Consider the following 57,137-nt stretch of genomic DNA (forward strand, 5'->3'; position numbering starts at 1 on the left):
GCTTGGTAGCGCAACTGGTTTGGGACCAGTGGGTCGGAGGTTCGAATCCTCTCTCGCCGACCACATTTGAAAGACCTGCTTTTTAAAGCAGGTTTTTTTTCGTCTGTAGTTTCTCAAATCCCTTTCCTGCCCGTTGTAGCCGTTTCACGACATTGCTCTTGTTATCTGTCTCTGTCTTGAGACATTTATCTTATTGATAAGTAAAGAGTCATCCGGTCAGGGTTTTGTCTGTCGTTTAGCGGAGACAGATTGAGGTGGCTGCGAAATGCTATGGGGCCTGGATCCTATATTCACTGGTTGCGCAAAATAATAAAATGCTTATTTTTCAATGAGATTAAAAATTTCACATCCGCTATTGCCATGCTGGCACGCCTCCTGCATTATTCCTGCCGTAGATGCTCATTCCACCCATTATGTTTGCTCCGGCTTCATAAACCTGGGAATGATGCAGAGCCAATTTATAGTGCCTATTGTCATCCTGACCGATAACGCTGATGCGTTATCAACCAGAAGGCAAAACGTTGAGTGAGGCACTCATCTGTTGTCCTGGACCTGATTGTTTTTATACACCTGCTTATATTGCAGGTGTTTTTTTATGTGCGGTTTGCACCAGGCGTAAAAAAGGCTCCCAAAGGAGCCTTTTGCATAATGTGAAGTCCTGTTCTGATTAACGTTGCTGATCGTTATTGAGCGTCAGCATCAGCCCTTCACGGCGCATCTCAGCCGCTTCAGCCGGTTTATGCAGTTTATCCAGTGCATCAGCCAGCCACGCGTAATCGTAAGCATCAGGACGCTGCTTCAGCGCTTCACGGAAAGCCTCGCTCGCTTTTAGCCATTCGCCATGCTTCATCAGCAACTGTCCCAGCGTGCTGCTCAGCAGCGGCGACGGACCGTTTTGTTTAATCAGTTGATACAGCGTTTTTTCCAGTTGCTCCGGATTACCGGAACGCAGTTTAGGCATCAGCGCGACCAGACGGTCGTCATACTGGCGTTTAAGGCCGTCGAGAATCACTTCCTGCGCCAGATCCTGATCGTTGCATTCAATCAAATGTTTCGCCATCGCGATCTGCAACGCCACTTCATGACGGGTCTTGCGACTCTGATCTTTCCACCAGCGCTTAAGGCCGTCGCTGCCTTCTTCTGCCATCAGCTGGTTCATCATGCCGATATACGCTTGTTCCTGAAGAACACGCAGTTCGTCGTCGGTATGAATGTCCGCTTTCGCCATCGAAGGCAAAATTTCCAGCAGCGAACCGTAAGCGCCGGTGCGAAGATAAGCCTGCTCCGCCAGACGTAAAATTTCCGGATGGCGCGGCGACTGCCCGAGCAACCGGTCAACGCCGTGGCGCGCAGCATGGATTTCACCTTGCGCCAGCTGGATGCGGACACGGGTGATATCCACCGGCATCTGGTCGGTATCGGCAATTTCTGCCGCACGTTCAAGATACTGATTCGTGCGGATATCATCACCACGCTGTTGCGCTGCTTCAGCGGCAAGCAGGTAATTCACCACCGGCTGATCGGCGTGATCGGCATTGCGGGCCAGCAATTTCTCAATCTGACGATGATCGCCTTCCGCCAGTTTCAGCATGGCGGCTTTGGTCTGCTTGCGTGCTTTTGAGCTTTTACGCCCGGCAAACCAGCCGCGTGTTCGTGCGCCAGTCCGCAAAACGCGGCGAAGGATCCACTCGATGAAAAACAGCACCAGAATCAGGACGACCAGCATGATGACCAGACCGGTGACGCTGGTTTCAATGTTGTAATTGTCCGTCTGAATCAGAACGTAGCCCTGATGGCCGGCCAGTATCGGGCCGACGATGATCCCGGCAAACACAATCAGGAACAGCACGAAAACTCGTAACATGCGTTATCCCCCCTGTGTTGCGGCGGCGGGCTGCTGAAGCAGGTTACGCACGCGGGTCTGCATCAGTTTTTCCAGCATCGGCTGGCTTTTCAGCTCATCCGGCACATCCATCGAAACAGATTGCTGGCTGAGGTTGTCCAGTTCTTCCAGGAAAGCTTTGGTCGACGGATCTGACGTATCAAAGTAGGCGCGAACCCAGGTGGATACGCTTTCCAGCGACTGTTTGTAGACTTCATCCTGATGGCGCGGGACGGCTTGCGCAGCAATCAGCAGGCGCGAGCGGATATTTTCCCGCAGATACACATCCTGATTTGGCGCCAGCAGCGGTTCTGCGCTGGTATCACGACGGCGGATGGTGATGAAGTCATCCATAAAGTTGTGCCAGCTTTTGGTCAGATTCTGACGCCATTCGGCCAGTGAGCCGGACAAACTGGAACTGTCGCTGTCCATCGGGGAATCGTCGGTGTCATTGTCTGCCAGACGCAGGTTATCCACCTGATTCGACAGCTGATTCAGTTTCAGAATGATGCCGTCGAAATCGACCTGAGCTACAGCGGACAAACTGCCGACGTCTTCGTTCAGCGCACGGCGAACGTCGATGAGGCTGGGATCGTTCATATCAGCCAGGCTTGCATCAGCACTTTTCAGCAGCGCAGCGGCAGTCGTGACATCCTGATCGCTCCAGAGTTTACGGCCCGCCAGTTTCACCAGATAGTCGGCTTGCGCCAGTAACCAGGTTTTGGCATCGCTGCCGGAAATACTGGCCACTTTGTCCTGCAATTCGTTCAGCTGACGGCCGAATGATGCCTGCTGACGCTCGGCGTCCTGCCGGGTTTTGTCCTGCTGAGCGAGCAGGGCAGCAATTTGCTGTTTATCCTGTTGCTGGGTTTTTTGCAGGGCATCGAGTTGTTCAGAAAGCGCTTCGTTGGAAGCCGCCTGAGCCAGCGATTGCTGATGGCCGTGGTAATAAAGGCCCGCGCCAAGCGCAATCACTAAAATAATTGCGATAGCGCCTAACACCGGCGCGGTACGCTGCTTTCTTCGCAACGATTTCAGCTCCTGGTCGCGGCCGGAGGCGTCTGGCTGGGGGCTATCAACCGCGCTGGAGATCATCACTTCATCATCCGCAGCGGAAGGATTTTTTTGTTCCGTCATTTTGGCACATCCCTTAGTCAGGTAGTTGTAATGCGCGGATCAGCGCATCATTATCTGCATTATCGGCAACCCGAATGGCGCTCCAGCCAAGCTGGCGGGCAAGGGTTGCCAAACGTTCGCTGACCACCACCAGATTACAGCGCAGTAACCATGAGTTTCGGTAGTAATCAGGAACTAACTGGTACAGCTGTTGCAGCATTTCTCCGCTGGTTACCACCAGCGTGTCAATTCCGGCGCGTTGCCATTGGGCGCTTTGCTCGCTGGCATCGTAATGAATCGGGCTGCGCTGATAACACTCGCAGTACGTCACGTCGACGCCCCGTTCAGTCAGTGTTTCCGCCAGGAGTTCACGCCCGCCGTTGCCGCGCAATATCAGCGCTTTTTTGCCTTCGAGGCGGCGCAGCGTCGGAAGCTTGAGCAGCATTTCGCTGGTTTCACCGTCCTGCGGATAAAGTACAGGCAAGCTGCTGACCCGGTGAAAAAGCAGGCCGGTGGTTCGGCCAATCGCGTAATAATTGAGGCTCTCCGGCCAGCGAACCGCGGCCTGACGTAATGCGCGATCGGCGTAATTCACGGCATGTTGTGAGAGTACAAACACCAGATCCTGCTGATTTAATGAGGATAGCAGGTTCGGCAACATTGCGAGCTGGTTCCCCGGTGCAAATTCAATCAGCGGGGAATGGAAGGCCACCCGGCCTAAAGTGCGCAACCGGCTGACCAGTGCTTCTCCTCCCGGAGAGGGGCGGGTGACCAGAATGGTCATTTCGGGGCGTTTCCCTGATAGACCTCATGCAGAATTTCACGGGCACCGTTGGCCAGCAACTCTTCGGCCAGATCAACACCCATGCTTTCGGCATTTTCTGAAGGGCCGCGACGTTCGCCACACACCATCTGACTGCCGTCCGGTGCGCCAACCAGCGCACGGAGCCAGAGTTCATTACCTTCCAGCTCGGCGTAACTGCCGATAGGCACCTGACATCCGCCTTCAAGGCGCATATTCATGGCGCGTTCGGCCTCCACGCGCAGCGTGGTTTCGCGGTGCGCCAGAGGCGCGAGTAGATCGCGGGTGATCTGGTCATCAAGGCGGCATTCGATACCGACAGCGCCTTGTCCGACTGCGGGCAGACATTCTTCCGGCGTCAGGGCTGTGCGGATACGGTCTTCCAGACCCAGACGTTTCAGCCCGGCAACGGCCAGAATAATGGCATCGTATTCGCCGTTATCGAGTTTGGATAAACGTGTGCCGACGTTCCCGCGCAAATCGCGGATCTGCAAGTCAGGACGTTTCTGACGCAGCTGACACTGACGGCGCAGGCTGGACGTTCCAACGATGCTACCGTGCGGCAAGTCGGCCAGGCTGGCGTAATGATTGGAGACGAAAGCATCGCGCGGGTCTTCGCGTTCGCAAATAGTGACCAGGCCGAGACCTTCGGGGAATTCAACCGGCACATCTTTCATGGAATGTACGGCGATATCTGCGCGTCCATCCAGCATGGCCAGTTCAAGCTCTTTAACGAACAAACCCTTGCCGCCCACTTTGGCCAGAGGAGTATCTAAAATGATATCTCCCTTCGTGACCATTGGGACCAGTTCCACCTGTAAACCGGGGTGACAGGCCATCAGCCGGGTTTGAACATATTGTGCCTGCCACAAAGCCAGAGGGCTCTGCCGGGTGGCAATTCGAATGATTTTGTCTAACATGTTTGTTACCGTTTAACTGTCTCTGCGACCATCCTACCACTGACAATAGAAAGCTGTCAGCGTAAGAAGGCATTCGTAAAAGAGGGTTAACGATGATGGAGGTCATTTGTTCCATTCAGGAACAGGCAGTAAAATCCAGAGAAGCGGAAGAGTAATTGTGGTGCGTTACTTTCTTTACGGTCAATCAGCAAGGTGTTAAATTGATCACGTTTCCAGCAATTATTCGTCAACTATTTGCACAATCGCGGTTGTTCAAAGCATAAGCATCACGATAAATGACGGATTTGGAACGGGGTTATTTCCAGACACTGTATAATCAGGCGAAACGTCTTGTACCTCTACATCGAGACATTGAAGCAAAGATTGGATGCGATCAACCAGTTACGAGTCGATCGTGCACTGGCAGCAATGGGCCCTGCGTTTCAACAGGTCTACCAGCTGCTTCCCGTCTTTCTACATCAACATCACCCTCTGATGCCGGGATACCTTGAAGGTAAGGTTCCGCACGGTATCTGCGTTTTCACGCCTGATGAATCCCAAAATACCTATTTAAATGACCTCGAAGATAAATGGGAAAGCGCGCTCGAACCTCTTGCGAAAGGCGAATTGCCGATTACTGGCGTGTATTCGATGGGGAGCACCTCCTCCATTGGTCAGAGCCAAAGCTCAGATCTCGATATCTGGGTATGCCACCAGTCCTGGCTCGATAACGAAGAGCGCAACCGCTTACAGCAAAAATGCAGCCTGTTAGAGAAATGGGCCGCGTCGCTGGGCGTGGAAGTCAGTTTCTTCCTGATTGATGAAAACCGCTTCCGCCACAATGAAAGCGGCAGTCTGGGCGGTGAGGACTGTGGTTCCACGCAGCACATTTTATTGCTCGACGAATTCTACCGGACGGCAGTCCGCCTGGCCGGTAAACGTATTCTCTGGAATATGGTGCCGGGCGAAGAAGAAGGGCATTACGATGAATATGTTCTTTCTCTTTATGCACAGGGCGCGCTGACGCCTAATGAATGGCTCGATCTCGGTGGCCTCAGTACGCTTTCGGCAGAAGAGTATTTTGGCGCGAGCCTCTGGCAGCTCTATAAAAGTATTGATTCGCCGTACAAAGCGGTGCTGAAAACGCTGCTGCTGGAAACCTATTCGTGGGAATACCCGAAAACACAATTGCTGGCGATGGATATCAAACAACGTCTGCATCAGGGTGAAATCGTCTGCTTCGGTCTTGATTCATATTGTATGATGCTCGACCGGGTGACCCGTTACCTCACCCAGATTGAAGATTTCACCCGCCTTGATTTAGTCCGCCGCTGTTTCTATTTAAAAGTCTGCGAAAAGCTGTCCCGCGCCCGTGCGTCGGTGGGATGGCGTCGCGAAATTCTCAGCCAGCTGGTGGGAGAATGGGGTTGGGATGAAGAGCGTCTGGCGATCCTGGACAACCGGGCGAACTGGAAAATCGAGCGCGTGCGCGAAGCGCATAACGAACTGCTTGATGCCATGATGCAAAGCTATCGCAACCTGATTCGCTTTGCCCGTCGCAACAATTTAAGCGTCAGCGCCAGCCCGCAGGATATCGGCGTGCTGACCCGTAAGTTGTACGCCGCATTCGAAGCGCTGCCGGGTAAAGTCACGCTGGTGAATCCGCAGATTTCACCTGATCTGTCCGAAAACGATTTAACCTTTATTCATGTGCCGATTGGCCGTGCGAACCGCACCGGCTGGTACCTGTATAACCAGTCGCCGTCGATGGAGTCTATCGTCAGCCATCAGCCGCTGGAATATAACCGTTACCTGAATAAACTGGTGGCATGGGCGTATTTCAACGGCCTGCTGACATCGACCACGCGCCTGCACATTAAAAGTGGCAGTCTGTGTGACATCGCTAAACTGCGCGAACTGGTGGCCGATGTGTCCCACAGTTTCCCGCTGCGTTTACCGGCACCGACGCCAAAAGCGTTGTACAGCCCGTGCGAAATCCGTCATCTGGCGATTATCGTTAACCTAGAACACGATCCGACTGCCGCATTCCGCAATCAGGTCGTGCATTTTGATTTCCGTAAGCTGGATGTTTTCAGCTTCGGTCAGAATCAGGAATGCATGGTTGGCAGCATTGATTTGCTTTACCGCAACTCGTGGAATGAAGTGCGTACGCTGCATTTCAGCGGCGAGCAGGCGGTGCTGGAAGCGCTGAAAACCATTCTGGGTAAAATGCATCAGGACGCCGCGCCGCCGGAATCGGTGGAAGTGTTCTGCTACAGCCAGCATTTGCGCGGGCTTATCCGCACGCGCATTCAGCAACTGGTATCGGAATGCATTGAGCTGCGCCTGTCCAGCAAACGTCTGGAACCTGGCCGTTTCAAAGCGGTACGCGTTTCCGGGCAGACCTGGGGACTGTTCTTCGAGCGTCTGAGCGTTTCCGTGCAGAAACTGGAAAACGCCGTCGAGTTTTATGGAGCCATTTCCAATAACAAACTGCACGGTTTGTCGGTGAAATTGCAGACCGATCAGGCGCATCTGCCCGCGGTTATTGACGGCTATGCGAGCGAAGGTATCATCCAGTTCTTCTTCGAAGACAGCGCCGACGATATCGGCTTTAACATCTATATTCTTGATGAGTCGAACCGCGTCGAGGTGTATCACCACTGCGAAGGCAGCAAAGAAGATCTGGTGCGCGACGTCAGCCGTTTCTACTCTTCCTCACATGACCGCTTCACCTATGGCTCTAGTTTCATTAACTTCAACCTGCCTCAGTTCTACCAGATTGTGACGCTTGATGACCGTATCCAGGTGATCCCATTCCGCAGCAACGCGTTATCTGCGACCTGCGCTGTTATCCCGGAAAGCGACGCGGAACCCTCCCGCCTGAAACAGCAATTCCAGCTGCATTAGAAAAAGTGTTCCTCTGGCGGACACGCGGCAGAATATCCGGCTTTCTTTCCCTTTAAATCCCAAAAATGTGCCCGCGGGTTTTATCGATTCCTGTTGCTTTTCATGATCCACCTGCGATGATAGAGAGCTTGGTCGCATGAATTACAGGCATTCATAAAATGAAAAACGTTTTACGCTGGTCTCTGGCCGCGACGATACTATTTGCTCTCTCCGGTTGCGGGCTGAAAGGGCCGCTTTATTTCCCACCACCGGAAAAAGCCACAAAGCAAAAAACCAGCAATGTACCGGGTACTGCTAACGACGGTTCTTCGCAGCAGAAAGGTGTATCACCCGAAGATCTCACGACGAACTCCAGAGATTAATCAGCACTTTGTGTCGGCGTGCCGGCGGCTGTGTGCCGGTTCGTATCATGAAGGGATCATCGCGACTGGATTTGACCAGCGGTAAACGGAGTCAGTTATGCAGTTCTCCAAAATGCACGGCCTGGGCAACGATTTTATGGTCGTTGACGCCGTCACTCAAAATGTCTATTTCTCTCCTGAGTTGATCCGTCGATTGTCCGATCGTCACCGTGGTGTGGGTTTTGACCAGCTGCTGGTGGTAGAGCCTCCTTACGATCCCGAATTAGACTTCCATTACCGTATTTTCAACGCGGATGGCAGCGAAGTGGCGCAATGTGGTAACGGTGCGCGCTGTTTTGCCCGCTTCGTGCGCATCAAAGGTCTGACCAACAAACGCGACATTCGCGTCAGTACGCAGACTGGCCGTATGACGCTGACTGTCACGGAAGATGAAGACGTTCAGGTCAATATGGGCGAGCCGGTTTTCGAACCGCAGCAGGTTCCTTTCCGTGCAGCAAAACTGGAAAAGACCTATATTCTGCGTGCAGAAGAGCGCACAGTATTTTGCGGCGTCGTGTCGATGGGAAACCCGCATTGCGTATTGCAGGTTGAGGATGTTCTGACGGCAGAAGTCGAAATCCTCGGCCCGGTGCTTGAAAGCCACGAGCGTTTTCCTGAGCGCGTGAACGTCGGGTTCATGCAGATTGTCAGCCCGGAAAGCGTCAAACTTCGCGTATATGAGCGCGGAGCGGGAGAAACACAGGCATGCGGAAGCGGTGCCTGTGCGGCGGTTGCCATAGGAATTCAGCAAGGTTTACTTGCAGAAGAAGTTCAGGTGGAACTGCCGGGAGGCAGCCTCGATATTCACTGGAAAGGGCCAGGTCATCCGCTGTATATGACCGGACCTGCCACTCATGTTTACGACGGATTTATTCATCTATGAACAATCTTGATGACCAGATTGAACCGGTGATTGCGCTTGACGACGACAGCGTCATGCAATATCTGCTGCAAAACCCGGATTTCTTTATCCGCAATGCCCGCAGCGTTGAACAGATGCACGTTCCGCACCCGGTAAAAGGCAGCACTTCGCTGGTGGAGTGGCAGCTCGGACGTCAGCGTCATCAGATTGCGCAGCTGGAAGAAGAAATTACCTTGCTGATGGAGCAGGCGTCGATCAATGAATCGCTGTTCGGGCGGATGATTGAACTACAGGCCACGCTCGCGGCGGCCAGCAGTTTGCAGGATATGTTGAACCGCCTGCAACGCTGGGCGCGCAGTCTCGGGCTGGCGGGCGCCAATGTGCGCCTGTTCAGCGAAGGCTGGCGCATCGGTGCGCCTTCTGATTTCACCCATCTGGCGGTGAGTCGCAGCGCATTTGAATCCATGCGCATTCAGCGTCTGGGCGAAACACCCCACTATCTTGGCGGCCTGAACGGTCCCGAACTGTTACTGTTATTGCCCCAGGCCAAAGCCGTGGGTTCTGTCGCGCTTTCCCTGATGGGTGAGCAAGGCGAACTGGGCGTGCTGATTTTCAGCAGTCGCGACCCGCAACACTATCAGCCGGGAATGGGCACCGTCTTACTCGATCAGTTGGCTAAAATGCTGCCTGGCCTGCTGGAACGTTGGATCGAACGGGTATGAGCCACACCGAATCGCCTCTGTATCCCGCAGTCGAGGCGTTTCTGCGTTATTTGCACGTCGAACGTCAGCTCAGTCCGTTAACGACTACCAATTACAGCCGTCAGTTAGACGCCCTGATCGTGATCGCTGGCGAGATTGGCATTGCTCACTGGCAACAGCTTGATGCGCCGAAAGTGCGTATGTTGCTGGCCCGCAGTAAACGCGCCGGTCTTGGCGCATCCAGTCTGGCGCTGCGCATGTCTTCGCTGCGCAGCTTTCTCGACTGGCTGGTGCGTCAGGGCGTGTTAAGCGCCAATCCTGCCAAAGGGATTTCCACCCCGCATTCTCCAAAACATCTGCCGAAAAATCTCGACGTCGATGAGGTGAATAAACTGCTGGAAATCGACCTCGACGATCCGCTTTCCGTGCGTGACCGCGCGATGCTGGAAGTGATGTACGGCGGCGGGTTACGTTTATCCGAACTCGTGGGCATCGACTGCAAGCATATTGATATGGCTTCAGGCGAGGTGCGTGTTCTGGGGAAAGGCAGCAAAGAGCGCAAAGTGCCCATCGGTCGAACGGCGGTGACCTGGCTGGAGCACTGGCTGGAAAGACGTGCGCTGTTTGGCCCGAAGGACGACGCGCTGTTTCTGTCGAGCCAGGGCAACCGGATTTCCGCCCGCAACGTACAAAAACGCTTCGCGGAGTGGGGCGTGAAACAGGGCGTGAACAGCCATATTCATCCGCATAAACTGCGTCACTCGTTTGCCACGCATGTGCTGGAATCCAGCGGCGATTTACGCGCAGTACAGGAATTACTGGGCCACGCGAATTTGTCTACTACGCAAATCTACACCCATCTGGACTTTCAACATCTGGCGACGGTTTACGACGCCGCGCATCCCCGCGCAAAACGAGGAAAATCATGATGAAGTTCTATCGTCCGCTGAAACGCATTGAAGCGATCACCTTCGATTTAGACGACACGCTGTATGACAATTACGATGTTATCCGTCGTACCGATTCTGAAACGCTGAAATCGATTCAGGGTTTTCATCCGGCACTGGCCGACATGGCACCGGATACCATCCGCCTGATGCGTGCAGAATTGCTGGCAGAGGACGCAGAGATTTATCACGACGTCACTGAGTGGCGTCGTCAGGCAGTGCATCTGGCCATGACCCGCGCGGGTCTCGGTGAAAGCGATGCAAAACAGGGTACGAAAGCTGCCATGGAAACCTTCGCCCTGTGGCGCAGCCGTATTTATGTACCGGAAGAAAACCACGATGCGCTGGCCGCACTGGCTGAACGCTGGCCTTTAGTGGCGATCACCAATGGCAATGCCGATCCACACGCCTGTGGTCTGGCGCAATATTTTCAGTTTACCCTGCGCGCAGGGGATCATGGCCGGGCGAAACCTTACGCCGACATGTATAAAAAGGCGTCGATGAAGCTGGATATTCCGCTGGAAAACATCCTTCATGTCGGCGATGACCTGACGACAGACGTCGCGGGTTCCGTCCGTTGCGGCATGCAATCGTGCTGGATTAATCTGCGTAAAGGCGACCTGATGTACATTAAGGATGCCCGTCTGTTGCCGCATATTGAGATTTCGCAGTTGGCATCGCTGACAGCATTGCTATAATCCCTTCATAAATTACTCTGTATAAATTCACAGTAGAAAAGCATTCATCTGGTGAGTGCTTTTCTCATCCTGACAAACGGTGCCTATGGACGTTTCTGACCTGCTCGACAGCCTGAATGAAAAACAACGTGAAGCCGTGGCCGCGCCGCGCAGCAATCTGTTGGTGCTGGCCGGGGCAGGCAGTGGCAAAACCCGCGTGCTGGTTCACCGCATCGCGTGGCTGCTGGCGGTAGAAAAGTGCTCGCCGTATTCCATTATGGCGGTCACCTTCACTAACAAAGCGGCAGCAGAAATGCGCCACCGTATCGACCAGCTGATTGGCACCAGTCAGGGCGGCATGTGGATTGGTACCTTCCACGGCCTCGCGCACCGATTGCTGCGCGCACATCACCTAGACGCCAAACTGCCGCAGGATTTCCAGATCCTCGACAGCGACGACCAGATGCGTTTGATCAAGCGCCTGATAAAAGCCCTGAACATTGATGAGAAACAATGGCCACCGCGGCAGGCGATGTGGTACATCAACGGCAAAAAAGACGAAGGGTTGCGCCCGCAGCACGTTGAAACATATAACAATCCTGTCGAGGCAACCTGGTTACGAATTTATCAGGCCTATCAGGAAGCCTGTGACCGCGCCGGGCTGGTGGATTTCGCCGAGTTATTACTGCGCGCCCACGAACTCTGGCTGAACAAGCCGCATATTTTGCAGCATTACCGCGAACGCTTTACCAATCTGATGGTGGACGAATTCCAGGACACCAACAGCATCCAGTATGCGTGGATCCGTCTGCTGGCGGGCGACAACAATAACGTGATGATCGTCGGCGACGATGACCAGTCGATCTACGGCTGGCGCGGCGCGCAGGTCGAAAACATCCAGCGCTTCCTGAAAGATTTCCCGAATGCGGAAACCATCCGTCTGGAGCAGAATTACCGCTCGACCAGCACCATTCTGAAAGCCGCCAACTCGCTGATTGAAAATAATAACGGTCGTATGGGGAAAAACCTGTGGACCGAAGACGGTGAGGGCGAACCGATTTCACTGTATTGCGCATTCAATGAACTGGATGAATCGCGCTTTGTGGTTAACCGTATAAAAACCTGGCAGGACAACGGCGGTGCGCTGAAAGATTGCGCCATTCTTTACCGCAGCAACGCCCAGTCGCGTGTGCTGGAAGAAGCATTATTGCAGATGGCAATGCCGTACCGCATTTACGGCGGGCAGCGGTTCTTTGACCGTCAGGAAATCAAAGATGCGCTGGCGTATCTGCGTCTGATGTCAAACCGTAATGATGATGCGGCGTTTGAGCGCGTGGTGAACACCCCGACGCGCGGTATCGGCGACCGTACGCTGGATGTGGTGCGCCAGACTGCCCGTGACCGCCAGCTGACCATGTGGCAGGCCACGCGTGCCTTGTTACAGGAAAAAGTGCTGGCAGGCCGTGCGGCATCTGCCCTGCAGCGTTTCACCGAACTGGTGGACGCACTGGCGCATGAAACGTCAGACATGCCGCTGCACGTCCAGACCGACCGTGTTATCAAAGATTCCGGCCTGTTCATCATGTATGAGCAGGAAAAAGGCGAAAAAGGTCAGGCGCGTATCGAAAACTTAGAGGAACTGGTGACGGCGACGCGTCAGTTCAGCTATCAGGATGAAGACGAAGATCTGATGCCGTTGCAGGCATTCCTGTCGCACGCCGCGCTCGAGGCAGGCGAAGGGCAGGCGGATGCCAATCAGGACGCCACGCAACTGATGACGTTGCACTCGGCGAAAGGCCTGGAGTTCCCGCAGGTGTTTATCGTCGGCATGGAAGAGGGCATGTTCCCGAGCCAGATGTCACTGGAAGAAGGCGGGCGTCTGGAAGAAGAACGCCGTCTGGCGTACGTGGGTGTCACCCGCGCCATGCAAAAACTCACCCTGACCTACGCCGAAACCCGCCGCTTATACGGCAAAGAAGTCTCCCATCGTCCGTCACGATTTGTCGGAGAATTACCGGAAGATTGTGTCGAAGAAGTCAGAATGCGTGCCAATGTATCGCGCCCGATGAGTAACCGCAGCGTCGGCACGCCAACCAGCGTCAGCGATACCGGCTTCAAACTCGGCCAGCGCGTGACACACCCTAAATTTGGCGAAGGCACTATCGTCAACATGGAAGGCAGCGGCGAACACAGTCGCCTGCAGGTCGCATTCCCGGGTGAGGGGATTAAGTGGCTCGTCGCCGCTTACGCCAGGTTAGAGGCCGCAAGCTAGCTTACTTGCGATCTTGAGCCCGGGCAGTGCTCGACATCCTCATGGACTACGTGTCCATTCCGGTGTCTCCGCTCTGGCCGGACTCAACCTCGCTGCGCCGCTGACGCTTGCACAACGGCGTATTAAAGGGCGAAAACCTCACCCACTTCTGCTTTCGCATACCATTCCAGCGTTTCTTTTACGCCTTCTTCGCCTTCCGGCGGGGTGCCCGGCAGATAATCGTGTTCCTGTACCGGCTGATAAGCGCCGTGTTTCACTTCAAAAATCACGCCGCCTTCGTCGAGGGATAACACGCTGTGCCAGGTATTGGCCGGGATTTCCAGCAGACGGGTTTCTGCGCCGAGCCACAGACGGTCGGTCACTTTTCCGCTGGCATCATAAATCAGCACCAGAAAACGTCCGCGCAGGGCGGTCAGCATTTCCCAGGTGTGCGGATGGCGGTGAATACGCACGTAAGTGCCCGGCTCCATGGCGATCGCCAGACGCTGAACGTCGTCTTCCGGTGCCGGATGCATATTCAGGTTCTGACGCAGTCTTGGCGAGTGAGCCGCCCTGGTGATCAGGTCGCACAGCGTGTCTTGGTTAATCTGCTTAATCATTAGGGTCATCTGAAAAGTGTGGGGAAATCAGGTCTCTGAGTGTAGCCAAAAAAACGGCTGCACATAAGCCGGGAAACGTTGCTAACAATGCCTGAAATTTATGCATAAATGTTGCCAGAATCGATTTACTGGCGGTTGACAGTCTTTTTATTCCCGGCGTAACATGCGCGCACTATTATCAATGAGGAACTGCGCCTTGGACACACCCAGTAGATACTGGCTCAATAACCTGTTCATTAGGTACCACTTCTAAGGCCCTCCTCTTTGCTGATGGCCTTAGTGGTTGTCAGCGACCCCCGTTTTGTCGCTGTGAGTCAGATCTGAATTTGGTCTGAATTACGCCGGTGACATCTCTCACCTCGTGATTTTCTGTGCTTCAACGCGTTGTCCACTTTCCGTATTTATTGGGAGAACGGGCACATGCTGAGTGCTTTTAAATTAGAAAACAGCCGCTTATCCCGTTTAGAGCTGGACGAGTCAGACGATCTCAAAACCTCATTGTGGGTGGATTTGGTTGAACCTGACGAACAGGAGCGCGAACGCGTTCAATGTGAATTAGGGCAAAGCCTGGCGACGCGTCCTGAACTGGACGACATCGAAGCCTCCGCACGTTTCTTTGAAGACGAAGACGGTCTGCACATTCACTCCTTTTTCTATTATGAAGACGCTGAAGATCACGCGGGCAACAGCACCGTCGCCTTTACCGTGCGCGAAGGGCGTCTTTATACTCTGCGCGAGCGCGAATTACCGGCGTTTCGACTCTACCGTATGCGTGCCAGAAACCAGAAACTGGTCGATGGGAATGCGTACGAACTGCTGCTGGATTTGTTCGAAACCAAAATCGAACAGCTGGCGGATGAAATTGAAAATATCTACAGCGATTTGGAAAAACTCAGCCGCGTGATTATGGAAGGGCATCAGGGCGACGAATATGACGCTGCGCTTTCCACGCTGGCGGAGCTGGAAGATATCGGCTGGAAAGTCCGGTTGTGTCTGATGGATACCCAGCGCGCACTGAACTTTCTGGTGCGTAAAGCCCGTTTACCGGCAGGTCAGCTGGAGCAGGCGCGCGAAGTATTACGCGATATCGAATCCCTGCTGCCGCACAACGAATCCCTGTTCCAGAAAGTGAACTTCCTGATGCAGGCGGCGATGGGCTTTATCAACATCGAACAGAACCGCATCATCAAGATTTTCTCGGTGGTTTCCGTGGTATTCCTGCCGCCAACGCTGGTGGCCTCCAGCTACGGGATGAACTTCGAATTCATGCCTGAACTGAAATGGTCATTCGGGTATCCGGGCGCTATTGCGCTGATGATCCTCGCCGGCCTGGCACCTTATCTGTACTTCAAACGTAAAAACTGGCTGTAACCGGCCAGACAAAATTTCCCCTTCTTGCGCCTTGCCGCGGCGGGGGATTCCGTCTTTGTTGTGTCTTTGCGGTTCCCTCTCCTGTTTGAAATATGTTAATAAAGAGCGCTGAACTCTCTTAAAAACAGACCAACTGCCATGTTGATGGAAAGGATGGCTCCGGCGGGCCAGTGGATAATCCTCGTCGTTTCCTCGCTGATTCTCGGTATTATATTTCAAGCATTCCATGTCCCGGCTGCGTTGTTGCTCGGGCCGATGATTGTCGGCGTGCTGATGGGGCTGCTGGGCGCCAGTGTGCGCATTCACCCGTTGTTCTTCAAAATCTCGCAGGGCGTGCTGGGCTGCATGATTGCGCAAAGCCTTTCGCCATCCATTTTGCCTCCGCTTCTGAATGACTGGCCGCTGGTGCTGATGGTGCTGGTCGCAACGCTGCTGGCCAGCGGGCTTTCCGGCTGGCTGCTGGTGCGGTTCAGCCAGTTACCCGGCCCGACCGGTGCATGGGGTTCGTCACCCGGCGGTGCCAGCGCAATGGTGGCGATGGCCGGTGATTTTGGTGCAGACGTTCGTCTGGTGGCATTTATGCAGTATCTGCGCGTGTTGTTTGTTGCGACCGCTGCCGCATTTGTCGCCCGTATGGCGATGGGCGACGGCGCGTCGCTTGCCGCTGCAATTGTGTGGTTTCCGCCGCTGACGTGGCGTTTCTTTGCCACCGTTTTTCTGGCGCTGGCCGGTGTCTGGCTCGGTCCGCGTTTGCGCATTCCTTCCGGCGCGCTGCTGCTTCCGGCCGTCGTCGGCGCGGTGCTGCATTCCACCGGCACTGTCACTTTAGAAGTGCCCGAATGGCTGCTGGCGATGGCTTACACGCTGATCGACTGGAGCGTTGGCCTGCGGTTCACGCGGCCCATCTTCAAGCTGGCATTGCGCACGTTGCCGCAGATGATTGCGTCTATTATCGGCCTGATGCTGATTTGCGGGGGAATGGCGTGGGTGCTGACGAAATTACTGCATGTGGATATGCTCACGGCGTATCTGGCGACCAGCCCCGGAGGGCTGGATACCGTCGCGATTATTGCGGCGGGAAGTCATGCGGATTTGGGTTTTGTGATGGCGATGCAGACGTTGCGTCTGATCACCATCCTAGCTACCGGTCCCGCGATGGCGCGTTTTATATCACGCAGCGCTGTGCCCGCTTCTTCCTCGTCTTAGGCGGCCTTGCGTGTAAAGTGCATCGCCAATAAAGAACAGCAGCCCGACCCAGATAAAGCCGAACGTAATCAGCTGGGAAGGGTGAACGGTCTCGCCGTAGAACACCACCGCCAGCAGGAACATCAGCGTCGGGCCGAGATACTGGAAAAAGCCCAGCGTTGAAAGCTTCAGGCGCGCTGCGGCGGCGGTGAAGAACAGCAGCGGAATAGTGGTAATGATCCCGGCGGCCATCAGCATTAAGTCCAGCGACCACGGATTAGCGGCCAGATTGCTGGTCGGGCTGTTGGCGATAAAGAACAGATAGACTCCCGCAACCGGCAGCAGCCACAGCGTTTCAATCAGCATACCGGTCTGGGAATCGACGCCAATTTTCTTACGCAGCAAACCGTAGAACGCGAAAGTCAGCGACAGCCCGATCGCGATAATTGGCACGGAGCCAAATAACCACACCTGTACCAGTACTCCGGCAAACGCCAGCGCCACGGCAAACCATTGCAAACTGCGGAACCTTTCCCGCAAAAACAGCATCCCCAGCACCACATTCACCAGCGGATTGATAAAGTAGCCGAGGCTGGCTTCGAGAATGTGGTCATGGTTAATGGCCCAGATGAAAATCAGCCAGTTCCCACCGACAAGCAGGGCAGTAATCAGTAACATCCCGACTTTCTTCGGTTGTGCCAGTACCCGCCGGACGTCGCCCCAGCTGCGGCTGACGGAGAGCAGCACTAACATAAAGAAGAATGACCAGATCACCCGGTGAGTCAGAATTTCGTCAGCAGGCACCTGTCTGATGAGCTTGAAGTACGCCGGAGCGATCCCCCAGATCAGATAGGCAATAAAGGCAAAAATAATGCCCTGCCGGGTACGGTGTGCGTCCATGAGGTACCTGAAAAAGAGTAGGTAAAGAAGCGGAGTTTACCCGATTTCAGCCGACCATATAGGTCGCCGTGGTCGTGGCAATGTGTACGCCGGTATCGTTGTGCAGATCAACACGCGCCACGGACACTTTATTCCCGGCGCGGACCAGACTCGCGGACGCAATAAAGTAGTCGCCACGGCCCGGACGCAGATAATCCACACGTAAATCGATGGTGCCCATTTTCGACAGCCGCTGACGCATTTCCGCTTCCAGCAGAGGATGGTCGGGTTTATCGCGGCGGATAAGCGAACTGGTTACGCAGACCAGACCGGCGGCGACATCCAGCACCGCGGCAATTACGCCGCCATGCAGAATTTTTTGTGCCGCATTGCCCACCAGTTTAGTCTGATTGGAAAATTTCAGCTCAGCGTAATCAACATCAAGGCGTTTAAGTTCAAGCCCAAGTTCGCGGTTAAACGGCATGTCATAAACGAAAATATTGCCGATCAGTTGCAGGGCAGCCTCGTGGCTGAGGGATGAAGCAGACATGGAGTGATTCCTGACGAAAATGTAAGACGCGTATGTTCGCCGAAAAAGTTAACGGGATGTTGATTTTAGGTGCGGAAAAAAGGGAATTCCAGAGTGCGACCGATAAATGTATTCAGTGGTCATGTAGAAATGTATTTGTGTGTAAAATGTCCCGCTTTGGATTTCCGGACTTAAGTCTGCAGGAAAACGGCCAGGTAGCGGGCCAATAAACAATAACTCATTTTAAAATTTTAGGGCGAGGGTAAGGAAAATGCGTAAAATTTGGGCTGTCGGTGCCGCCATTCTGGCGTTGCCAGCGTTGAGCTATGCGGCTGAAGCCACCATTCAGGAAGTGCATGATAAACCGGCTGTTCGTGGCAGCATTATCGCCAGTATGTTGCAGGATCACGACAACCCGTTCACGCTTTATCCTTATGAATCAAACTATTTGCTGTATACCGATACCAGCAATATTAACAAAAAAGCCATTCAGTCTTATGACTGGGCGGACAATGCCAAGCACGATGAAGTTGAGTTCCAGCTGAGTCTGGCATTCCCGCTGTGGCGTGGTATCGCCGGGGATAACTCGGTGCTCGGCGCGTCTTATACGCAGAAATCGTTCTGGCAGCTTTCCAACCGTGGTGAATCTTCACCGTTCCGCGAAACTAACTATGAGCCGCAACTGTTCCTGGCCTGGGCGACGGATTACGACTTCCTGGGATGGACGTTACGCGAAGCCGAATACGGCGTGAATCACGATTCCAACGGACGTTCTGACCCGACTTCGCGCAGCTGGAACCGCGTCTATGCGCGCTTTATGGCGCAGCACGGCAACTGGCAAGTCGATGTCAAACCCTGGTATCGCCTGCCGGAAAGTGACAAAAATGACGATAATCCGGACATCACCAAATACATGGGATATTACCGTCTGAAAGTCGGGTATGCCCTCGGTGACAGCGTGTTCAGCGTGGAAAGCCGTTACAACTGGAACACCGGCTACGGCGGCGCGACAACGGGCTGGAGCTATCCGATCAGCAAACACGTTCGCTTCTACACGCAGGTGTTCAGCGGTTACGGCGAATCGTTGATCGACTACAACCACAAGCAAACTCGCGTCGGTGTCGGTATCATGCTTAACGACATGATGTAATATCCGTCATACTCAGGTTGCATGCCCTTTGGCTGCAACCTGAATTATTTAGGGTATATTATGTCGGTGCAGTACAGCCCCGGCGGCTTTAGGGTTAAGCCGGGTGGTTTGAACAGTTGGGGAATTGAGTGTCTACGGCGGCAGTGATAAACAAAGAAGAGCTGGCTCATCAGGTATTACGCGATACCTTCGGCTATCAGCAATTCAGACCAGGCCAGCAAACTATCATCAACACCGCCATTTCTGGCCGTGATTGTCTGGTAGTGATGCCCACAGGCGGCGGTAAATCGCTGTGCTATCAAATCCCCGCACTGGTGATGGACGGCCTGACGCTGGTCGTTTCGCCGCTCATTTCCCTGATGAAAGATCAGGTCGATCAACTGATGGCGGCAGGTGTTGAAGCCGGTTGCCTGAACTCGACGCAAACCCGTGAGCAACAGCTGGAAGTGATGGCCGGTTGCCGCGCGGGGCGCATCAAAATGCTGTATATCGCGCCGGAACGTCTGATGATGGGCGATTTCCTCGAACAGCTGCAACAGTGGAATCCGGCGATGCTCGCCGTCGATGAAGCCCACTGTATTTCTCAATGGGGCCACGATTTCCGTCCGGAATATCGCGCGCTCGGCCAGCTGAAACTGCGTTACCCGCAATTACCGGTGATCGCGCTGACCGCGACCGCCGATGAAGCCACCCGTAACGACATTGTTCGTCTGCTTGAGCTGAACGATCCGCTGATTCAGGTCAGCAGTTTTGACCGTCCGAATATCCGTTACACGCTGGTAGAAAAATTTAAACCGCTCGATCAGCTGATCCGCTTTGTGCAGGATCAGCGCGGCAAAAGCGGCATTATTTACTGTAACAGCCGTGCCAAAGTTGAAGACACCGCAGCACGCCTGCAAAGCCGCGGGCTGAGCGTCGGCGCGTATCACGCCGGTCTGGACAACGAAACCCGCGCCCGCGTGCAGGAAGGGTTTCAGCGCGACGACCTGCAAATAGTGGTCGCCACCGTCGCCTTTGGCATGGGCATCAACAAGCCGAACGTCCGTTTTGTGGTGCACTTCGATATTCCGCGCACCATAGAATCTTATTATCAGGAAACTGGCCGTGCCGGACGTGATGGTCTGCCCGCCGAAGCGGTGCTGTTGTACGATCCGGCTGATATGGCGTGGCTGCGCCGCTGTCTGGAAGAAAAACCGGCCGGTGCGCAACAGGATGTGGAACGCCACAAACTGAATGCGATGAACGCATTTGCCGAGGCACAGACCTGCCGCCGTCTGGTGCTGCTTAACTATTTTGGTGAAGGCAAACAAAATGCCTGCGGCAACTGCGACGTGTGCCTGGATCCGCCAAAACGCTACGATGGCCTGCTGGACGCGCAGAAAGCGCTGTCGGTAGTGGCGCGCGTCGGGCAACGCTTTGGTCTGGGTTACGTGGTCGAAGTGCTGCGCGGCTCGAACAACCAGCGTATCCGCGAATACGGCCACGAAAAACTGACCGTCTACGGCATCGGTAAAGAGCACAGCAATGAGCACTGGACCAGCGTGGTACGCCAGCTCATCCATCTCGGGCTGATTACTCAGAACATCGCCATGCATTCGGCGCTACAACTGACCGAATCTGCCCGTCCGGTATTGCGCGGCGAAATTCCGTTGCAACTGGCGGTGCCGCGTATTCAGACGCTGAAAATTAAAAGCACATCACGCCAGAAAACCTATGGCGGAAATTACGATCACAAGCTGTTTGCCAAATTGCGTAAACTGCGTAAATCGCTGGCGGATGAAAATAATGTGCCGCCATACGTGGTGTTTAACGACACAACGCTGCTGGAAATGGCCGAACATCTGCCTGTCAGTCCAGGTGATTTGCTGGATATCACCGGCGTCGGTCAGCGTAAGCTGGAGAAATTTGGTCGGCCATTTATGAATATGATCCGTGACCATATCGATAACGGTGACGAATAAGAATTCTGTTTCCTACACATAACACTGAGAGTTGATCATGCTGATGTTATTCCTGACGGTTGCGATGGTTCATCTGATCGCGCTAATGAGTCCGGGACCGGACTTCTTCTTTGTTTCACAAACTGCCGCCAGCCGGTCACGTAAAGAAGCCATGATGGGCGTGATTGGCATTACGCTGGGCGTGCTGGTCTGGGCGGCGGTTGCGCTGATGGGTTTACACTTAATTCTGCAAAAAATGGCCTGGCTGCATCAGATCATCACCGTCGGTGGTGGCCTGTATCTGTGCTGGATGGGCTGGCAGTTGCTGAAATCCGCACGGGCTAAAAAGCAGAATGGCGATGAAACGCCGGTGGTTCTGCCCGCGCGTGGCCGTACGTTTATGCGCGGCCTGCTGACCAACCTCTCGAACCCGAAAGCCGTGATTTACTTCGGCAGCGTGTTTTCCATGTTCGTCGGTGACAGCGTCAGCGGCGGCGAGCGGCTGGGTATCTTCCTGCTGATCGTGGTGGAAACGCTGGCGTGGTTCTCTTTAGTGGCGATGGTGTTTGCGCTGCCGAAAATGCGTCGCGGGTATCAGCGTTTAGCGAAATGGATCGATGGCGTGGCAGGTGTGGTTTTCGCTGGCTTCGGTATTGCGCTGATCGTAAATCGCTGATTAAAACGTTCTGCATAAAAAAGGGTCCGGTGATTTGCCGGACCCTTTTTTGCATTTCAGCGAATTACACTTTTCGCGCACTCGCCAGCAATACGCCCACCAGCATAAACAGCGAGCCAAAGATGCGGTTCAGCAACTGCATTTGTTTTGGCGCTTTTACCCAGTTAGCGATTCGGGTCGCCAGCGTCGCGTAACCGATCATCACAATGATATCGACGACCACGGTGGTGACGCCCAATACCACGTATTGTGCAGCCTGCGGCTGGTGCGGAATGATAAACTGCGGGAATAATGCGGCCAGGAACACAATGCTTTTTGGATTGGTCAGATTCACCAGAATGGCGCGTTTGAACAAACGGCGGCGCGGCATACTGCTGGCGAGTGCGTTCAGGTCAATCGCACCGGCAGAACGCCACTGGCAAATACCCAGCCAGATCAGGTACGCCGCGCCCAGCCATTTGAGAATTTCAAAGGCCATCAGCGAGGATGAAATCAGCGCCCCGAGTCCGATACCGACCAGCACGATGTGAATGGCCAGACCGAGTTGTAATCCGGCAATCGAGGCTACGGCACCACGATAGCCGTGGCTGATGCCCGTGCTCATGGTATTAATCGCACCGGAACCGGGTGATAAACTTAAAATAGAAGTGGTGAGCAGGTAGGTTAACCACCAGTCCAGTGTCATTGCGGGACTCCCTGAGTACGTTTTAGGTTGTTTTATGGCACAATACGCCATTGTCTATAATTGCGCTATAGCTCACAAATAACACTTTCCTCCTGCCTGTCTGACGACGTTGGATCATTGAATGCCTGTGAATTATGCGAAGTGGTTAACACGCGAGAAGGAGTTTGCAGCCTTTGCGACCGGGCCTTTGCTGGATTTCTGGCGAACGCGCGAAGAGGGTGAGTTTAGCGGCGTTGATGATGTGCCGATCCGCTACGTCCGCTTTTGTTCGCCTGAGCACGATAAAGTCATCGTGGTGTCACCGGGGCGTATCGAAAGCTACGTAAAATATCCTGAAGTAGCCTACGATTTATTCCATTGCGGCTACGATGTCATGATTGTCGATCACCGCGGTCAGGGGCGTTCCGGACGGATGCTTGACGATCCGCATTGCGGTCACGTGAAACACTTTGATGATTATGTCGAAGATTTTGACCGCTTTTATCAGCTGGAGATTGCGACGCGTCAGTATGCGAAAAAGTTCGCGCTGGCACACTCCATGGGTGGTGCGATTCTGGCGCTGTATCTGGCGAAAAATCCGCAGAATTTCGATGCCGCGGCGTTACTCGCGCCGATGACCGGTATCTATCTTCCGATGCCCGGCTGGGTTTCGCGCCGTATTCTTAACTGGGCGGAAAATCGTCCGGTTCGCCGTGACGGCTATGCGCTGGGTACCGGACACTGGCGGCCGCTGCCGTTTGTGGTCAACCAGCTGACGCACAGCCGCGCACGTTATCGCCGCAATCTGCGCTTTTATGCTGATTATCCGGAGTTGCAGGTCGGCGGACCGACCTATCACTGGGTGCGTGAAGGCATTGAGGCGGGGATGCATATCCTGAAAGAAGCCGAAAAAATCACCACGCCGGTTCTGTTATTGCAGGCGAGCGAAGACCGCGTAGTGGATAACCGGTCCCATCTTGCTTTTTGTCAGGCCATGGCCGTTGCGGGACATCCTTGTGAAGGGGAAAAACCGCTGGTCATTGAAGGCGCGCGCCATGAGATCCTGTTTGAACGGGACGACCTGAGGGCACAGGCGCTGGACGCTATCATGCGCTTTTTTGCGCGACAGCTTTAATCCGCGGTTCGCCGCGCACAACTCCATCAGAGGTTAGAACCTAACGCTATGTACCATGTTGTTGCTTCCGATTTAGATGGCACGCTGCTATCACCTGATCATACCCTGAGCCCGTTCGCCAAAGAGACGCTGAAACTGCTGACTCAGCGCGACGTGCATTTCGTGTTCGCCACCGGGCGTCACCATATCGACGTGGCGCAGATGCGCGATAATCTGGAAATCAGTGCGTACATGATCACCTCCAACGGTGCGCGTGTGCATAACACTGACGGCGATCTGATTTTCTCGCACAATCTGGATGAAGACATTGCCAGAGATCTGTTCGGCATCATGCATAACAACCCGGATATTCTGACCAACGTTTATCGCAACGATGACTGGTACATGAACCGGGACCGCGCCGATCAGGATGATTTCTTCCGTGAATCGGTTTTCAAATACAAACTGTATGAACCGGGTTTGCTGGAAACCGACGGCATCTGCAAAGTGTATTTCACCTGTGAAGATCACGAAAAACTGTTGCCGCTGGAAGAAGCCATCAACGCGCGCTGGGGCGACCGTGTCAACGTCAGCTTCTCATTGCCGGTATGTCTGGAAGTGATGGCGGGTGGCGTATCGAAAGGCCACGCGCTGGAATATGTTTCTAAGCTGATGGGCTATTCGCTGAAAGATTGCATCGCCTTTGGTGACGGTCTGAATGACCTCGAAATGCTGTCGATGGCCGGTAAAGGGTGCCTGATGAGTGGTTCATTGCCGCGTCTGAAAGCTGCCCTGCCGGATGCGGAAATTATCGGCTCCAACGCCGACGACGCCGTGCCGCATTACCTGCGCAAGATGTATCTTGCACAAGAAAGCTGATCTGCTGTAAATCCAGTGTCATAAAAACGAAAGCAGGGCGTTTGCCCTGCTTTGCTAATCTTATTACCCTGTTAAATCAGACGCGTCCGGCCAGCTGTGCTTTGTGTTTATTTTCACTCAGCATGGTCAGCAATAGCAGCACAACGGCCAGCACGCAACCGGCTATCATCACGATAAAACCGCCGTCCCAGCCAAAGTAGTCCACGGTATAACCGACAATCGCACTTGCGGCGACTGAACCGCCGAGATAACCAAACAGACCGGTAAAGCCTGCCGCCGTCCCCGCCGCTTTCTTCGGTGCCAGTTCCAGCGCATGTAAACCAATCAGCATGACCGGGCCATAAATCAGGAAGCCGATGGTGATCATACAAGCCATATCGATACCCGGATTACCGACCGGATTGAGCCAGTAAATCACGGTGGCGATTGTCACCAGCACCATAAAGAACACGCCGGTTGCGCCACGATTCCCTTTGAAGACTTTATCCGACATCCAGCCGCACAGCAGCGTGCCCGGTATACCGGCATATTCATACAGGAAATACGCCCACGAGGATTTATCCAGCGCAAAATGCTTCACTTCTTTCAGGTAAGTCGGTGACCAGTCCAGAATGCCGTAACGCAGCAGATAGACAAACACGTTAGCCAGGGCGATGTACCACAGCAATTTGTTCGGCAAGATGTACTGCATGAAAATCTGTTTCGCCGTCAGTTCCTGCTCGGAAGACTCTTTTACATAGTCCGGCGGATAATCGTTTTTGTATTCTTCAATCGGCGGCAGACCACAAGATTGTGGCGTATCGCGCATGGTCATGAAGGCGAATACCGCCAGCAGAATAGCGCCGAAAGCAGGCATATAAAGCGCCGCGTGCCAGTCGTTAAACCACGCCATACCAAGCAGGAACAGCAGCGGGGGAATACCACCGCCGACGTTATGCGCACAGTTCCATACAGACACCACACCGCCGCGTTCTTTCTGCGACCACCAGTGGACCATGGTGCGACCGCACGGCGGCCAGCCCATTCCCTGAAACCATCCGCACAGGAACAGCAGTACAAACATAATGGCGATGCTCGACGTTGCCCATGGCACGAAGCCCATAAACAACATCACCGCCGCGGCCAGAATCAGACCAGCAGGCAGGAAAACGCGCGGATTCGAGCGGTCAGAGACAGACCCCATAATAAATTTTGAGATGCCGTAGGCAATAGAAATCCCGGACAGCGCAAAGCCTAAATCACCCCGGGAAAAGCCCTGATCAATCAGATAAGGCATGGCCAGGGCGAAGTTTTTGCGCACCAGATAGTAGGCCGCATAACCGAAGAAAATCCCCATGAAGATTTGCCAGCGGAGACGGCGGTAAAGCGGATCGACGTGAGCCTCATCAACAGGAGCTTTGTGGGGCGCGGGTTTAAAGATACTGAGCATAAATGCCTCCGATGGCATAAATCAGGTCGGACTCATCGTGAGTCACGAACGAAATGGCGGAGCCAGTGTGTTCCAAAACGAACATCATTTTAGCTATTCGCGCACAAACGAACTGTGATTTATGACGGAATTGTTACATTTATATTACAGCGGAGGCGGATTTTGTGAGAACGAGTAACAGCATAAGACAAAAAAGGCGGAGCCTGAGCTCCGCCTGATATTTTCACAACATCTGAATTTACTGAATTTTCAACGTATTAATAATCGCTTCGGCATCGGTCTGTGCCTGTTGCTGATTATCTGCTGGTAGCGTGATTTGCATGGTCAGCAAATGGCTGTCGACTTTGCCCAGCACGATAGAGGAATACGCTTTCTGACCGGCAGAGGTGATGACGCTGTCGTACTGCTGCAACGTCTGGCCGTTCACCTGAATGGATTTATTGGTGACGACTTGCAGATTAGTATCACGCGCTTTTTGCTGATCCTGTAAACGACCCGCCAGAACGTCCAGTGACTCGGTGGTGTTATCACCCAGGATCACAATCACCGCTTTCTGACCGGTGCTGTCTGCGTAGACGTGCATATTGTTTGCCTGAGTGCCCAGCTTACCGCTCTGGTCGCTCATTCCCTGCGGCAGGGAGAAAGTGACTTTACCTTCCAGCAGGCTGACCGGCGTGGTCGCTGCCGTCGCTGCGGCCGCTGGCGCACCTTTATCTGCGGCAGGTGCATCGGTGGTTTTACCGTCACACGCAGCCAGACCGGCGATCAGTACTGCCATTCCCATCATTTTCGCGATATTACGCATCGGGCTTCCTTAAGTGGCCTGTCTATCAGGCTTACATGTTGACTTAACAGTCGTTATGGCAACCTATTCAGGCCACAAATGCAAGTCAGATTATGGCGCGATTTGTGTTTTACCAGAGCCCTGTTCAGTGTGCGCGGATAGCCGAATGCGGGTTATGTCCCTGTGCGGATAAACGCTTAAGCAGCATATTCAGCAGCATGCCGTACATCGGCAGGAAGAACACCAGGCAGATCAGCACTTTGAAGCTGTAATCCACCAGCGCGATTTCTACCCAGTGCGCCGCCATAAAGGCATCGGTACTTTTGTAGAACGCGATGAAGAAGAAGGACAACGTATCACTGATATTGCCGAGGAACATCGAGGCGACCGGCGCAATCCACCAGCGGCGGTTCTGGCGCAGGCGGTTAAACACGTGAACGTCGAGGATTTGTCCCAGCACGTAAGCCATAAAGCTGGCGGTCGCGATGCGGGCTACCATGATGTTCAGGCTACTGAGCGCTTCAACGCCCTGCCACTGTGCTTCAAAGAACAGCGCGGAAATCACGTAAGAGATTGCCAGTGCCGGGATCATGACGGAAAGGATAATCCGTCGTGCCAGCGGTGCGCCAAAGATTCGCACCGTGAGATCGGTAGCCAGGAAAATAAACGGAAAAGTGAACGCGCCCCAGGTGGTATGGAAACCAAAAATGGAGACAGGCAGCTGAACCAGATAGTTGCTGGACGTAATGATGGCAATGTGGAATAGAGAAAGCCATATCAGCGCGGAAAACCGCTGCTGAGCAGTAAAAGAGTACATAGATGTGACCTTTTTTTATAAAGAAATTGGGGTGAGGGAACCCAAACGTATTTTTACTTATGCACTGAGTCATCACGTGCGGCGCGCATATTACCTGTTTGCGCACCGTTTGCGCAACAGCTTCAATGGTTAATTTTAGCGCAATGCGCCTTGTTTGTTGCACCAGAAAACCAGCGGGTTAAACTGTCGCGCATTCACGTATGAAGATGTTGAGACACGAAATGAACGACCCCTTTATCAATCCCGACCATCAGCTTGATGCGCTGGGACTGCGTTGCCCGGAACCTGTAATGATGGTTCGCAAAACGGTGCGCACCATGAAAGACGGCGAAACGCTGCTTATCATCGCCGATGATCCGGCAACGACCCGCGATATTCCCGGTTTCTGCCGTTTTATGGAACACCGGCTTTTAGCGTCTGATACTGAAAACCTGCCGTACCGCTATTTGCTGTGCAAAGGTCTGGTGGAAAAACAGGGCTGATTGCTCAGCCCTGACGGTCAGTGTGATTTCTTGCGCAACAGCCGCAGGGCATTGGCGGTGACTAGCGCCGTGGCGCCGGAATCGGCCAGCACCGCCAGCCATAAACCGGTCAGCCCCATAATGGTGGTCACCAGAAATATCGCCTTCAGCCCCAGCGCAATCGTAATGTTCTGACGGATATTCGCCCGCGTTGCGCGTGACAAACTGATCATCTGCGCCAGCCCGCTCAGGCGGTTGTGCGTCAGCGCCGCGTCGGCGGTTTCCAGCGCAACGTCAGTGCCACTTCCCATCGCAATCCCTATCCTAGCGGCTTTCATGGCCGGCGCATCGTTAATGCCGTCGCCGACCATCGCCACCGGTTTAACTGCATTCAGCGCGGTGACCGCCGAGACTTTATCCGCTGGCAGCAGGCCTGCACGGAAATCAATGCCCAGCCGGTCGGCAATGTTTTTCGCTGCACGCGGATTGTCGCCGGTGAGCATTACCGCCGACACGCCGAGGGCTTTGAGCTTCTGCAAGGCTTCTGCGGCGTCATCACGCAGGCGGTCCTGCATTGCAATCAGGCCGATGGCGTTATCTTCCTGCAAAACAACCACCACGGTGTTCCCGGTGGATTCCCAGTCAGTAATTTGCGCAAGGGTTTCTGTTGTTAGCGTATTTTCTGCCACACTTTTTGGAGTCAGCACCTGAACTTTACGGCCAGAAACAATGCCCTCCACGCCTGTACCGGCCAGCGCACGGCGATCCTGCGCCGTAAGCGGTAAAGGATTACTGATTTTTGCACGGGCTAAAATCGCCTGCGCCAGCGGGTGATGCGAACCTTCTTCGACCGCCGAGGCCAGACTTAACACTTCGCCTTCACTGATACCGTTCAGGGTTACAACGTGGGTGACTTCTGGTTTCCCTTCGGTCAGCGTACCGGTTTTATCCAGCGCGACGGTCTGAATGAGTGCCAGCTGTTCCAGCGCTGCACCGCCTTTGATTAATGCGCCCTGGCGGGTCGCTGCGGCCAGCCCGGAGGTGATCGCCGCCGGCGTCGAAATCACCAGCGCACAAGGGCAGCCAATCAGCAGCAACGTCAGCCCGCGGTAAATCCAGGTTTCCCATGAAAGTCCCATCGCCAGCGGGGGAACGATAATCACCAGCAGCGCCATCAGCATAATGACCGGCGTGTAATAGCGGCTGAAAGTATCGAGGAAACGCTCGATAGGCGCACGGCGTTCGTCAGCTTCTTCAATCAGTTGCAGGATGCGGTCGATGGCGCTGTTGCCGGGCGCGGAAGCCACTTCAAGGCGCGCCAGACGGTCAACGCACAGGCTTCCCGCCGGGACTTTTTCGCCGGGCTGATGTTCAACAGGCACTGATTCGCCGGTTAATGCGCTTTCATCGAAACTGGCGTGGTCTTGTAAAATGGCGTCTGCGGGCAGGCGCGCGCCCGCCGCGATCTCAATGATATCGCCGGGGCGCAGGCTGCTGACCGGCACCGTTTCTGTTTTGTCATTTACCACGCGTACGGCGGTATCCGGGATCAGCGCCATCAGGGATTTCACGCCACTTCGTGCGCGGCTCGAGGCGAAGGATTCCAGACGCTCGCCCACCATAAACAGCAGCAACACCATCGCGGCTTCGGCGGTTGCACCAATGAACAGCGCACCGAGCGCCGCAATACTCATCAGCGTTTCGATGGCAAAAGGCGAACCGGAGCGCGTCTGGCAGATGGCCTGAAGGAGCACCGGCCACAATCCCACCAGTGTGGTGGCGATAAACGCAATTTTACCCATTTGCGGGTTGAAATGATCGAGCGCCCAGCTCAGCAGCATCAGCACCGACAGGACGATCAGCGGCAGCATTTCTTTCAGACGTGACTCTTCCGCTTCCGGGATATTTTGTTTGTTATCGAGAGATTGCAGGGTGAATCCTGCGGCGGTAACGGCATTTTGCACGTTTTTTGTGATATCAAAACCGGCATCAATGACCAGTTTTTCAGTAGCAAAAAGCACTCTGGCGCGGTTTACGCCATCAAGGCCTGCAACAGAATTTTCGATTTTGCGGGCGCACGCCGGGCAATCCATTCCTTCCACCTTCCAGCTGTATTGATAGCTGGCGGAAAGCGGCGCGCTGGGGTCATCTTCGCCCGGCGAGCCTTCTGCGCTGCCATCGTCGGAAGTGTGTGAGTGCTCACCTGTTTTCGGAGTGCAGCAGCTGTCGGACGCCGTAGCGCAAGCTGATGCCGCCAGCGGAGCTTTGTCACTGCAACAGCCCGCAGGGTGTGTGCCGGACTGCGCGGGCATGCTGATTTTGTTGATATGCAGTGCAGGCGCGCGTTTGCCCTGACATCCGCAGTTACAGCTGTTGTTATTTTTCATTGGGATCATAAAGCCTCCGGTTCGAAACCGAGTGGAATTACTCCCAGTGTAAACCCTGGAGTCAGCTCTAAGGTCAATAACAATTTCGAGATAGCGGAACCAGAACGGTTCCGCCGCAGGAATTTACAGGTAAAGCGACCGGACAATCAGGAAGTGACCGCCGAAATAACACGCGGCAACCAGTGCGTCGGAGGCGCGGAAAGTGAAGCGATAACGGCTGGTGAGCCAGAAAATATTCCCCAGCAACAGCAGCGCAGCGCCGCAAAACAGCGAGAACGCCATGTCGGTGCTGCGCGCGAAATACTGTTCACCCGCCAGCCAGACCATCAGCAGCGTCATCGCGATGTAAGTGGTCACTGCCCAGCGAAGTTCCGCCAGGCGCGTCCAGATCACCGCCAGTAATACCGCGCCGATAATCAGCAGCGTCAGCGGTAAAGGCCAGAAGAACGTAATCGTCATCTGGCTGGCAAAACTGAGCGTATACAGCAGATGCGAAAGGAAGAACGCGCCGATGGCGTACATAAACCGCTCTTCCGGCAGCAACAGCAGACCGTCGGCAACCAGCGTCGCGGCCAGACCCAGCAGGATCAGATAGCTGTAAACATTGAGCGTCGGTGCCTGCCAGGCAAGTAAAAGCAGCAATAATAAGGTGACGGGTTTGAATACCCAGCGTTGCCAGCGCGGGCCGCGATAGCTGGCGTCAACGAACAACCAGCCTGAGAAAAATACTGCGAGGAATGGCCAACTCATTGTTTATCCTTTTATATCTAAAAAACAGAAGATAAAACCAACGCAAGGATCTGCCTTCAGGAAAACACATCCTGGTTTCCCGTACTTATTCTCAGTGTAGGAGAGGCGCGGTGCCGCAGACAATCAGAAATAACCTTATCAGGCCGTCTGTTCAGGCAGAGTTGAAGAATAGCAGCCGCAGAGGGGCTTTTTACGGCGCACTACGCGCCGTAAAGCGGGGATTACTTCTTGGTGGGCAACGGAGGCTGTTTTTTCTGCCAGGCCAGCAATTCAAACACGCCGAACAGGAAAATACGGGTTTGCAGCCAGCCACCAATGGTGTCCTTTTCCTTGCCCTGCGTGGCTTTGAGCAACATCACCTGCAAGCCGTGCATGAAAAACATGAACACAATCGCCACATCTAAAAAATACTTGATCGGTTTCGGGAAAGGGTGAATCAGGTTAAACGCCAGAAACGCCCAAATACACAACATCAACAACCGACCAATATTGATCAACATCTTACAGCTCCTGTTCTGGTGAGCCGGTTTCAGGCGTCACATCGCGATGGTAAAGGCGATAAGCAACTTGTCCGGCGACTTTCTCACGATGTAAACGCCAGCTGGCAGGCACATCCAGAGTGTCGTGTTCGGCTTCTGTTTCGACATAAATCCAGGCTTCGTCTGCCAGCCAGTTATTTTGCTCCAGCAGATTCAGCGTGTCTTGCAGAATACCTTTACGGAAAGGCGGATCGAGGAAAACCACATCAAAGGCATTCCCGGCTTTTGCCAGCCAGTTCAATGTATTGACGTTAAGGACTTGCGCATCTTTGGCGTTTAGCAGCGCCAGGTTTTTCTCTAACTGTTGCGCAACCGGGCGCTCAAACTCCAGCAGGGTGGCGCTGGCGGCGTAGCGCGATAACGCTTCCAGACCGAGTGCGCCGCTGCCTGCAAAACAGTCCAGACAATGTGCGCCCTGCAAAACCGGCGCGAGCCAGTTAAACAGCGTTTCGCGCACGCGATCGGTGGTCGGGCGCAGTCCCGGACTGTGTGGAACCGGAAGTTTGCGTCCGCGCCAGAGACCGCCAATAATTCGGATCTGGCCTGCGGCTGGAGTGTTGGGTTTCTTTGCCATAGTTCGCTTGTGTAATCCAAAGCCGTCGGGCTTCGTTGCATATCGTTTGGAGGGCTATTCTACCGGTGTGCGGGCATTGGGCAAATGTTTAACATTGTCGATTGAAAAACCACCGGAATTCACTACGCGGGCGTGTTGCCGGAAGGGGAAAGTGATAGACTGCCCGACCATAACCCGATTAATAATCCGTTCGCCAATCATTAGCGGCGAGGAGTGAAGTTGTAAAATGGCAAAAGATAAAAAACGCGGTTTCTTCTCCTGGTTTGGCCGTGGCCGTCAGGAAGAAGAGCAGCAGAAGGAAGAAATCCGCGAAGAACCGCCGGTTGCCGAAGCGCTACGGAGCGATACGCCTGCACAGGAAGCGCCTCTGGCCGCTGAAGAACCTCGCGAACAGGCGGCGGAACTGGCCGAAGAAATTGTTCACATCACCGAACAGGTCGCTGCGCAGCCCGTTGCTGAAACGCCTGTGGTTGCAGAAGTCGTCACCGAAGAACCGGTCATTGAAGAAACCGTCGCCGAAGAACCGGTGCTGGTTGAAGAACAGGTTGTTGAAGACGAATTCGTTGAGTCAGCCGCTGAGATTGCAGAAGACGCCCGCGAAGATTCTCTCGACGCCGTCGACGACAGCTTGGTGGTGGAAGATCACGTTGCTGAAGAAGAACCTGTTGAAGACGCGCCGCTGCCCGTTGCGCTCGATCCTATCGTTGTGCTGCCTGCCGGTGAAACTGAGCAGGAACGTCCGACCAAAGAAGGTTTTTTCGCCCGCCTGAAACGCAGTCTGGTCAAAACTAAGCAGAATCTCGGCTCCGGTTTTGTCGGGTTGTTCCGCGGTAAAAAAATCGACGACGATCTGTTTGAAGAGCTGGAAGAACAACTGCTGATCGCCGACGTTGGCGTCGAAACCACGCGTAAAATCATCACTTCGCTGACCGAGCACGCTTCGCGCAAGCAGCTGAAAGACGCCGATGCACTCTACGGCAAGCTGAAGGAAGAAATGTCCGAAATTCTGGCGAAAGTTGACGAGCCACTGGATGTCAGCGGAAAAACCCCGTATGTCATTCTGATGGTTGGCGTGAACGGCGTCGGTAAAACGACCACCATCGGTAAGATGGCGCGCCAGTTTGAAGCACAGGGCAAATCTGTGATGCTGGCAGCGGGTGATACCTTCCGTGCGGCGGCTGTTGAACAGTTGCAGGTCTGGGGCCAGCGCAACAAGATCCCGGTGATTGCCCAGCATACCGGTGCCGATTCCGCTTCCGTGATTTTCGATGCCATTCAGGCGGCGAAGGCCCGTAATATCGACGTACTGATCGCCGATACCGCCGGGCGTTTGCAGAACAAAGCGCACCTGATGGAAGAGCTGAAGAAAATAGTTCGTGTGATGAAAAAGCTCGACGAAGATGCGCCGCATGAAGTGATGCTGACGCTCGACGCCAGTACCGGCCAGAATGCCGTCAGTCAGGCAAAATTGTTTAACGAAGCGGTCGGGCTAACCGGCATTACGTTGACTAAACTGGACGGCACCGCAAAAGGCGGCGTGATATTCGCCATCGCCGATCAGTTCAGTATCCCGATACGTTATATCGGTGTCGGCGAAGGTATCGAAGATTTGAGGCCGTTTAAGGCAGACGATTTTATTGAGGCACTTTTTGCCCGAGAGGATTAATACGGATGATTCGCTTTGAACAGGTCAGTAAAGCTTATCTGGGCGGACGACAGGCGCTTCAGGGCGTCAATTTTCACATCCAGCAAGCGGAAATGGCATTTCTGACCGGACACTCTGGCGCGGGTAAAAGTACCCTGCTCAAGCTGATTTGCGGCATTGAGCGCCCGAGTGCCGGACACATTTTGTTTGGCGGCCATGACATCAGCCGTCTGAAATCCAGCGAAGTGCCGTTCCTGCGTCGTCAGATCGGCATGATCTTTCAGGATCACCATCTGCTGATGGATCGCACCGTGTATGACAACGTGGCAATGCCGCTGATCATTTCCGGCGCCAGCAGTGAAGATATCCGCCGTCGTGTTTCAGCGGCGCTGGATAAAGTCGGGTTGCTGGATAAAGCCAAAAACCTGCCGATTCAGTTATCCGGTGGTGAACAACAGCGCGTGGGCATTGCCCGCGCCGTCGTGAACAAGCCTGCGGTGCTGCTGGCGGATGAACCGACCGGTAACCTCGACGGCGAATTGTCGGAAGGCATTTTGCGTCTATTCGAAGAATTTAACCGCGTGGGCGTCACCGTTCTGATGGCGACGCATGATGTGGGTCTGATTGCCCGTCGAAATTATCGCACGCTGACGTTGAGTCAGGGGCGTATGTCGTCGGGAGGGGTGTACTAATGGCGAACAGTCCTAACCCGGCGAAAACCGCAAAAAGCGCACGCGCTGCGAAAAGTAAAGCATTGCAGGGTGGCTGGCGCGAACAGTGGCGCTATGCGTGGATGAACGCGCTGGCTGACATGCTGCGTCAGCCGCTGGCGACATTGCTCACGGTGATGGTCATCGCGATTTCCCTGACGCTGCCGAGTGTCTGTTATCTGGTATGGAAGAACGTCAGTACTGCGGCTGAACAGTGGTATCCGACGCCGCAGCTGACCGTTTATCTCGATAAAGCACTGGATGATGACGCCGCAGAAAACGTGGTGAAAACCCTCAAAACTGAAGCGGGCGTGGATAAAGTCAATTATCTCTCCCGTGAGGAAGCGATGGGTGAATTCCGCAACTGGTCAGGCTTTGGCGGCGCAATGGATATGCTCGAACAGAATCCGCTGCCTGCCGTGGCTATCATCACGCCAAAAATGAATTTCCAGGACTCCGCCACGCTGAACACCCTGCGCGATCGCGTTGCGGCGGTTCACGGTGTGGATGAAGTGCGTATGGATGACAGCTGGTTTGCCCGCCTTGCGGCGCTGACCGGTCTGGTGGGGCAAATTGCCGCGATGATTGGCGTGCTGATGGTGATTGCTGTCTTCCTGGTCATTGGTAACAGTGTGCGACTGAGTATCTTCAGCCGTCGCGATACCATCAACGTTATGAAGCTGATTGGTGCGACCGATGGCTTCATTTTAAGGCCGTTCCTGAACGGTGGCGCGATGCTCGGTTTTACCGGCGCGTTGTTGTCGCTGATCCTGTCGGAAGTGCTGGTACTGCGCCTTGAGAGCGTGGTGACGCAAGTCGCGCAAGTGTTCGGCACGACCTTTGATCTGCACGGTTTGGGCTGGGACGAAAGTCTGTTGCTGTTGATCGTGTCCGCAATGATTGGCTGGATTGCGGCGTGGCTGGCGACCGTTCAACATTTACGGCGATTTACACCACAGTAGCGAGAATTTGCTATAATGTCCCCCTGCTGCTCAGTAATTGTGTCTCAGGGGGAAGCTGTTTTCGGCCTTTCCGCCACATCATTTCCCTGCTTTCTCCGCAATGGCACAAATTCACTATCCAATAGTCAGTCTGTCACATACAGTCGTCAGACTGTTGAATCCGGCCGTGAACTTTATGTAAAATTCGGGGTCGAATAGCAGCGGATATTAAGGGCTCGGCGTTGCTTCTGTGGTCGCCAGATGGCACACAGCGTAGCGGTATCATCCCGCAGCAACGTGGTATAAAACCTGCACAACGTCATACATGAGAGGCTTTTGAATGACTAACGAAATGCGCACTTTAGCATTAGTACCCCAAGGTAGCCTGGAAGCCTATGTTCGGGCAGCCAATACTTATCCTATGCTTACCGCAGAGGAAGAACGGGCACTGGCTGAGCGGCTGCATTACGACGGTGACCTGGACGCAGCGAAAGAGCTGATCCTGTCTCACCTGCGCTTTGTTGCTCATATTGCCCGCAACTATTCAGGCTACGGTTTGCCACAGGCAGACCTTATCCAGGAAGGTAACATCGGCCTGATGAAAGCGGTTCGCCGTTTTAATCCGGAAGTCGGTGTACGTCTGGTGTCCTTTGCGGTGCATTGGATTAAAGCAGAAATTCACGAATACGTGCTGCGTAACTGGCGCATCGTGAAAGTCGCGACGACGAAAGCACAGCGTAAGCTGTTCTTTAACCTGCGTAAAAACAAACAACGTCTGGGCTGGTTCAGCCACGACGAAGTGGAGCACGTTGCCCGCGAACTGGGTGTGACCAGCAAAGATGTGCTGGAAATGGAATCGCGCATGGCCGCACAGGACATGACGTTCGACCCGACACCGGACGACGAACCACGCGACGGCGCCGCGATGGCACCGATGCTGTATCTGCAAGATAAAAGCTCTGACTTTGCAGAAAGCATCGAAGAAGATAACTGGGATCGCGATGCGACAGACAAACTGAGCTACGCGCTGGAAGGTCTGGACGAACGCAGCCAGGATATCATCCGTGCCCGCTGGTTAGATGACGATAACAAATCGACTCTGCAGGAACTGGCCGATAAATACGGTGTTTCAGCAGAACGTGTTCGTCAGCTTGAAAAGAACGCGATGAAGAAACTGCGTCTGGCGATTGAAGCCTGATACGACAGCTTTCTGAAACCAAAAAGCGACCTTCGGGTCGCTTTTTTTATGCCTGAAATTCAGCGCGGATTAGGGCTTCTTCCAGATATTCCCTGTCAGGGAAAAACCGCAGGCCTGCATAAAGGCGTCGGTCACGGCTTCGCCATCGGACGGCATTTCCCAGCTTTTGACCTGCGGCAGTTGCACCTGCAAATCTTCCATCAGATACAGCCCGACGCCGCGGCGCCGCGTCACTTCGCGAACCCGCAGATCCCTGAGCTCGCCGTGGTCGCCGTTCAGCCGGACTTTCACCGCGCCAAGAATGCGCTCGTTAAACACGGCGGCGAACAGCGCGTGGTGTTCGCTCAGGCTGCCTTGCCAGTCACTTTCCGTTTGCTCAGGCCAGACTTTTGCCAGATCGATGAGATCCTGCGTGCTGAGCGAAGTGAGTTTTTGGATGGTTAATTTCATGATGTGGATGGTCAGAAAAAAGAGGCGTTTAGTGTAGCGGATCCGTCTGAAAATCGGGCGTAACTTTTTTTGTACAGTAACAGGTTGAAAACTTTTTCAGCGATCCCTGTATAAGCGATAAATGTTGGCTTTAATCAATAATGCCAGCGTTAATGGCTGATTGTTTAAAAGAGAACCGATTTTCCATCCAAATAAAATTCTGTTTACACCTCATATTTCTGACTGTGCCATTTGATTTGCAGAAGAAAATTCCTGTTTAATGATATGAATTATAAAGTCTTATTCGAAAATAAGGCGAAATAAGCCGGTAACTCATTATTACTTATACTAAATTTCTTAAGTGATGATGTTTTGAACAGGCAGGCAAAGAGCAAACCACAACACACATCAAACGGGGTAATCGGATGAAAGTAACAAAGGGTAAGATCTGGCTGGCAGGGTGTATTGCATTAGCAATGAGTCAGGCGGCATTCGCGAAAGATATCAAAGTCGCCATCGTTGGTGCTATGTCAGGTCCGGTCGCCCAGTATGGTGATATGGAGTTTACAGGGGCTAAACAAGCGATCGCAGACATCAATGCCAAAGGCGGCGTGAAAGGCGATAAATTGGTTGGCGTCGAATATGACGACGCGTGTGATCCGAAACAAGCGGTCGCCGTTGCCAACAAAGTGATCAACGACGGTATCCGTTACGTGATTGGCCACCTGTGTTCATCCTCAACACAGCCTGCTTCTGACATTTATGAAGACGAAGGCGTTCTGATGATCACGCCAGCCGCAACCAACGCAGACCTCACCACCCGTGGTTATAAAATGGTAATGCGCACCACCGGTCTGGATTCTGACCAGGGTCCGACTGCAGCCAAATACATCCTCGACACCATCAAACCAAAACGCATTGCTGTTGTGCATGATAAACAACAGTACGGCGAAGGCCTGGCCCGTTCCGTACAGGACGCGCTGAAAAAAGGCGGCGGCAACGTCGTTCTGTTTGAAGGTGTGACCGCCGGCGATAAAGACTTCTCTACGCTGGTTGCGCGTCTGAAGAAAGAAAACGTCGATTTCGTCTACTTCGGCGGTTACTACCCGGAGATGGGGCAGATCCTGCGCCAGTCTAAACAAGCCGGTCTGAACGCCAAATTTATGGGTCCGGAAGGCGTGGGTAACTCCTCACTGTCTAACATCGCCGGTGATGCCTCTGAAGGTATGCTGGTGACGCTGCCAAAACGTTATGACCAGGTTCCGGCTAACCAGCCAATCGTGGATGCCCTGAAAGCCAAAAAACTGGATCCAACCGGTCCGTTCGTCTGGACGACTTACGCCGCATTACAGGCGCTGACTACCGGTATGGAACGCAGCGGCAGCATGGAACCGGCTGACATCGCTAAAAATCTGAAATCAGCTTCCGTGGACACCGTCATGGGCCCCCTGAGCTGGGATGAAAAAGGTGACCTGAAAGGATTCGAATTCGGTATTTTCGAGTGGCATAAGGACGGCACGTCTACCCCTATCAAATAAATGCCCGGCATCCTTCGCGCCGCCTCTGCGTTGGCCGCCTTCATTCACCCCGGTCACTTACCTGTGTAAGCTCCCGGGGATTCATTCAGTTGCCGCCTTGAGGCAACACGAATGATTTTGGGCATTATGCTTAAGAACAGCGCATTACTCTGCCCGGCGTCTGGTGTTATAAAAGGCGCCGGGTTGCAGTCTCAGCACAAGTTATCAAACCCTTGATTAATAAGGATAGGGTATGTCAGAGCAGTTCCTCTATTTCATTCAGCAGATGTTCAACGGCGTGACGTTGGGCAGTACTTATGCGCTGATCGCCATTGGTTACACCATGGTTTACGGCATTATCGGCATGATCAACTTCGCACACGGCGAGGTGTATATGATCGGCAGTTATGTCTCTTTTATCGTAATCGCCGCTTTGATGATGATGGGTATCGACGCCAGCTGGTTGCTGATCGGTGCCGGTTTTATCGCCGCGATTGTGATTTCCAGTGCCTACGGCTGGAGCATTGAACGCGTGGCATATAAGCCGGTGCGTAACTCCAAGCGTTTGATTGCACTAATTTCTGCCATCGGGATGTCAATTTTTCTGCAAAACTACGTCAGCCTGACTCAGGGCTCGCGTGACCTCGCTTTACCGAGTCTGGTGACCGGCCAGTGGAAACTTGGCGAAGCGAATGGTTTCGCCGCGACGATAAGCACCATGCAACTGATTATCTGGATAGTCACATTTGTCGCCATGCTGGCGCTGACGCTGTTCATCCGTTATTCACGTATGGGGCGTGCCTGCCGTGCCTGTGCGGAAGATCTCAAAATGGCCAGCCTGCTGGGGATCAGCACTGACCGCGTGATCTCGCTGACTTTCGTTATTGGCGCATTAATGGCGGCAGTGGCGGGCGTTCTGCTGGGGCAATTCTACGGCGTGATTAACCCGTACATCGGTTTTATGGCCGGGATGAAAGCCTTTACCGCAGCGGTTCTCGGCGGTATCGGCAGTATTCCGGGCGCGATGATTGGCGGCCTGATTTTAGGCGTGGCCGAAGCGCTGACCTCGGCGTATCTGAGCACCGAGTACAAAGACGTGGTGTCCTTCGCATTGCTGATCGTGGTGTTACTGGTGCTGCCAACCGGTATTCTCGGACGTCCGGAGGTTGAGAAAGTATGAAGCGCCTGAATCTGTTAAATGCGCTGGTCTCCGCTTTCGTCCTGCTGGTACTGGCTGCATTCATCATGGGATTACAGCTGAGCCTCGATGGCACAAAGCTGGTGGTCAACGGTGCCGGTGAAGTGCGCTGGACGTGGATTGCCATCGGTTGTGCCATCGTTTTCGTGTTTCAGCTGTTCCGTCCGATGGTCAGCAGTGGCCTGAAAAAAGTGTCCGGTCCGGGCTGGGTACTGCCGAGCTTTGACGGCTCAACGCCGAAACAAAAGCTGCTGGCGCTGGTGCTGATTATCGCCGCCATCGCCTGGCCGTTTATCGTTTCACGCGGCACGGTGGATATCGCCACGCTGACGCTTATCTACATTATGCTCGGCCTCGGTCTGAACGTGGTGGTCGGGTTGTCCGGTCTGCTGGTGCTGGGTTACGGCGGCTTTTACGCCATCGGCGCTTACACCTATGCGCTGCTCAATCACTATTACGGTATCGGTTTCTGGGAAGCATTACCGCTGGCCGGTCTGGTGTCGGCGGCGTTTGGTTTCCTGCTCGGGTTCCCGGTGCTGCGGCTGCGTGGCGATTATCTGGCGATTGTGACGCTCGGCTTCGGTGAGATCGTGCGTATCCTGCTGCTTAACAATACCGAACTGACCGGCGGGCCGAACGGCATCAGCCAGATCCCGAAACCGACGCTGTTCGGGCTGGAATTCAGCCGCACGCCACGCGACGGCGGTTGGGATACCTTCAGCAACTTCTTTCACGTCACCTACGACCCGAGCGACCGCATCATCTTCCTGTACATGGTGGCGCTGTTGCTGGTGATTGCGACATTGTTCATCATCAACCGGCTGCTGCGCATGCCGCTGGGCCGTGCGTGGGAAGCGTTGCGTGAAGATGAAATTGCCTGCCGCTCGCTCGGGCTGAATCCGACCCGGATCAAACTGACCGCGTTCACCATCAGCGCCGCGTTTGCCGGTTTCGCCGGTACGCTGTTCGCCGCGCGTCAGGGCTTTGTCAGCCCGGAATCCTTCACCTTTGCGGAGTCCGCCTTTGTGCTGGCTATCGTGGTGCTCGGCGGCATGGGCTCACAGTTTGCCGTCATTCTGGCGGCCATTCTGCTGGTAGTTTCCCGCGAGCTGATGCGTGACCTCAATGAATACAGCATGTTACTGCTCGGTGCGTTAATGGTGCTGATGATGATTTGGCGTCCGCAGGGCTTGCTGCCGATGAAACGTCCGCAACTCAAACTGAAACTCTCTAAGAAACAAATCGCCGATCAGGGGGAACAGGCATGAGCACGCAACCTCTGTTAGCCGTTGAAGGTTTGATGATGCGTTTTGGCGGCCTGCTGGCGGTCAACAATGTGGCGCTGAATCTCAATCAGGGCGAAATTGTGTCGCTGATTGGCCCGAACGGTGCCGGTAAAACCACGGTATTTAACTGTCTGACCGGTTTCTACAAACCGAGCGGCGGCACCATTAAACTGCGTGACCAGCATCTGGAAGGATTGCCCGGGCAGAAAATTGCCCGCATGGGTGTGGTGCGAACCTTCCAGCACGTGCGTCTGTTCCGTGAAATGACGGTGATTGAAAACCTGCTGGTTGCCCAGCATCAGCACCTGAAAAGCGGTGTGCTGGCGGGTCTGTTCAAAACGCCGAGATTTCGTCGCGCCGAAGCGGAAGCGCTCGATCGCGCCGCCGACTGGCTGGAACGTGTCGGATTGCTCGAACTGGCGAACCGTCAGGCGGGGAATCTGGCTTACGGTCAGCAGCGCCGTCTGGAAATCGTCCGCTGTATGGTGACGCGCCCGGAAATCCTGATGCTCGACGAACCGGCTGCCGGTCTGAATCCGCGCGAAACCGAAGAGCTGAATCAGCTGATTGCCGAACTGCGTAACCAGCACAACGTGTCGGTGCTGCTGATTGAACACGACATGAAGCTGGTGATGGGCATTTCCGACCGCATCTACGTGGTGAATCAGGGCACGCCGCTGGCGCAGGGCACTCCGGCTGAAATTCGTAACAATCCTGACGTGATCCGCGCCTATTTAGGCGAAGGTTAATGGGCGAAGGCTAAGGGACAGAACAAGATGTTGTCATTTAATCAGGTATCCGCCCATTACGGCAAAATTCAGGCGCTGCATGAAGTCAGCCTGAGCATTAACAAAGGGGAAATCGTCACGCTGATCGGCGCGAACGGCGCGGGGAAAACCACGCTGCTCGGCAGTTTATGTGGCGAACCGCGGGCGTCGCACGGCTCGATCATTTTTGAAGGGCAGGACATCACACAGTGGCAGACCGCCAAAATCATGCGCGGCGATATCGCAATAGTGCCGGAAGGCCGCCGTGTGTTTTCGCGCATGACCGTGGAAGAGAATCTGGCGATGGGCGGATTTTTCGCCACACGTGACCAGTTTCATGCCCGTCTGGAGCGCGTGTTTACACTGTTCCCGCGTCTGAAAGAGCGTCGTGTTCAGCGTTCAGGCACTATGTCCGGCGGCGAGCAACAGATGCTGGCGATTGGCCGTGCGCTGATGAGCCAGCCGCGTTTACTGCTGCTCGACGAGCCGTCGCTCGGTCTGGCGCCGATCATCATCCAGCAGATTTTTGACACTATCCAGCAACTGCGCGAAGAAGGGATGACCATCTTCCTGGTCGAGCAAAACGCCAATCAGGCGCTGAAACTCGCCGATCGCGGTTATGTGCTGGAGAACGGTCATGTGGTGCTGGAAGATACCGGCGCGGCATTGCTGGCCAACGAAGCTGTGCGTGCGGCCTATCTCGGCGCATAAATTGGCTTCTGATTTTAAAAATCTGTGATAAATCTACTAAACCGCACGGCAAGCGCTTTGCGGTTTTTATTTTGTCGATAAATTAACATCTCTTACATTCTTATAACTTTGCACATCATCAGGAACATGTCATGAACACAGAAGGTTTACTCGCCGCCCGTATGGTCAGGCTTAAAAGTTCGGCCATCCGGGAATTGCTGAAACACAGCAAAATGGAAGGCGTTATTTCACTGGCGGGTGGTATTCCTTCTTCAGCGCTTTTTGATTTCGACGGCCTGCGTGAAGCCACACAGCTGGCGATAACAGAACAGCCGGAGCACGCATTCCAGTATGGCCTGACAGAAGGCAGTTATACGCTGCGTGAGCGTATTGCTTCTCTTTGTCAGGAACGTGGCGTGGTCGCGCAGCCTGAAGATATCGTAGTGACCGCCGGATCCCAGCAGGCGCTGGATCTGGTGATGCGCGCCGTGGTGAACCCGGATGATATTTTCGTGGTGGAGCGCCCGACCTATCTGGCCGCTTTGCAGACCCTGGAACTGGCCGAAGCGCAAATCCTCTCCGTCGGTTCAGACGGCGACGGCATGATTGTCGATGAGCTGGCCGAACTGCTGAAAACACAAAAGATTAAAGGCGTGTATCTGGTGCCGACGTTCGGTAACCCGAGCGGCGTGACCCTGAGCCGTGTGCGCCGTGAGCAGCTGGTGAAACTGGCGGCACAGCACGAATTCCTGATTGTAGAAGATGATCCGTACGGCGAACTGCGTTTCACCGAAGAACGCCAGCCGACGCTGTTTGAGCTGTCGAAAGCCCTGTTCGGTCACGCGGATAACATTATCTACACCTCGACGTTCTCTAAAATTCTGGCGCCGGGTTTGCGTCTGGGCTGGGTGATTATGCCTGACTGGCTGTTGCATAAGGTCGCCATCATCAAACAGGCGGCAGATTTGCACGCCAGCGCGTTGTCGCAGAGCATTGCGGAATATTATCTCGGTCTTGGCCGTCTGCCGAAGCAGATCGAAACAATTCGTGCCGCGTATAAAAAGAAATGCCAGGTCATGGCCGAACTGCTGGAACGCGAACTGGGCGACGTGCTGACGTTTGAATATCCGAAAGGCGGCATGTTCCTGTGGGCACGTTTCCGCGAGCCGCGTAACTGCGCTGAGTGGATGAAAAAGACGCTGGAGCAGGGCGTGGTGTTTGTGCCGGGCGAATTCTTCTATGCCGATAACCCGGATCACTCGACCTTCCGTCTGTCGTTCGCCACCGCGACCGAAGAGCAGATGCAGGAGGCGGTTGCCCGCCTGAAACGCGCGCTGTAAAACCCCCGGATTTCCCTTCTTTATAAGGCGCATCGTTCACCTGATGCGCCTTCTTTTTTGCCATCTGTTCGTCACCTGCACTTCATGCTGCTGTAACGTTAATGTCATTTAACTGTTATTTATCTGTAATTTAGCCGTGTCATGTTACCTCCGCATAAAAACGTTTCTCAATACCCCATTTATCTCTGCCCCTTTTACACCAGCAGAATTCAGGAGACAGGCATGTTCATCAACCTCAAAAAAACGGTCATCGGCACCGCGCTGACGCTGGCTTTCAGCGCCAATGCCTTCGCTGTGACAGAAATTCCTTTCTGGCACTCTATGGACGGCGAATTAGGCAAAGAAGTGAACTCGCTGGCCGACCGTTTTAACCAGACGCACCCTGATGTCAAAATCGTGCCTGTCTATAAAGGCAAATACGACGAAAGCCTGGCGGCCGGTATCGCGGCATATCGCACCGGCAATGCTCCGGCTATCTTGCAGGTTTACGAAGTAGGCACCGCGACCATGATGGCCAGCAAAGCCATCAAACCGGTCTACGAAGTGTTCAGTGATGCAGGCATCAAAGAAGACGTTTCCCAGTTCGTGCCGACCGTTTCCGGTTATTACTCCGATTCCAAAGGCCGTCTGTTATCCCAGCCTTTCAACAGCTCCACGCCGGTGCTGTATTACAACAAAGATGCGTTTAAGAAAGCCGGTCTGAACCCGGATCAGCCGCCGAAAACCTGGCAGGATATGGCCGCGTACACCGAAAAACTGCGTGAAGCCGGCATGAAGTGCGGCTACGCCAGCGGCTGGCAGGGCTGGATCCAGATTGAGAACTTCAGCGCGTGGCACGGTCTGCCAATCGCTACCAAAAACAACGGCTTCGACGGCACCGATGCGGTTCTGGAATTCAATAAACCAGAGCAAATCAAACACATTCAGATGCTCGAAGACATGAACAAAAAAGGTGATTTCACCTATTTTGGTCGTAAAGACGAATCCACCGCCAAGTTCTATAACGGCGACTGCGCGATGACTACCGCATCTTCCGGTTCACTGGCCGACATCCGTCAGTATTCCAAATTCAACTACGGCGTGGGCATGATGCCTTACGACGCAGACATCAAAGGCGCACCACAAAACGCCATCATCGGCGGCGCAAGCCTGTGGGTGATGAACGGCAAAGACAAAGACACTTACAAAGGCGTCGCCGAATTCCTGCAATTCCTGACCGCGCCGGAAATCGCTGCCGAATGGCACCAGAAAACCGGTTATCTGCCGGTGACGACTGCGGCGTATGAGCTGACCAAAAAAGAAGGCTTCTACGAGAAGAATCCGGGTTCTGACGTTGCCACCCGCCAGATGCTGAACAAGCCGCCATTACCGTTCACCAAAGGTCTGCGTCTGGGCAACATGCCGCAGATCCGTACCATCGTTGATGAAGAACTGGAAAGCGTCTGGAGCGGTAAGAAAAGCGCCAAAGAAGCACTGGATACCGCAGTACAGCGCGGGAATCTGCTGCTGCGTCGCTTCGAAGCTTCTACCAAATAATTTTCTTGCACCTCCCCCCGCGAAGGGGAGGGAGCAAAACAGCCTCCCCTTTGCAGGGGGAGGAGCCAAACCCGTCATCGCATTAACGAGTAAACCATCATGAGTTCACACCGTCCCGGTTTTGGTTGCAGCTGGTTGCCCTACGCGCTGGTGTTGCCGCAGCTGTTGATCACCGCGATATTTTTCTTGTGGCCTGCCGGTCAGGCGCTGTGGTATTCGGTACAGACGCTGGATCCTTTCGGCTTATCCAGCACCTTCGCCGGTCTGACTAACTTCACACAGCTGTTTCAGGACCCGTACTATCTCGACTCTTTTTATACCACGCTGAAATTCAGCTTTATGGTGGCATTCATCGGACTGGCCGTTTCGCTGTTTTTCGCGGCGCTGGTCGATCACGTGGTACGCGGCAGCCGGATTTATCAGACGCTGATGATCCTGCCTTACGCTGTGGCGCCTGCCGTTGCCGCCGTTTTGTGGATGTTTCTGTTCAGCCCCGGTCTGGGCCTGATTACTCATTTCCTGGGCTCGATAGGCTACAACTGGAACCACGCGCAAAACAGCGGTCAGGCGATGTTCCTGGTGGTGCTGGCGTCGGTCTGGAAGCAGGTCAGCTACAACTTCCTGTTCTTCCTGGCGGCGTTGCAGTCGATCCCAAAATCTCTGGTAGAAGCGGCGGCTATCGATGGCGCAGGCCCGGTACGTCGCTTCTTCAATCTCGTATTACCGCTGATTTCACCGGTGAGCTTCTTCCTGCTGGTGGTCAATCTGGTGTACGCCTTCTTTGATACCTTCCCGGTGATTGATGCCGCGACAGCCGGTGGCCCGGTACAGGCGACGACCACGCTGATTTATAAAGTGTATCGCGAAGGTTTCTCCGGCCTGGACTTGTCCAGCTCCGCCGCGCAGTCCGTCATTCTGATGCTGCTGGTTTGCGGCCTGACGTTCATTCAGTTCCGCTTTGTCGAGCGTAAGGTGCGTTACCAATGATTGAAAACCGCAGAGGGCTGGATATCTTCAGCCACATCATGCTGCTGCTTGGCGTGCTGGTGATTTTATTCCCGCTGTACGTCGCCTTTGTGGCGGCCTCGCTGGATAACAAACAGATTTTCGATGTGCCAATGACGCTGATCCCGGGCACCCATTTATGGGAAAACATCACCACCATCTGGACGCAGGGGGCAGGGAACAGCAGTCCGGCATTCGGACGGATGCTGATCAACAGCTTCATCATGGCGATGGTGATCACCATCGGTAAGATTTCGGTGTCGATGCTTTCGGCTTACGCGATTGTCTATTTTCGTTTTCCGCTGCGTAACCTGTTCTTCTGGCTGATTTTCATGACGCTGATGTTGCCGGTGGAAGTGCGTATTTTCCCGACCGTTCAGGTCATCGCTAATCTGCATATGCTCGACAGCTACACCGGCCTGACGTTGCCGCTGATGGCCTCGGCGACCGCGACTTTCCTGTTTCGCCAGTTCTTTATGACCTTGCCGGATGAACTGCTGGAAGCCGCACGTATCGACGGCGCAGGCGCGATGCGCTTTTTCTGGGACATCGTGCTGCCGCTGTCGAAAACCAATCTGGCGGCGCTGTTCGTCATCACCTTTATTTATGGCTGGAACCAGTACCTGTGGCCGATCCTGATCACCAGCGATGCCTCGATGGGCACGGCGGTGGCGGGGATCAAAAGCATGATTTCCTCCGGCGACGGCTCGACCCAATGGAATCAGGTGATGGCGGCCATGATCCTGACCTTATTGCCACCGCTGGCGGTGGTGCTCCTGATGCAGCGCTGGTTTGTGCGCGGCCTGGTAGACAGTGAGAAGTAACTGAAATGGCAAATTTGAAATTACAGGCAGTGACCAAATCCTACGACGGCAAAAACCAGATCATCCAGAGCATCGATCTGGACGTGGCCGACGGCGAGTTCATCGTGATGGTAGGGCCTTCCGGCTGCGGAAAATCGACTCTGCTGCGCATGGTGGCCGGGCTTGAGCGCACGACCTCCGGTGATATCTACATTAATGACCAGCGCGTCACTGAACTGGAGCCGAAAGATCGCGGTATTGCAATGGTCTTCCAGAACTATGCGCTGTATCCGCACATGAGCGTGTACGACAACATGGCGTATGGCCTGAAAATCCGCGGCTTCGGCAAAGCGCAAATCAACGATCGCGTTGAGGAAGCGGCGCGCATTCTGGAACTGGGGCCGTTGCTCAAACGAAAACCGCGTGAGCTTTCCGGCGGCCAGCGTCAGCGTGTGGCAATGGGGCGTGCCATCGTGCGGGAACCGGCGGTATTCCTGTTCGACGAACCGCTTTCTAACCTCGACGCTAAACTGCGCGTCCAGATGCGCCTTGAACTACAACAATTACATCGTCGTCTGCGCACCACCAGCCTGTACGTCACCCACGATCAGGTGGAAGCCATGACCCTGGCCGAACGTGTGATCGTGATGAACAAAGGTATTGCCGAACAAATCGGCACGCCGTCGGAAGTCTATCGCCGTCCGGCCAGCCTGTTTGTCGCCAGCTTTATCGGCTCTCCGGCCATGAACCTGTTACCGGGCCAGCTCACCACGGACGGCACGTCGCTGGTGATGGAAGGCGGGTTTGAACTGCCGCTGCCGGTGGCGCGCCCTGAGTGGGGCGGTCGTGAGCTGACGGTCGGTATTCGCCCTGAACATATTCATCTGACTGATGACACACAAAACGGTATTCCGATGGTGCTCAATACGCTGGAACTGCTGGGTGCGGATAATCTGGCACACGGCAAACTGGCGGGCAGCGGCGTTGTGGTGCGTTTATCGCATGAAGTGTTCCCGACAGCCGGTTCGCTGTTGCGCTTGGTTTTCCCGGCGAAAGCGTTACACTTTTTCGATACTCACACCGGATTACGGATGGAATGAACATGAAAGCCTGGCCTTATCCTCGCATTGTGGCGCACCGCGGCGGCGGTGCTCTGGCACCGGAAAACACGCTGGCGGCTATCGATATGGGCGCGAAATACGGTCATAAGATGATCGAATTTGACGCCAAACTGGCGCAGGGCGGGGAAATCTTCCTGTTGCACGACGATACCCTGAACCGCACCAGCAATGGCTGGGGTGTGGCAGGTGAATTGCCGTGGGAAAAACTCGAACGGCTCGACGCCGGCGACTGGTATGGCGCAGAGTTCAAAGGAGAAAAACTCCCGCTGCTCTCGCAGGTCGCCGAACGTTGTGCGCGCCACAACATGATGGCGAATATCGAAATCAAACCGACCACCGGGCTGGATGAAAAAACCGGAACCGACGTCGCGCTGGCCGCCCGTGAATTGTGGAAAAACCAGGCCGTGCCGCCGCTGCTTTCTTCGTTCGAATTTGACGCACTGGTTGCTGCGAAAAAAGCCGCCCCCGAGCTTCCGCGCGGTCTGCTGATCGACTCGTGGCACGAAAACTGGAAAGCACTGACCGACGAACTGGAATGTGCGTCTCTGCATCTCAATCACAAACTGCTTAATGAAGAACGCGTGAAAGCAATCAAAGCCGCCGGTCTGCATATTCTGGTGTATACCGTGAATAATCCGGCGCGCGCCCGTGAATTACTGGGCTGGGGCGTGGACTGTATTTGTACCGATAAGATTGATGTGATCGGGCCGGATTTCGTTTAAGCGGGTAACGCGGATCAGGCGCAGTGAACACCGCGCCTGAAGGGGGATTACGGCGTCTGATTCAGCTTCTGACCCAGCGTCTGGTTATTCTGCTGGATCTGTAAACGTTGCTGATTGCTCTGGATCTGCGATTTCAGCTTCAGCTGCTGTTGCTGCTGACTGTTACGCATATCCTGCTCCTGCTGACGTTTCTGCATCTGCTGATTGTTCTGCTGTTGTTGTTGCATGCGTTGTTGCGACGGATTGTTCAGCAGCGGATCGTCAGGGTTCGGCACTTTTTCGACTGCACTGGTGGTCTGAACAGCAAACAGCAGCGGCAGCGCGGCGAGCATTCCATATAAACATTTCATCAGTTCATCCTCCGTTTTCAGTCATCCGTTAAGTGTATGCCATCGCAGCCGTGAACGTGTCCTTTGAGCGCACGTTTCCCTCAAAGCGTGCTGTCGCTCTCGTTTGCTCTATAATTGAACAGATGTAAACCACCTTCACGCTTCGCGGTTTCCTTCATTCCGCTACAATCATCCATCTTTATCATTTTAGGGCTCAACTGCCGTGCCTTTACTCATTATCACCACCATTTTGTGGGCCTTTTCGTTCAGCCTGATCGGCGTCTATCTGGCCGGACAGGTTGACAGCGTGTTTTCCGTATTAGTCCGTTTAGGACTGGCGGCGCTGGTTTTCCTGCCGTTCCTGCGCTGGAAAGGTCATCAGCTCACCACCATTTTGTTGTACATGGCGGTGGGCGCGATGCAGCTTGGCATCATGTATCTCATCAGCTTCGAAGCGTATCTGTACCTTTCGGTACCGGAATTCCTGCTATTTACAGTGATGACGCCGCTGTACGTCACACTGATTTATGACCTGATCAGTGGCCGCAAAATCCGTATCGGTTATGCGCTGAGCGCCCTGCTGGCGGTCGCGGGCGCGGCGATTATTCGTTACGACCACATCAGCGAACATTTCATCATTGGTTTGCTGCTGGTGCAGGCGGCGAACATCTGTTTTGCCATCGGGCAGGTGGGCTATAAACGCCTGATGGAAACCCGTCCGATGCCGCAGCATACGGCGTTTTCCTGGTTCTATCTTGGGGCACTGTTGTGCGCGGTGGTGGCCTGGTTCCTGTGGGGCAATCCGCAAAAATTACCGACCACGAACCTGCAATGGGGGATTCTGGTGTGGCTGGGCATTGGTGCTTCAGGGCTGGGGTATTTCATGTGGAACTACGGTGCGACGCAGGTTGATGCGGGAACGCTGGGAATTATGAACAACTTCCACGTCCCGGCGGGGCTGCTGGTGAATCTGGCAATCTGGCAACAGCAGCCGCACTGGCCGAGCTTTATTATTGGCGCAGCAGTGATTATGTCCTCACTGTGGGTACACCGGCGTTGGGTCGTGCCGCGTCGCGAACAAACGGCAGATGATCGCACGCGTGCTGGCGCGCCGAACGAATAAACGCTTCGGTCACCGGCTGACGCTGTTCGCCGTCGCGCACGGCGGCGAACAGACGGCTCCATAAACCTTCGCCCAGGGTCTTCGTTACGACGAGGCCCTGGCGCTCAAAACTTTCTACGACCCAGTGCGGTAACGCCGCAATCCCCATTCTCGCCGACACCATCTGGATTAATAACAATGTGTTATCGACGCTTTTCAGCGACGGGCTGACCCCTGCCGGTTGGAGAAAATGCCGCCAGATATCCAGCCGCTGACGCTGAACCGGATAAATCATCAGGGTTTCCGTACTCAAATCTTCCGGCGAAATCACGGTTTTAGCCGCCAGCGGATGATCCGGTGCCAGCACCAGACGGACTTCGTAATCGAACATCGGGGAGTAGTGCAAACCGCTGCGCGGCAGAATATCGGAGGTCAGCACGATATCCAGCTCGCCCTGTTGCAGCGCCGGTTGCGGGTCAAACGTCACGCCGGATTTGAAATCCATCACCACATGCGGCCAGTTCTGGTGGAAGTTATCCAGCGCGGGCGTCAGCCACTGAATACAGCTGTGGCACTCAATCGCGATGCGCAGTGAAGTCTGGTGCGGCTCATTGCACGCCTGCAACGCCTGCTGGATTTGCGGCAGCACCTGTTCTGCCAGATTCAGCATGATTTCGCCCTGCGGCGTAAAGCGTAAAGGCTGACTTTTCCGCACGAACAACCTGAAACCCAGCCGTTGCTCAAGGTCGCTGAACTGGTGCGACAGGGCCGATTGTGTCTGATGAAGCTGCGAGGCGGCGGCGGCCAGTGACCCGGTGTTGCGCAGTGCTTGCAACGTTCGCAGGTGTTTCAGTTCGATCATGAGAGTCCTTCACTGTGTCATGAATAATTTGCGCTTGTGGATTATACAGTACCTGCGGATTATGGATGTGTAAACATCTGGATGGCTAAACAGGAACTAAAAAGATGACGATACTGAATCACACTCTGGGTTTTCCACGCGTTGGTCTGCGTCGTGAACTTAAAAAAGCACAAGAAAGCTACTGGGCAGGCAATTCCACTCAGGAAGAACTGCTGGCAACCGGACGTGAACTCCGCGCCCGTCACTGGAAGCAACAAGCTGAAGCAGGCGTGGATTTAGTGCCGGTGGGCGATTTCGCCTGGTACGATCACGTACTGACCACCAGCCTCCTGCTGGGCAACGTGCCGGCACGTCATCAGAATGACGACGGCTCTGTGGATCTCGATACCTTATTCCGCCTTGGCCGTGGCCGCGCACCGACCGGTAAACCGGCGGCGGCAGCGGAAATGACCAAATGGTTTAACACCAACTATCACTACATGGTGCCGGAGTTTGTGAAAGGGCAGAAATTCAAACTGACCTGGACACAACTGCTGGAAGAAGTGGACGAAGCGCTGGCGCTCGGCCACAAAGTGAAACCTGTTCTGCTGGGCCCGCTGACCTATCTGTGGCTCGGCAAAGTCAAAGGCGAACAGTTTGACCGCCTTTCCCTGCTCAACGACATTCTGCCTGTTTATCAGCAGGTGCTGGCTGAACTGGCAAAACGCGATGTTGAGTGGGTGCAGATTGACGAACCGGCGCTGGTGCTGGAATTACCGCAGGAATGGCTGGACGCGTACAAACCGGCTTATACCGCACTGGAACAGAGCAAAACCAAACTGCTGCTGACCACCTATTTCGACAGCGTCGGACATAATCTCGACACTATCCGTCAGCTGCCGGTTCAGGGGTTACACATTGATGCCGTCGCTGGTCGCGATGATTTGCAAGCCGTCATCAGTAAACTGCCAAAAAACTGGCTGATTTCTCTGGGGGTGATCAATGGCCGTAACGTCTGGCGTGCTGATCTGAGCACCTGGTTTGACCGTCTGAAACCTCTGGTGGTAGGGCGCAACGTCTGGATCGGCAGCTCTTGTTCCCTGCTGCACAGTCCGATTGATTTAAGCGTCGAAAGCCGTCTGGATGAAGAAGTGAAAAGCTGGTTCGCCTTCGCCCTGCAAAAATGTGCCGAGCTGTCACTGTTGACGTCTGCGCTGAACCATCCGACTGCGGAAGCGCAGCTGAAACTGGCCGAATACAGCGCGCCCATCCGTGCCCGCCGTGAATCCGCCCGCGTGAATAATCCGGCAGTCGGTCAACGCGTGGCGGCGATTACGGCCACAGATATCGAGCGTCAGCACGTTTATACCGAACGTGCTAAAGCGCAGCGTGCCCGTTTCAACCTGCCTGCCTGGCCGACCACCACCATCGGCTCATTCCCGCAAACCACTGAAATTCGCGGCCTGCGTCTGGACTTTAAACAAGGTCGGCTGGATAACACCAAATACCGCACCGGTATCAGCGAACATATTAAGCAGGCCATTAAAGAACAGGAACGTCTGGATATCGACGTGCTGGTGCATGGTGAAGCTGAACGTAACGACATGGTGGAATATTTCGGCGAGCATCTGGACGGTTTTGTATTCACGCAAAACGGCTGGGTACAAAGCTACGGTTCACGTTGCGTGAAACCGCCGGTGATTATCGGCGATGTCAGCCGTCCGCAAGCCATTACCGTGGAGTGGGCGAAGTATGCGCAGTCGCTGACCGAAAAACCGGTGAAAGGCATGCTGACCGGCCCGATCACTATTCTCTGCTGGTCCTTCCCGCGTGAAGATGTCAGCCGCGAAACCATCGCTAAACAAATCGCGCTGGCGCTGCGTGATGAAGTGGAAGATCTGGAAAAAGCCGGTATCGGTATCATTCAGATTGACGAACCGGCACTGCGCGAAGGTCTGCCGCTGCGCCAGTCTGAATGGAATGCTTACCTCCGCTGGGCGGTAGATGCGTTCAAACTGAACGCCGCGATTGCCAGCGATGACACGCAGATCCACACCCACATGTGTTACTGCGAATTCAACGACATCATGGATTCCATTGCCGCGCTGGATGCTGACGTGATCACCATCGAAACCTCGCGTTCCGATATGGACTTGCTGGAATCGTTTAAAGACTTCGAGTACCCGAATGAAATCGGGCCGGGCGTTTACGACATTCACTCACCTAACGTGCCAAGCGTGGAGTGGATTGAGGATTTACTGCGTAAAGCCGCGGATCGTATTCCGGCGGAACGCCTGTGGGTCAACCCGGACTGTGGCCTGAAAACCCGCGGCTGGCCGGAAACCCGCGAATCGCTGGAAAACATGGTTAAAGCCGCCAAGCGTCTGCGCGCTGAGAAAGCCTGAATTAAAGAGTCGTTGTGTTGTTGCTGACACGTTTTGGGGCACTCCGGTGCCCCTTTTTTTGGTGCACATTCGCACTTTGTTACGTCTGTTTCATCCCCCGTCATACGGCGGCTGTAGCGCGATTACGGCACTCAGCCTCAGGCAGTTTCTACGCGTTGCGCCTTTCTCCGCTAGGCTTAAATCAGGATTAACTTTCTTTTTACCCAACAGACAGGGAGAAAATATGAACCGGTTTACAGACAAAGTCGTGGTAGTAACGGGCGCAGGTTCCGGTATGGGTGCGGCATCCGCACGGCGTTTTTCTTCAGAAGGCGCGATAGTCGTGCTGGTCGGGAGAACGAAAGAGAAACTGGAGAAAGTCGCCAAAACGCTAAGCAGTACGCAGTATTACATTCATCTGGCGGATGTTTCTTCCGCGCAGGATGTGGAGCGGATGGCGGCGGTGATCGAAGACAAATTCGGGCGTGTTGATGTGCTGGTTAACGCCGCAGGCGTGGTTGTGCAGGGTAAAGCGACCGAAGCGAGCCTTGATGACTGGCAGAAAATTATCGCCATCGATCTGAGCGGCGTCTTTTACTGCACGCGATTCTTCATGCCTGCATTGATCAAAAGTAAGGGAAATATTGTCAACATTTCCTCGGTTTCCGGTACCGGCGGCGACTGGGGAATGAGTTTCTATAACGCGGCGAAAGGCGGCGTGACGAACTTTACCCGCTCGATTGCGATGGACCACGGTAAAGACGGCGTGCGTGTTAACGCGGTGTGTCCGTCGCTGACCTTTACGGAGATGGCGGCCGGAATTAAAGACAACAAGCCGTTGCTGGCTAAATTTGCCGAACGAATTCCGCTGGGACGTGGTGCGGAGCCGGAAGAAATCGCGGATGTGATTGCGTTTCTGGCCAGCCATGATGCCCGCTTCGTGACGGGCGTAAACCTGCCGGTCGATGGCGGTTTGTCGGCGTCCAACGGCCAGCCTCCGCAGGCATAAGCTCCAGCCTCCGCAGGTATAAGCTGATGTTTCCGGCCCGCCGCTTCACCGGCAGGCCGGATTTCCCGGTACTCCTCCCAAATTTGTGACTTCCTTTTCTTTCTGCGTCGCAGGTTAGTTATGATGGCGTGATTCCGCTGACAGGTAATCTGAACATGACGCATCCTCTTTTTTCCGTTTTATCTCCGGTAATTGAGCAACCCGAAGGCGTCCGGCAGGTCTTTTTTGCCGGTGCCCTGCATCCGGTGCCGGCACTTGCGTATCAGGTAGATTTTCCGCGTCTGGAACTCGTCCTCGGAGGGGAGCAGATGATGGAATGGGAAAATGAGCAGGGCGTGAGTCAGGTTGTCTGCATGCAGGCGGGGGATGTGCTATTTGTGCCGGCAAAAGGCTGGAATAGTCCGCAGTGGCAAACGCCGGTTCGCACCCTGAGCCTGTTATTTGGCAAACAACAGCTGGGTTTCAGCCTGCTCGGCTGGGACGGCAAACAGTTTGATTCACGTGAAAAAGGCAATACTGGCAGGCGCGGGCCGCGCGTAGGCGCTTTTATGTTGCAGGCGCTCAATGAACTGGCGTGGCACCAGGCGGATCAGCTGACGGCGCGGTTCCTGGTGAAAGGGTTACTGAGCCATGCGCAGGATTTATTCAGTTCCTCGGCGCATACCGCCTCACGCAGCCAGGCGCTCTTCGGCGCGGTACGCCAGCATATCGAAGAGCATTACCGCGAACCGCTCACCCGCGATTCAGTCGCCAAGGCGTTTTATATTTCACCGAATTATCTGTCACATTTGTTTCAGAAAAGCGGCGGGATTGGGCTGAACGAATACCTGAACTATGTCCGGCTGGAACAGGCAAAAAATCTACTGAAAGGATATGACATGAAAGTGAAAGAAGTCGCCCATGCCTGCGGGTACATCGACAGCAACTATTTTTGCCGCCAGTTTAAGAAAAGCACCGAACGTTCCCCTTCCGAATATCGCCGCCAGTATCGCAGCCAGTTTGAGAGTCTGGAGCCGTAGAAGCGCTGACGGCCCTTATTATGCGAGAACGATGCGCGTACCCTGCGGAGATGAGGCGATCTTTTTCACGGCGGCCATGACTTTATCCGGCGTGCGCAAAAAAGTGTGAATGCCTGTCTGTACGCAGCGGCTGTGAGTAAAACGGTCACTGTTTTCCAGCTGGATCTCCGTGATAAGCAAAACGATATCTGCCTGAGCAATATCGCTTTCCGAGAGCGCGTTTTCGACACCCAGCGCGCCCTGCGTCTCCACTTTCACCTGCCATTTTTCCTGCAAACACAGCTTTTCCAGGCGTTCAGCCGCCATATATGTGTGAGCGACACCGCTGATGCAGGCCGTGACTCCGACCAGTTTTAATGACATTTGCCGTTCCCCGTAGCTGGAAATTTTACCCGCCCATCGTCACGGTATACCCATAGCTTTCAGCCATTGCGCGCAATGGCGCAAGTGCGACGGCATCCGGCACCAGTGTTTTGTGCATCGAATAGGTTTTTCCTAATAACGGATATTTTGCTTCTCCGTATTTGTGGAAGGGTAACAGATGGATTTCATTTAAGTTGAAGGGTTTAAGGAAATCCAGGATCTGACGCAGATTTTCCTGTGTCAGCGTGTAGCCAGGGATCAGGGGAACGCGCGGAAGCAGTTCCACATCGCGCTGGGTCAGCGCCTGAAAATTTTCCAGCACCCGGGGTTGATTCATGTTGAGCAGGGTGCGGGCCAGCGTGGCGTCCATGATTTTGAAATCAAATAAAACCTGATCGCAGTGTTCAACCACCGAAAGCAAATGATCCCGTGGAACATCGCCTGCGGTTTCAATGGCCGTGTGTATCCCGAGGCCCTGTAATTCCTTCAACAACTCGCGGGCAAAAACCGGTTGCATCAGCACTTCGCCACCGGAAAGCGTGATGCCACCGCCGGATGATCGGAAAAAAACTTCATCCTTGAGCAGGCGGGACATCAGCGCTGGCAGCGTAATGTCTTCGCCTACATATTCCAGTGCGCCGCTCGGGCATTCCTGCGGATCCTGCAAACAGGTCCGGCAGTTCAGGCATTTCGCCTGACGTTTGATGGTCTGGATCCGGGGCGACATGGATTCCGGGTTAGCGCACCACGGGCAGCGGTGCGGGCAACCTTTGAAGAAAACCATCGTGCGGATCCCCTGACCGTCGTTGAGAGAAAATCGCTGAATGTTAAAAATGCGCCCCGTCGGGGATTTTTCAGTGGTTTCACAAGCTCCGTTGACCATGGGGATCCGCAGGTCAGAGCTGGTGTGCGGTGCGACCGATAATGTCATCCTGAATCTCCTTTGACAGTTCGACAAAGAACGCGCTGTATCCGGCGACCCTGAC

55 protein-coding genes (1 of these 55 running past the window's edge) are annotated in these 57,137 nt (G+C 54.3%); 34 read left to right on the plus strand and 21 right to left on the minus strand.

The features are described from left to right. Positions 1-667 precede the first annotated feature (667 nt). The 4 genes from hemY to hemC are packed head-to-tail and all read right to left on the minus strand — an operon-like array spanning position 668 to position 4,720. A complete protein-coding gene (hemY, locus tag J8X26_RS16990; RefSeq protein WP_208951469.1) occupies positions 668-1,864 on the minus strand; it encodes a protoheme IX biogenesis protein HemY in 1,197 nt (398 codons plus the stop codon). A gap of 3 nt (positions 1,865-1,867) precedes the next feature. Further along, positions 1,868-3,019 (minus strand): uroporphyrinogen-III C-methyltransferase, encoded by a 1,152-nt coding sequence (gene hemX, locus J8X26_RS16995; protein ID WP_208951470.1) that lies wholly within the window; start codon positions 3,017-3,019, stop codon positions 1,868-1,870. Positions 3,020-3,032: 13 nt separating this feature from the next. After that, positions 3,033-3,782 (minus strand): uroporphyrinogen-III synthase, encoded by a 750-nt coding sequence (gene hemD, locus J8X26_RS17000; protein WP_152324771.1) that lies wholly within the window; start codon positions 3,780-3,782, stop codon positions 3,033-3,035. Then, positions 3,779-4,720 carry a hydroxymethylbilane synthase gene (hemC, locus tag J8X26_RS17005; RefSeq protein ID WP_165061914.1) on the minus strand — a complete coding sequence of 314 codons (942 nt, stop codon included), beginning with the start codon at positions 4,718-4,720 and terminating at the stop codon, positions 3,779-3,781. The genes hemD and hemC overlap by 4 nt, the downstream gene beginning before the upstream one ends. 330 nt (positions 4,721-5,050) lie before the next feature. Between hemC and J8X26_RS17010 the strand changes: the two genes are divergently transcribed. The 7 genes from J8X26_RS17010 (at position 5,051) to uvrD (ending at position 13,469) form a co-directional block, all read left to right on the plus strand. Further along, positions 5,051-7,609 (plus strand): class I adenylate cyclase, encoded by a 2,559-nt coding sequence (locus J8X26_RS17010; protein WP_208951471.1) that lies wholly within the window; start codon positions 5,051-5,053, stop codon positions 7,607-7,609. A 158-nt stretch (positions 7,610-7,767) separates the two neighbouring features. Then, complete coding sequence (locus J8X26_RS17015; RefSeq protein WP_152324774.1) at positions 7,768-7,971, plus strand: lipoprotein; 204 nt, start codon at positions 7,768-7,770, stop codon at positions 7,969-7,971. A 97-nt stretch (positions 7,972-8,068) separates the two neighbouring features. Then, positions 8,069-8,893: a diaminopimelate epimerase gene (gene dapF / locus J8X26_RS17020; protein ID WP_208951472.1), complete on the plus strand. Its 825-nt coding sequence runs from the start codon at positions 8,069-8,071 to the stop codon at positions 8,891-8,893. Continuing rightward, the gene (locus J8X26_RS17025) at positions 8,890-9,594 is read left to right on the plus strand and encodes a DUF484 domain-containing protein (protein WP_101079448.1); all 705 of its coding nucleotides are present in this window, start codon (positions 8,890-8,892) and stop codon (positions 9,592-9,594) included. The genes dapF and J8X26_RS17025 overlap by 4 nt, the downstream gene beginning before the upstream one ends. After that, positions 9,591-10,502: a tyrosine recombinase XerC gene (gene xerC / locus J8X26_RS17030; protein ID WP_165061908.1), complete on the plus strand. Its 912-nt coding sequence runs from the start codon at positions 9,591-9,593 to the stop codon at positions 10,500-10,502. The genes J8X26_RS17025 and xerC overlap by 4 nt, the downstream gene beginning before the upstream one ends. Then, the gene (gene yigB / locus J8X26_RS17035; protein ID WP_208951498.1) at positions 10,502-11,218 is read left to right on the plus strand and encodes a 5-amino-6-(5-phospho-D-ribitylamino)uracil phosphatase YigB; all 717 of its coding nucleotides are present in this window, start codon (positions 10,502-10,504) and stop codon (positions 11,216-11,218) included. The genes xerC and yigB overlap by 1 nt, the downstream gene beginning before the upstream one ends. Before the next feature lie 85 nt (positions 11,219-11,303). Further along, positions 11,304-13,469, plus strand: coding sequence for a DNA helicase II (uvrD, locus tag J8X26_RS17040; RefSeq protein WP_208951473.1), 2,166 nt, complete (start codon positions 11,304-11,306; stop codon positions 13,467-13,469). A gap of 122 nt (positions 13,470-13,591) precedes the next feature. On the opposite strand, the gene J8X26_RS17045 is transcribed toward uvrD, so the two are convergent. Beyond that, the gene (locus tag J8X26_RS17045; protein WP_165061903.1) at positions 13,592-14,068 is read right to left on the minus strand and encodes a WbuC family cupin fold metalloprotein; all 477 of its coding nucleotides are present in this window, start codon (positions 14,066-14,068) and stop codon (positions 13,592-13,594) included. Between the two features lie 420 nt (positions 14,069-14,488). Between J8X26_RS17045 and corA the strand changes: the two genes are divergently transcribed. Together corA and J8X26_RS17055 are read left to right on the plus strand one after the other, a co-directional pair. Next, a complete protein-coding gene (corA, locus tag J8X26_RS17050; protein ID WP_104924058.1) occupies positions 14,489-15,439 on the plus strand; it encodes a magnesium/cobalt transporter CorA in 951 nt (316 codons plus the stop codon). Positions 15,440-15,577: 138 nt separating this feature from the next. Further along, entirely contained in the window at positions 15,578-16,645 is a 1,068-nt protein-coding gene (locus J8X26_RS17055; RefSeq protein ID WP_374101289.1) for an AbrB family transcriptional regulator, read from the plus strand. On the opposite strand, the gene rarD is transcribed toward J8X26_RS17055, so the two are convergent. Beyond that, on the minus strand, positions 16,610-17,524 hold the full coding sequence (rarD, locus tag J8X26_RS17060) for an EamA family transporter RarD (protein WP_165061900.1): 915 nt from the start codon (positions 17,522-17,524) through the stop codon (positions 16,610-16,612). The genes J8X26_RS17055 and rarD overlap by 36 nt on opposite strands. A 46-nt stretch (positions 17,525-17,570) precedes the next feature. Then, the gene (locus J8X26_RS17065; protein ID WP_152324780.1) at positions 17,571-18,053 is read right to left on the minus strand and encodes a thioesterase family protein; all 483 of its coding nucleotides are present in this window, start codon (positions 18,051-18,053) and stop codon (positions 17,571-17,573) included. Positions 18,054-18,303: 250 nt separating this feature from the next. Between J8X26_RS17065 and pldA the strand changes: the two genes are divergently transcribed. The 3 genes from pldA to rhtC all read left to right on the plus strand — a co-directional run bounded on the left by pldA (position 18,304) and on the right by rhtC (position 21,798). Continuing rightward, the gene (gene pldA / locus J8X26_RS17070) at positions 18,304-19,182 is read left to right on the plus strand and encodes a phospholipase A (RefSeq protein ID WP_152324781.1); all 879 of its coding nucleotides are present in this window, start codon (positions 18,304-18,306) and stop codon (positions 19,180-19,182) included. A gap of 128 nt (positions 19,183-19,310) precedes the next feature. Further along, entirely contained in the window at positions 19,311-21,143 is a 1,833-nt protein-coding gene (recQ, locus tag J8X26_RS17075; protein WP_208951474.1) for an ATP-dependent DNA helicase RecQ, read from the plus strand. A gap of 37 nt (positions 21,144-21,180) precedes the next feature. Further along, the gene (rhtC, locus tag J8X26_RS17080) at positions 21,181-21,798 is read left to right on the plus strand and encodes a threonine export protein RhtC (protein WP_165061892.1); all 618 of its coding nucleotides are present in this window, start codon (positions 21,181-21,183) and stop codon (positions 21,796-21,798) included. 64 nt (positions 21,799-21,862) lie between these two features. Here rhtC and rhtB read toward each other — a convergent pair whose 3' ends face one another. Next, positions 21,863-22,483 carry a homoserine/homoserine lactone efflux protein gene (gene rhtB, locus J8X26_RS17085; protein ID WP_152324784.1) on the minus strand — a complete coding sequence of 207 codons (621 nt, stop codon included), beginning with the start codon at positions 22,481-22,483 and terminating at the stop codon, positions 21,863-21,865. A 121-nt stretch (positions 22,484-22,604) separates the two neighbouring features. Here rhtB and pldB point away from each other — a divergent pair, with 121 nt between their 5' ends. Both pldB and yigL read left to right on the plus strand, forming a co-directional pair. After that, positions 22,605-23,597 carry a lysophospholipase L2 gene (gene pldB, locus J8X26_RS17090; RefSeq protein ID WP_208951475.1) on the plus strand — a complete coding sequence of 331 codons (993 nt, stop codon included), beginning with the start codon at positions 22,605-22,607 and terminating at the stop codon, positions 23,595-23,597. Positions 23,598-23,645: 48 nt separating this feature from the next. Next, on the plus strand, positions 23,646-24,455 hold the full coding sequence (gene yigL / locus J8X26_RS17095) for a sugar/pyridoxal phosphate phosphatase YigL (RefSeq protein WP_152324786.1): 810 nt from the start codon (positions 23,646-23,648) through the stop codon (positions 24,453-24,455). A gap of 76 nt (positions 24,456-24,531) precedes the next feature. Here yigL and glpT read toward each other — a convergent pair whose 3' ends face one another. The 3 genes from glpT to J8X26_RS17110 all read right to left on the minus strand — a co-directional run bounded on the left by glpT (position 24,532) and on the right by J8X26_RS17110 (position 27,485). Then, positions 24,532-25,884 (minus strand): glycerol-3-phosphate transporter, encoded by a 1,353-nt coding sequence (gene glpT, locus J8X26_RS17100; protein ID WP_208951476.1) that lies wholly within the window; start codon positions 25,882-25,884, stop codon positions 24,532-24,534. A gap of 238 nt (positions 25,885-26,122) precedes the next feature. Then, on the minus strand, positions 26,123-26,689 hold the full coding sequence (locus tag J8X26_RS17105) for a DcrB family lipoprotein (protein ID WP_165061883.1): 567 nt from the start codon (positions 26,687-26,689) through the stop codon (positions 26,123-26,125). A gap of 124 nt (positions 26,690-26,813) precedes the next feature. Continuing rightward, positions 26,814-27,485 carry a 7-cyano-7-deazaguanine/7-aminomethyl-7-deazaguanine transporter gene (locus tag J8X26_RS17110; RefSeq protein ID WP_152324789.1) on the minus strand — a complete coding sequence of 224 codons (672 nt, stop codon included), beginning with the start codon at positions 27,483-27,485 and terminating at the stop codon, positions 26,814-26,816. 221 nt (positions 27,486-27,706) lie between these two features. Here J8X26_RS17110 and tusA point away from each other — a divergent pair, with 221 nt between their 5' ends. After that, entirely contained in the window at positions 27,707-27,967 is a 261-nt protein-coding gene (tusA, locus tag J8X26_RS17115) for a sulfurtransferase TusA (protein WP_165061880.1), read from the plus strand. Between the two features lie 17 nt (positions 27,968-27,984). Here tusA and J8X26_RS17120 read toward each other — a convergent pair whose 3' ends face one another. The 4 genes from J8X26_RS17120 to rsmD all read right to left on the minus strand — a co-directional run bounded on the left by J8X26_RS17120 (position 27,985) and on the right by rsmD (position 32,196). Continuing rightward, entirely contained in the window at positions 27,985-30,342 is a 2,358-nt protein-coding gene (locus J8X26_RS17120; RefSeq protein ID WP_208951477.1) for a zinc/cadmium/mercury/lead-transporting ATPase, read from the minus strand. 114 nt (positions 30,343-30,456) lie between these two features. Then, positions 30,457-31,083 carry a lysoplasmalogenase gene (locus tag J8X26_RS17125; protein WP_165061874.1) on the minus strand — a complete coding sequence of 209 codons (627 nt, stop codon included), beginning with the start codon at positions 31,081-31,083 and terminating at the stop codon, positions 30,457-30,459. Between the two features lie 221 nt (positions 31,084-31,304). Further along, complete coding sequence (locus tag J8X26_RS17130) at positions 31,305-31,583, minus strand: DUF1145 family protein (protein WP_152324792.1); 279 nt, start codon at positions 31,581-31,583, stop codon at positions 31,305-31,307. Between the two features lies 1 nt (position 31,584). Beyond that, entirely contained in the window at positions 31,585-32,196 is a 612-nt protein-coding gene (rsmD, locus tag J8X26_RS17135) for a 16S rRNA (guanine(966)-N(2))-methyltransferase (protein ID WP_165061869.1), read from the minus strand. A gap of 226 nt (positions 32,197-32,422) precedes the next feature. Between rsmD and ftsY the strand changes: the two genes are divergently transcribed. The 4 genes from ftsY to rpoH all read left to right on the plus strand — a co-directional run bounded on the left by ftsY (position 32,423) and on the right by rpoH (position 36,690). Continuing rightward, a complete protein-coding gene (ftsY, locus tag J8X26_RS17140; RefSeq protein WP_208951478.1) occupies positions 32,423-33,862 on the plus strand; it encodes a signal recognition particle-docking protein FtsY in 1,440 nt (479 codons plus the stop codon). 5 nt (positions 33,863-33,867) lie between these two features. After that, positions 33,868-34,533, plus strand: coding sequence for a cell division ATP-binding protein FtsE (gene ftsE, locus J8X26_RS17145; protein WP_152324795.1), 666 nt, complete (start codon positions 33,868-33,870; stop codon positions 34,531-34,533). Then, positions 34,533-35,513 (plus strand): permease-like cell division protein FtsX, encoded by a 981-nt coding sequence (ftsX, locus tag J8X26_RS17150; protein WP_112290540.1) that lies wholly within the window; start codon positions 34,533-34,535, stop codon positions 35,511-35,513. Before ftsE ends, ftsX begins: the two co-directional genes overlap by 1 nt. 319 nt (positions 35,514-35,832) lie before the next feature. Continuing rightward, complete coding sequence (rpoH, locus tag J8X26_RS17155; protein ID WP_152324796.1) at positions 35,833-36,690, plus strand: RNA polymerase sigma factor RpoH; 858 nt, start codon at positions 35,833-35,835, stop codon at positions 36,688-36,690. A 69-nt stretch (positions 36,691-36,759) separates the two neighbouring features. Here rpoH and panM read toward each other — a convergent pair whose 3' ends face one another. Continuing rightward, positions 36,760-37,140, minus strand: coding sequence for an aspartate 1-decarboxylase autocleavage activator PanM (gene panM / locus J8X26_RS17160; protein WP_208951479.1), 381 nt, complete (start codon positions 37,138-37,140; stop codon positions 36,760-36,762). Positions 37,141-37,544: 404 nt separating this feature from the next. On the opposite strand from panM, the gene J8X26_RS17165 reads away from it, so the two are divergent. The 11 genes from J8X26_RS17165 to ugpQ all read left to right on the plus strand — a co-directional run bounded on the left by J8X26_RS17165 (position 37,545) and on the right by ugpQ (position 49,104). Then, positions 37,545-38,657, plus strand: a complete 1,113-nt coding sequence (locus tag J8X26_RS17165; protein ID WP_152324798.1) for a branched-chain amino acid ABC transporter substrate-binding protein — start codon at positions 37,545-37,547, stop codon at positions 38,655-38,657. 232 nt (positions 38,658-38,889) lie between these two features. Then, positions 38,890-39,816: a high-affinity branched-chain amino acid ABC transporter permease LivH gene (gene livH, locus J8X26_RS17170; protein WP_095924234.1), complete on the plus strand. Its 927-nt coding sequence runs from the start codon at positions 38,890-38,892 to the stop codon at positions 39,814-39,816. Next, positions 39,813-41,102, plus strand: a complete 1,290-nt coding sequence (locus tag J8X26_RS17175; protein ID WP_152324799.1) for a high-affinity branched-chain amino acid ABC transporter permease LivM — start codon at positions 39,813-39,815, stop codon at positions 41,100-41,102. Before livH ends, J8X26_RS17175 begins: the two co-directional genes overlap by 4 nt. After that, positions 41,099-41,869 carry a high-affinity branched-chain amino acid ABC transporter ATP-binding protein LivG gene (gene livG / locus J8X26_RS17180; RefSeq protein ID WP_208951480.1) on the plus strand — a complete coding sequence of 257 codons (771 nt, stop codon included), beginning with the start codon at positions 41,099-41,101 and terminating at the stop codon, positions 41,867-41,869. Before J8X26_RS17175 ends, livG begins: the two co-directional genes overlap by 4 nt. Positions 41,870-41,896: 27 nt before the next feature. After that, positions 41,897-42,598, plus strand: a complete 702-nt coding sequence (gene livF, locus J8X26_RS17185; RefSeq protein WP_165061852.1) for a high-affinity branched-chain amino acid ABC transporter ATP-binding protein LivF — start codon at positions 41,897-41,899, stop codon at positions 42,596-42,598. Positions 42,599-42,729: 131 nt separating this feature from the next. Further along, positions 42,730-43,917: a PLP-dependent aminotransferase family protein gene (locus J8X26_RS17190; protein WP_152324802.1), complete on the plus strand. Its 1,188-nt coding sequence runs from the start codon at positions 42,730-42,732 to the stop codon at positions 43,915-43,917. A 222-nt stretch (positions 43,918-44,139) separates the two neighbouring features. Next, positions 44,140-45,453 (plus strand): sn-glycerol-3-phosphate ABC transporter substrate-binding protein UgpB, encoded by a 1,314-nt coding sequence (gene ugpB, locus J8X26_RS17195; protein WP_208951481.1) that lies wholly within the window; start codon positions 44,140-44,142, stop codon positions 45,451-45,453. A gap of 99 nt (positions 45,454-45,552) precedes the next feature. Then, entirely contained in the window at positions 45,553-46,440 is an 888-nt protein-coding gene (gene ugpA, locus J8X26_RS17200) for a sn-glycerol-3-phosphate ABC transporter permease UgpA (protein WP_152324804.1), read from the plus strand. Then, the gene (gene ugpE / locus J8X26_RS17205; RefSeq protein WP_152324805.1) at positions 46,437-47,282 is read left to right on the plus strand and encodes a sn-glycerol-3-phosphate ABC transporter permease UgpE; all 846 of its coding nucleotides are present in this window, start codon (positions 46,437-46,439) and stop codon (positions 47,280-47,282) included. The genes ugpA and ugpE overlap by 4 nt, the downstream gene beginning before the upstream one ends. Before the next feature lie 5 nt (positions 47,283-47,287). Then, positions 47,288-48,361, plus strand: coding sequence for a sn-glycerol-3-phosphate import ATP-binding protein UgpC (locus J8X26_RS17210; protein ID WP_120134718.1), 1,074 nt, complete (start codon positions 47,288-47,290; stop codon positions 48,359-48,361). A 2-nt stretch (positions 48,362-48,363) separates the two neighbouring features. Continuing rightward, positions 48,364-49,104, plus strand: a complete 741-nt coding sequence (ugpQ, locus tag J8X26_RS17215) for a glycerophosphodiester phosphodiesterase (RefSeq protein WP_371819790.1) — start codon at positions 48,364-48,366, stop codon at positions 49,102-49,104. 47 nt (positions 49,105-49,151) lie between these two features. Here ugpQ and J8X26_RS17220 read toward each other — a convergent pair whose 3' ends face one another. Continuing rightward, positions 49,152-49,454 (minus strand): DUF2756 domain-containing protein, encoded by a 303-nt coding sequence (locus J8X26_RS17220; RefSeq protein ID WP_152324807.1) that lies wholly within the window; start codon positions 49,452-49,454, stop codon positions 49,152-49,154. 202 nt (positions 49,455-49,656) lie between these two features. On the opposite strand from J8X26_RS17220, the gene J8X26_RS17225 reads away from it, so the two are divergent. Further along, entirely contained in the window at positions 49,657-50,556 is a 900-nt protein-coding gene (locus tag J8X26_RS17225) for a carboxylate/amino acid/amine transporter (protein WP_152324808.1), read from the plus strand. Here the strand turns inward: J8X26_RS17225 and metR are convergent. Beyond that, a complete protein-coding gene (gene metR, locus J8X26_RS17230; RefSeq protein ID WP_165061841.1) occupies positions 50,462-51,397 on the minus strand; it encodes an HTH-type transcriptional regulator MetR in 936 nt (311 codons plus the stop codon). The genes J8X26_RS17225 and metR overlap by 95 nt on opposite strands. Before the next feature lie 104 nt (positions 51,398-51,501). Between metR and metE the strand changes: the two genes are divergently transcribed. From metE to J8X26_RS17245, 3 genes are all read left to right on the plus strand, one after another. Further along, positions 51,502-53,781, plus strand: a complete 2,280-nt coding sequence (gene metE / locus J8X26_RS17235; RefSeq protein WP_208951483.1) for a 5-methyltetrahydropteroyltriglutamate--homocysteine S-methyltransferase — start codon at positions 51,502-51,504, stop codon at positions 53,779-53,781. Positions 53,782-54,004: 223 nt separating this feature from the next. After that, entirely contained in the window at positions 54,005-54,769 is a 765-nt protein-coding gene (locus J8X26_RS17240; protein WP_152324811.1) for an SDR family NAD(P)-dependent oxidoreductase, read from the plus strand. 155 nt (positions 54,770-54,924) lie between these two features. Next, entirely contained in the window at positions 54,925-55,788 is an 864-nt protein-coding gene (locus tag J8X26_RS17245; protein WP_165061835.1) for an AraC family transcriptional regulator, read from the plus strand. 18 nt (positions 55,789-55,806) lie between these two features. On the opposite strand, the gene J8X26_RS17250 is transcribed toward J8X26_RS17245, so the two are convergent. The 3 genes in view from J8X26_RS17250 to J8X26_RS17260 are tightly spaced (at most 25 nt apart) and all read right to left on the minus strand, a layout consistent with a single transcriptional unit that may run on beyond the window. Then, the gene (locus J8X26_RS17250; protein WP_152324813.1) at positions 55,807-56,151 is read right to left on the minus strand and encodes a PTS fructose-like transporter subunit IIB; all 345 of its coding nucleotides are present in this window, start codon (positions 56,149-56,151) and stop codon (positions 55,807-55,809) included. Between the two features lie 25 nt (positions 56,152-56,176). Beyond that, positions 56,177-57,034, minus strand: a complete 858-nt coding sequence (locus J8X26_RS17255; RefSeq protein ID WP_244370645.1) for a [formate-C-acetyltransferase]-activating enzyme — start codon at positions 57,032-57,034, stop codon at positions 56,177-56,179. Between the two features lie 13 nt (positions 57,035-57,047). Beyond that, positions 57,048-57,137 carry the final stretch of a formate C-acetyltransferase gene (locus tag J8X26_RS17260; RefSeq protein ID WP_208951485.1) on the minus strand. Its footprint extends 2,208 nt past the window's final position, so the window shows 90 of its 2,298 coding nt (coding positions 2,209-2,298); its start codon lies off the right edge, out of view; the stop codon is at positions 57,048-57,050.

It is taken from the genome of Rahnella sp. ChDrAdgB13 (assembly GCF_017655185.1).
GTDB lineage: Bacteria > Pseudomonadota > Gammaproteobacteria > Enterobacterales > Enterobacteriaceae > Rahnella > Rahnella contaminans.

Bases quoted from the DNA above. Each gene is read 5' to 3' on its own strand.
- J8X26_RS17110 (WP_152324789.1), bottom strand. From the start codon at position 27,485: ATGTACTCTTTTACTGCTCAGCAGCGGTTTTCCGCGCTGATATGGCTT.
- ugpA (WP_152324804.1), top strand. From the start codon at position 45,553: ATGAGTTCACACCGTCCCGGTTTTGGTTGCAGCTGGTTGCCCTACGCG.
- J8X26_RS17105 (WP_165061883.1), bottom strand. From the start codon at position 26,689: ATGCGTAATATCGCGAAAATGATGGGAATGGCAGTACTGATCGCCGGT.
- J8X26_RS17055 (WP_374101289.1), top strand. From the start codon at position 15,578: ATGTTGATGGAAAGGATGGCTCCGGCGGGCCAGTGGATAATCCTCGTC.
- J8X26_RS17240 (WP_152324811.1), top strand. From the start codon at position 54,005: ATGAACCGGTTTACAGACAAAGTCGTGGTAGTAACGGGCGCAGGTTCC.
- uvrD (WP_208951473.1), top strand. From the start codon at position 11,304: ATGGACGTTTCTGACCTGCTCGACAGCCTGAATGAAAAACAACGTGAA.
- rsmD (WP_165061869.1), bottom strand. From the start codon at position 32,196: ATGGCAAAGAAACCCAACACTCCAGCCGCAGGCCAGATCCGAATTATT.
- livG (WP_208951480.1), top strand. From the start codon at position 41,099: ATGAGCACGCAACCTCTGTTAGCCGTTGAAGGTTTGATGATGCGTTTT.
- rarD (WP_165061900.1), bottom strand. From the start codon at position 17,524: ATGGACGCACACCGTACCCGGCAGGGCATTATTTTTGCCTTTATTGCC.
- J8X26_RS17065 (WP_152324780.1), bottom strand. From the start codon at position 18,053: ATGTCTGCTTCATCCCTCAGCCACGAGGCTGCCCTGCAACTGATCGGC.
- metR (WP_165061841.1), bottom strand. From the start codon at position 51,397: ATGATCGAACTGAAACACCTGCGAACGTTGCAAGCACTGCGCAACACC.
- J8X26_RS17025 (WP_101079448.1), top strand. From the start codon at position 8,890: ATGAACAATCTTGATGACCAGATTGAACCGGTGATTGCGCTTGACGAC.
- yigL (WP_152324786.1), top strand. From the start codon at position 23,646: ATGTACCATGTTGTTGCTTCCGATTTAGATGGCACGCTGCTATCACCT.
- J8X26_RS17125 (WP_165061874.1), bottom strand. From the start codon at position 31,083: ATGAGTTGGCCATTCCTCGCAGTATTTTTCTCAGGCTGGTTGTTCGTT.
- rpoH (WP_152324796.1), top strand. From the start codon at position 35,833: ATGACTAACGAAATGCGCACTTTAGCATTAGTACCCCAAGGTAGCCTG.
- J8X26_RS17245 (WP_165061835.1), top strand. From the start codon at position 54,925: ATGACGCATCCTCTTTTTTCCGTTTTATCTCCGGTAATTGAGCAACCC.
- rhtB (WP_152324784.1), bottom strand. From the start codon at position 22,483: ATGACACTGGACTGGTGGTTAACCTACCTGCTCACCACTTCTATTTTA.
- hemD (WP_152324771.1), bottom strand. From the start codon at position 3,782: ATGACCATTCTGGTCACCCGCCCCTCTCCGGGAGGAGAAGCACTGGTC.
- rhtC (WP_165061892.1), top strand. From the start codon at position 21,181: ATGCTGATGTTATTCCTGACGGTTGCGATGGTTCATCTGATCGCGCTA.
- J8X26_RS17250 (WP_152324813.1), bottom strand. From the start codon at position 56,151: ATGTCATTAAAACTGGTCGGAGTCACGGCCTGCATCAGCGGTGTCGCT.
- J8X26_RS17165 (WP_152324798.1), top strand. From the start codon at position 37,545: ATGAAAGTAACAAAGGGTAAGATCTGGCTGGCAGGGTGTATTGCATTA.
- panM (WP_208951479.1), bottom strand. From the start codon at position 37,140: ATGAAATTAACCATCCAAAAACTCACTTCGCTCAGCACGCAGGATCTC.
- livH (WP_095924234.1), top strand. From the start codon at position 38,890: ATGTCAGAGCAGTTCCTCTATTTCATTCAGCAGATGTTCAACGGCGTG.
- ugpE (WP_152324805.1), top strand. From the start codon at position 46,437: ATGATTGAAAACCGCAGAGGGCTGGATATCTTCAGCCACATCATGCTG.
- J8X26_RS17130 (WP_152324792.1), bottom strand. From the start codon at position 31,583: ATGTTGATCAATATTGGTCGGTTGTTGATGTTGTGTATTTGGGCGTTT.
- tusA (WP_165061880.1), top strand. From the start codon at position 27,707: ATGAACGACCCCTTTATCAATCCCGACCATCAGCTTGATGCGCTGGGA.
- corA (WP_104924058.1), top strand. From the start codon at position 14,489: ATGCTGAGTGCTTTTAAATTAGAAAACAGCCGCTTATCCCGTTTAGAG.
- metE (WP_208951483.1), top strand. From the start codon at position 51,502: ATGACGATACTGAATCACACTCTGGGTTTTCCACGCGTTGGTCTGCGT.
- hemX (WP_208951470.1), bottom strand. From the start codon at position 3,019: ATGACGGAACAAAAAAATCCTTCCGCTGCGGATGATGAAGTGATGATC.
- yigB (WP_208951498.1), top strand. From the start codon at position 10,502: ATGAAGTTCTATCGTCCGCTGAAACGCATTGAAGCGATCACCTTCGAT.
- J8X26_RS17045 (WP_165061903.1), bottom strand. From the start codon at position 14,068: ATGATTAAGCAGATTAACCAAGACACGCTGTGCGACCTGATCACCAGG.
- ugpB (WP_208951481.1), top strand. From the start codon at position 44,140: ATGTTCATCAACCTCAAAAAAACGGTCATCGGCACCGCGCTGACGCTG.
- J8X26_RS17210 (WP_120134718.1), top strand. From the start codon at position 47,288: ATGGCAAATTTGAAATTACAGGCAGTGACCAAATCCTACGACGGCAAA.
- J8X26_RS17175 (WP_152324799.1), top strand. From the start codon at position 39,813: ATGAAGCGCCTGAATCTGTTAAATGCGCTGGTCTCCGCTTTCGTCCTG.
- J8X26_RS17190 (WP_152324802.1), top strand. From the start codon at position 42,730: ATGAACACAGAAGGTTTACTCGCCGCCCGTATGGTCAGGCTTAAAAGT.
- livF (WP_165061852.1), top strand. From the start codon at position 41,897: ATGTTGTCATTTAATCAGGTATCCGCCCATTACGGCAAAATTCAGGCG.
- J8X26_RS17220 (WP_152324807.1), bottom strand. From the start codon at position 49,454: ATGAAATGTTTATATGGAATGCTCGCCGCGCTGCCGCTGCTGTTTGCT.
- pldB (WP_208951475.1), top strand. From the start codon at position 22,605: ATGCCTGTGAATTATGCGAAGTGGTTAACACGCGAGAAGGAGTTTGCA.
- ugpQ (WP_371819790.1), top strand. From the start codon at position 48,364: ATGAAAGCCTGGCCTTATCCTCGCATTGTGGCGCACCGCGGCGGCGGT.
- xerC (WP_165061908.1), top strand. From the start codon at position 9,591: ATGAGCCACACCGAATCGCCTCTGTATCCCGCAGTCGAGGCGTTTCTG.
- J8X26_RS17255 (WP_244370645.1), bottom strand. From the start codon at position 57,034: ATGGTCAACGGAGCTTGTGAAACCACTGAAAAATCCCCGACGGGGCGC.
- glpT (WP_208951476.1), bottom strand. From the start codon at position 25,884: ATGCTCAGTATCTTTAAACCCGCGCCCCACAAAGCTCCTGTTGATGAG.
- hemC (WP_165061914.1), bottom strand. From the start codon at position 4,720: ATGTTAGACAAAATCATTCGAATTGCCACCCGGCAGAGCCCTCTGGCT.
- ftsX (WP_112290540.1), top strand. From the start codon at position 34,533: ATGGCGAACAGTCCTAACCCGGCGAAAACCGCAAAAAGCGCACGCGCT.
- J8X26_RS17120 (WP_208951477.1), bottom strand. From the start codon at position 30,342: ATGATCCCAATGAAAAATAACAACAGCTGTAACTGCGGATGTCAGGGC.
- pldA (WP_152324781.1), top strand. From the start codon at position 18,304: ATGCGTAAAATTTGGGCTGTCGGTGCCGCCATTCTGGCGTTGCCAGCG.
- ftsE (WP_152324795.1), top strand. From the start codon at position 33,868: ATGATTCGCTTTGAACAGGTCAGTAAAGCTTATCTGGGCGGACGACAG.
- hemY (WP_208951469.1), bottom strand. From the start codon at position 1,864: ATGTTACGAGTTTTCGTGCTGTTCCTGATTGTGTTTGCCGGGATCATC.
- dapF (WP_208951472.1), top strand. From the start codon at position 8,069: ATGCAGTTCTCCAAAATGCACGGCCTGGGCAACGATTTTATGGTCGTT.
- J8X26_RS17015 (WP_152324774.1), top strand. From the start codon at position 7,768: ATGAAAAACGTTTTACGCTGGTCTCTGGCCGCGACGATACTATTTGCT.
- ftsY (WP_208951478.1), top strand. From the start codon at position 32,423: ATGGCAAAAGATAAAAAACGCGGTTTCTTCTCCTGGTTTGGCCGTGGC.